The organism is Mucilaginibacter hurinus, from assembly GCF_003324525.1.
In the GTDB taxonomy this organism is placed as follows: domain Bacteria; phylum Bacteroidota; class Bacteroidia; order Sphingobacteriales; family Sphingobacteriaceae; genus Mucilaginibacter; species Mucilaginibacter hurinus.
On sequence record NZ_QGDC01000003.1, the window covers coordinates 173,015 to 230,685 of the forward strand.

Below are 57,671 nucleotides of genomic sequence, written 5' to 3' on the forward strand. Positions count from 1 at the left end.
CGTAACTACTACGAACTTTATGCAGGTATAAAAAGGTTATTCTTAAGAGTTGACTACGGTATATCGTATGCCGGCAATAAAAAATACATTCAGGGATTCAGGATATACTACGGCATAAGGTAGGAAAGAACGGTAAAGGGGAAGCGACAGAAGTTCTTTTATAACTATTCAGTCACACCCTAACACATGTTTAGTTTCAACGCTTTGCCTTTCACCTAAAAATTGTAAATTTGGAGTTCATTTAACACTGTTTGCAGCAGTATCAATGAACGTCTATGATAAAATACAATACACTACTTTACTATTGTTATTCAACAATAGCCAACGGTGAGCAGTTTGCTGCCGATCATCTTAAATTTTGTAAAGAGCTTGGGCTAACAGGCCGCATTATAGTGGCTGATGAAGGGCTTAATGGTACCGTTTCCGGCACCAGCGCTGCTTGCCAGGCTTATATGGATGCCGTGCACGCCGACGAACGTTTTGCACATACTGATTTTAAAATAGATGAAGTGGATAGCCCTTCGTTTGTAAAAATGCACGTGCGTTACAAAACTGAAATTGTACATTCAGGATTACGCGATCCGAATATTATTAACCCTCAAAAGCAAACCGGTAAACACCTGGAGCCGGTTGATTTTATGGCTATGAAGGACCGCGACGACGTAGTGATACTGGATGTACGCTCAAATTACGAGCATAGCCTGGGCAAATTTAAAAATGCCGTAACGCTTGATATAGAAAATTTCAGGGATTTTCCGTCCAAAATAAATGAGCTGGCTAAATACAAAGATAAAAAGATCCTAACGTATTGCACCGGTGGTATCAAATGCGAAAAAGCATCGGCATTGTTGTTACACGAAGGCTTTAAAGATGTTTACCAGCTCCATGGCGGTATTATTAAATACGGAAAAGAAGCCGGAGGAAAGGATTTTGAGGGCAAATGCTATGTGTTCGACAATCGCCTCTCGGTAGACGTAAACAGCGTTAACCCGGTAGTTATATCAACATGTTATAACTGTGGCACCACTACCCACAAGATGATAAATTGTGCAAACCCTGAGTGTAATGAACACTTTACCCAGTGCGATGCCTGCGGCGAAAAAATGGAAGGCTGCTGCAGCGACGCGTGCCAGGCTCATCCACGCAAGCGCGTGTACGACGGTACAGGTTATTATGTAAAAGTGCCGCAGCCGGTAAATAAGAAAGCAAAATCAGAGGTGGTATAAGCCCACCCTGATTCTTCTCCCATAGGGACAGGGTAACACAGCTTAAGATCTTCTGATTGGGATTTAATTTGCGGGGGCTAAAACCGCACTACCATTTGCAGCTCTGTTAAATATTTTCCATCCCATTTACAGGCATTCTCTTCACGACTGTAAATCGTGAAGCCAAATTGCTCGTATAATTTTATAGCATTTGGGTTAGTTGCAATCACGGTAAGGTTTACCTGTTCAATATCACCCAGTGCACGCGCACGGCTCAATACTTCTGTTATTAGTTTTTTGGCTATGCCCTTTCCTCTATGCTCCGGCGATACATACATCCGGAACAATGTTCCTTTATGCCTTAGTTTTTCGCGCGTTGCGCCGTCTCTTTCAAAACTCACTACCCCGGCAAGTTGTTCTTCTGTATACGCGCCAAGGGTAAAACTATCCGGGGTTCCGTTGGTAGGAAAGGGCAGGTCGCGGTCGTCATTTGCTGATATCCTAAAGTTGTCTGCATCATTAATAAGCCCCTCTCTTAAAAAAGCTTTGTAGATGGTTAAGCTTTCGGCATTGAGGTCTTGTATAGTTAAATCCATAGGTTCAAATATATAGTCTGTGTTGATATTGGAGACGATTGACCTCAAAAATGTACAATTTAAAATACAGTGAGTACAGTATTACAGCAGTACCCGACCAAACGTCTCATTTTTTTTAAAATTAAAAAAAACAGGAACGTTTTGACTACTGCACCCGACAGGTGTATTATAAAATAATACAACAGTTGTATGGTATTTATGGCATTTTTCAACTTAAATCGCCCGTTTGCCGCCTGTATCGTTTGTCGTCGCGGCCTTCCCCCGGCCATATTTATAACCCCTGTATGATTTGGCATTGTATTGGAATAACTCCAATCAAACATAGTTGTTATGGTTGTTTTAAAAGATAAGAAAAGACCCGGCGAAGAGAAAGAATGGGAAAACCCGGTTAACCCCGAGAAACCTGCTGACTCAAGGGATGATGAACAACTACTAAGGCAGCTAAAAGAAGCTGAACGCAGGAAAGAGAACCTGACAGACGCTGATAACGAAGAACAGGAACATACAAACTAATTATAAAAAATATTAAATTTTTTCAACTATGAAAACCTACAACAAACCATCAACAAGCAAACTGGTTGCAAAGTTCGACAACGAGTTAATGCAATTATTAATGGAAGACCTGAAGGCCAGAAAGTCTGCTAATAATATTAAAACTAACAGCTTAAATGCTGCGTAAGTAAAAGTCGTCAACCAAATAAATCATCTACCCATGAAAAGCAATAAAAAACCGGCAACCAGCAAATTAGTTGCAAAGTTCGACAACGAGTTAATGCAGATATTAATAGAGGACCTGAGTTCTTTTAAAGCTAACAACCCTTTCTATAGCAACAAACAGAAAGCCGCGCAACGCAACTTGTCGGCCGCCTGACCATCATATACATCTACCTATAAATTTCTTTTACATCACCTATGAAAACGCAAAGCCCCGGATTTTGTCCGGGGCTTTGGTTTTTCATGAGTTTTTGCGCTTCATCATTGCTGGCTACGCCTATCTTTTTATATATGCAAATAGTCCGACTGAAAGGACTAAGTCACCGTTCTGATTGCAATCACATAACCGGATATCATTCTATCCATTCAAACCTAGTATAAGGCACCAAAACTTCAGGAATCTTGATGCCTCTTTCTGTTTGATTATTCTCTAACAAAGTTGCCATGATTCGGGGTAATGCCAACGCGCTGCCGTTCAATGTGTGTGCAAGCTGTGTTTTTCCCTCGGCATTTCTATACCGCAATTTTAAGCGGTTGCTTTGGAAAGTTTCAAAGTTTGAAACCGATGAAACTTCCAGCCAACGTTGCTGTGCCGCGCTCCAGGTTTCCATGTCATACGTTAGCGCCGATGCAAAGCCCATATCACCGCCACACAAACGCAATACGCGGTAAGGCAAGCCAAGCTTTTGAAGCAGGCCCTGCACATGGGCGCTCATTTCTTCCAATACTTTGTATGAATCTTCAGGCCGTACCACCTGTACTATCTCCACCTTATCAAACTGATGCAGGCGGTTTAACCCGCGCACGTGCGCACCATATGAGCCTGCCTCACGGCGGAAACATGGAGTGTAACCACAATTTTTTACAGGCAGTTCATCGGCTTTTAAAATTACATCGCGGTACAGGTTAGTAACAGGCACTTCGGCTGTAGGTATCAGGTACAGGTTATCTTCATTAACAAAATACATCTGGCCTTCCTTATCAGGCAACTGGCCTGTACCAAAACCAGACGCCTCGTTCACCAGTAACGGCACTACCACTTCTTCGTAACCTGCTTTTTCAGCTTCATCTAAAAAATAGGCTATCATGGCGCGTTGCAATTTAGCGCCCTTACCTTTGTATACCGGGAAACCGGCGCCGGTTATTTTAACACCCAGCTCAAAATCTATCAGTTTATATTTAGCGGCGAGTTCCCAATGTGGTAACGCCTCAGCCGGCAGCTGCGGTTTATCCCCTTGCTCTAAAACCACTTCGTTTTCTTCCGGTGTTAAACCTTTGGGTACTGTTGAGTGCGGCAGATTAGGTAACAGCACTAATTTTTGCTGCAATTCTGATTCTACGGCGGCCAGTTCATCACCGTATTGCTTTATCTCTTCCTTCCATTTGCCGGTGTTGGCTTTCAGTATTTCAGCCTCCTCTTTTTTTCCCGCACGCATAAGTTCGCCTATTTGTTTGGCGGCTGCATTGGCCTCGGCCGAAATACTATCCGTACGATTTTGGGTTTGTTTACGTACATCATCAAGCCTGATGACCTCTTCGACAAGTTCGGGCTGTTTAAAATTTTTTACAGCCAAACGTTCCAATACCTGTTCCTTATTCTCGCGGATATAGCTTACTTGCAGCATGTGTGATTTTTTTAGGCAAAGATAAAAACTTGAAGGGGATTTAACTCACAGGCAGTATCTCAAAGGTGTACCCCTCTTTTTGCCAAACCTCCAGAGCGCGGGGCAGTACATACTCCAACCGGTTAAAAGCCTTAAGGCTATCATGAAAAACTATTATGGAACCGGGCTTTGTGTGTTTTAATACCTTCTTTAAACAATCTTCAGGTTTTAACGCCATATCAAAATCACCGCTTAAAACATCCCACATAATAATGTTTATGTCAGGCCGCACCTGTTTTAGCGCTTTTATCTGCGAGCGCTTGATACGGCCATATGGCGGGCGGAACAGCGGTGCATTTAATAATTCATCAGCCTGCAAGTAATTAGCTGTGTAGGTTTCGTCATCCGTTTTCCAACCTTTAAGGTGATTATACGTATGATTACCAATGGCATGGCCCTCGTTTTTAACCTGCGTAAAAATATCCGGATGCTTTTTCGCATTGTCGCCAATGCAAAAAAAAGTAGCTTTGGCCTGGTGCTTCTTTAAAATATTTAGCACAAACGGTGTAACAATAGGTATAGGGCCATCGTCAAAAGTTAAATAAATACACCTGCTGCTAGTTTTTATATCCCATATTAATTGCGGATACAGTAATTTTAGCCATCGGGGTGTTTTAACCAGGTACATGTTACAAAGTAAGGTAAATGTTTCATCTTAAGTAAAACTTAATAGCTTTCATATAAATATCCCGAGCTTATACATCAAATACATCCGGAATGTTAAAAAAAATAATTTGCTTCACCTTACTGTTTTCAACCGGTATAAGCGCTTTTGCCCAACAAAAAATCGGGCTGTTACAGGCTGTTGAAATGGCGCTTGAACGCAACCTCACTATCAAACAGGCTCAGTTCTCGGAGGCACTGTCTGAGGAAACGCTAAAGCAATCGAAAAACAATCGTTTACCCGACCTCAATGCTAACTCGCAGGGATCATTTAACTTTGGCCGAAGCTTAGACCAATCAACTTACTCGTTCACCAACGAGCGGATTTTTACTGCATATGGCTCTATGACCACACAGATTGTACTTTTTCAGGGTGGCCAACTTCGTAATCAAATAATCCAAAATAAAATTTTGCTCGATGCTGATAAAACCAATACAGCCAAAGTAAAAAATGATCTTATCCTGAATGTAATAACCACTTATTTATCCGTATTAAACAATCAGGATTTGGTTGTGGCATCAAAACAGCAGGCCGACATTGCAAAATTAACCCTGCAACGCGCGGACATTAGCTTTAAAGCTGGAAATCAGACACTGGCAGACCTATCACAAGCGAAAGCACAAATGTCAACTGCCGAACTGAACATAACAGACGCGCAGAACGCTTATGACCAATCCCTGTTATCGCTTAAGCAATACCTGGAACTAACGCCGCAAACGGATATAGAAGTGGAAAAGCCCGATATTAGCAAAATAACCGTTAACACACTTTATAATGCCGAAGAGGTTTATAAAACCGCTTTAGCCGTAAACCCCGACGTTAGGCTTGCCGAGCTTCGTCGCGACGCCTTTTTACAGGGAATTAAGATAGCAAAAGGAGCATACTATCCTACGCTAGCCATGTTTGCGTCCCTTGGATCAAATTACTCCAGTATTTACCAGCGCATTGTGGGCTCGTCATCAACCACCCGCCCTATTGGCGTTGTTGATGGTACCGACCAGGTAGTGGTAGCCCCGGTAAATGAGCCACGTTTTGTTAAACCCGGAATATTTGGGCAATTGGGAGACAATTTTTACCAATCCATTGGCATAGGTTTACAAGTGCCTATTTTTACCCGTTTTACAACGCGCACAAACGTACGTAAAGCCAAAATAAATTTTGAAAATGCAGAGGTTACGGCCCAGTTAGCCCGAAATAATTTAAGTAAAATAATATACCAGGCTGTATGGGATGTGCGCGCGGCAGAAAAAAAATATCAATCGGCCATACAGACGTATAATGCAAACAAAGATGCTTACAACACGATAATTGAAAGGTTTAATGTAGGTTTAGTAAATTCGCTTGATTTAAATACTTCGCTAACAAATTTAAACAAAGCGCAGTTTGATATGATACAGGCGCAGTATCAGCTTGTATTTCGGAGTAAAGTAATTGATTATTACCTGGGGCTACCTATTGCACTATAACTTTTTTTAACCATGGGAAAAACTACTAAATATATTTTAATCGGCCTGGGGGTACTTATCCTGCTGCTGGTAATTGGCAAGGTAACCGGCATTATAGGCGGCCCTAAAAAAACACAGGTAGCTGTTGAAAAGGCGGCTATGCGCAACATTGTTGAAACCGTATCTGCCAGCGGCAAAATAAAACCGCATGTTGAAGTGAAAATAAGCGCCGAGGTATCAGGCGAGATAGTTGATTTGCCTATAAAAGAAGGCGATGTGGTAAAAAAAGGCCAGCTACTGTGCCGCATCAGGCCGGACATTTTACAATCAGGCTATGAGCGTGCAGTGGCATCATACAACACCCAAAAAGCCAGCGTTGGTAACTCCGCCCAGATGCTGAAACAGGCCGAAGCGACTTTTAAGAACCAGCAATCTATTTATAAACGCAGTAAAGAACTTTTTGATAAAAAAGTACTAACCGTAGCTGAATTTGAGAAGGCTACAGCTGATTACCAAAGCGCCAAAGCCAGTCTTGAAGCGGCTAAGCAAAATGTAATAGGTTCAAAGTTCGGGTTAGATCAGTCGCAGGCGTCGGTAAAAGAAGCACAGGACAACCTGGCCAAAACCACCATTTTCGCACCCAATGATGGCGTAGTATCAAAGCTTTCTGTTGAAAAAGGCGAACGCGTACTGGGTACCATCCAAATGGCAGGCACCGAACTGATGACCATATCAGACCTGAGCGAAATGGACGTAAATGTAGATGTAAACGAAAATGATATCAACCGGATAACGCTCGGTGATGAATCGGATATAGAAGTTGACGCTTTCCTGGGTAAAAAATTTACCGGTAAGGTGACTGAGATAGGCAGTTCGGCCAATGTTGTTGGTACCAATGCCGACCAGGTTACAAATTTTACCGTCAAAGTGCGCATTAATCCCGAATCATATATGAGCCTGATAAAAAAGGATGCTAAAAACCCTTCTCCCTTCAGGCCGGGCCTTACCGCCACTGTTGAAATAAAAACAAACAGCGTGAGTGCGCTGGCTGTGCCGATACAATCAGTAACTACCCGCGTGGATAAAAAGGCTGACACAGCGCCTGCGCCGGATGAGAATGATGACAAAGACACAGCAAAAAAGCTTACAGAACCTGTTAAAGAATATGTTTTTGTATTATCAGCAGGCAAGGCCAAGCAGGTAGAAGTTACTACCGGGATACAGGATGATACGTATATTCAAATCAAAACCGGCTTAAAAGGCGGTGAAGAGGTTATCTCCGCACCTTACTCGGCCATATCCAAAACGCTAAAGGATAATACGGATGTGGAAAAAGTAGATAAGTCAAAACTGTTTGAAACAGACGATAAGAAAGGCGAATAGCGGTTGGCATACAGCCAGCGAAAAACTTATCCGCAATTCACTATCCACTAATCTTTAAATAAATATAAATTTGTCCTGCCGGAAACATTTTGTCCGGCGGGACATTTACTTGTTAATGCAAAACCACAAAAAGAAAATAGCTGTAATAGGCGGCGGCAGCTGGGCAACTGCCAATATTAAAATGCTGGCCGACAATAGCAACGAAAAAGAAATTTTATGGTGGATGCGCAGTGCCCAAAATGTTGAGCATATCCGGAAGTTTCATCATAACCCAAACTACTTAAGTTCGGTTGAGATAAAGGTACCCGAACAAAACATTTCTGACAACATTACTGATGTTATCGCTAAATCCGACTTCTTACTATTAAATGTTCCTGCGGCTTTTTTAAAAGCCGCACTTAAAGATATTACCCCTGCCGAGCTGGCGGGTAAAAAAATTATCTCGGCTATTAAAGGGATTGTACCTGATGAGAACCAGATTATTGCAGAGTTTATGCACCATCATTACCATGTACCCATGACAGACATTGTAGTGATCAGCGGGCCATGCCATGCCGAAGAAGTAGCGCAGGAAAAGTTATCATACCTTACCATCGCGTCGCTTGATACCGAACTTGCTGCGGTATTTGCCTCGATGGTTAATACCCGGTACATCAAAACCATCGTGTCTGACGATATATACGGCACTGAATACGCCGCAGTGCTAAAAAACATATACGCCATTGCCAGCGGAATTTGCCATGGTGTAGGCTATGGCGACAATTTCCAGTCGGTACTTATTTCAAACGCTATACGCGAACTGGAAAACTTTGTTGATGCCGTACACCCCATTGATCGCGACATTAAAGAATCTGCTTATTTAGGTGATTTACTGGTTACCGCCTACTCGCAGTTTAGCCGGAACCGTACCTTCGGCAATATGATAGGTAAGGGCTACACCGTAACCTCCGCCCAACTGGAGATGAACATGGTTGCAGAAGGTTATTATGCCATAAAATGCCTGCACGAAGTAAACAAGCAATATAAGGTGAACATGCCTATTTGCGATGCAGTGTATGCCATACTTTATGAAAGAAGATCTCCTTATATAGAGATGAAAAATTTGGCAGAGAAGTTGTGTTAGTATTACACTAAAACTCTGTATATGAAAAATATAGTAAAGACCGCCTTAGTGGCAGCAAGCATGTTTGCAGCAGCATCACAAAGCTACGCGCAATCAGTAGGTAAGGACATTGAGAAAACAGCCGACAAAGTAGGCAACAAAACAGCTGAAGTAGCTTCAAAAGGTGCTTCGGCAGTGGTTGATAAAAAGTACGCAGGTAAAGCCGGTCCGCAAGGCCAAACCATTTATATCAATAAAAACTCAAGATATTATTACGTAAATAAAAAGGGTAAGCGGATATATGTAAAAGAGTCGGAACTGGTGGATAAGGTAGAGTAGGTGTGTAAAATAAAGTCACAGTACGCAGGTTATCCAGACCTTATAGTGTAGCGAGTTGGCAACAACGTTGATCAAATAAAAAAGCCCTTCTGAATTAACAGAAGGGCTTAAGCAAACTAATCACTCATCACTCCGATAAGGAGATGTTAGTATCTTCTGCGACGTTCAGGACGATCCTCACGGCGTTTGCCTGAAAAATCACGGAAACCGCCGCCGCTATTGTTGCCTTTGTAGCCACCTTCACGACGCTCACCGCCGCGGAAGCTGCCACCTTCACGCTTTTTATAACCGCCTTCGCGTCTGGCGCCGCCGCGGTTTTCGCTCACACCCTCACCTGCTATCTCTATACGTACAGGGCGACCGTGAAACTCAATGTTTTTAAACCCGTCAACAACTTTGTTTACATCGTCGTTAGCTACTTCAAAAAATGAGTAAACACCTTTAACATCTATTTTACCAACTGTACGGCCACTAATATGTGTATTGTTGCATACGTAACCCAGCAGGTCGCCGCGATTAAAATCGTCTACCGAACCTAAGTTGATAAACAAGCGGGTAAACTCCGAGCGCATACCAGTGCGGTTAAAACGGTCGCCGCTTGCTCCTTCCCTGCCTGCTCTTTCTTCAAAAGTTGCATTAAGATCAGGAGCGTTTTTGTAGTAATCAAGAAAACGGTTAAACTCAAGCGAAGCAAAACGTTTAATCACCTCCTCTTTACTTAAATCAGCAAACTCATCCATTATACGCGGAATGTATTGCTCTATCTGCTGCTCATTAACCTGTACGTTGTGTACTTTGTGCACAAGGGCAAAAAGTTGTTTCTCGCAAACGTCAAAACCCGAAGGTATTTCAGCTTTAACAAACTTTTTACCAATCACGCGCTCTATCTGCCGTATTTTACCCAGCTCCTTGCTGTTGATAATAGCTATAGATACACCTGTTTTACCGGCACGCGCCGTACGGCCGCTGCGGTGGGTGTAGTTTTCAATCTCGTCAGGCAGCGAGTAGTTGATAACGTGTGTTACATCATTAACATCAATACCCCGTGCAGCAACGTCAGTAGCAATTAATAATTGCAGGCTGCGCTCACGGTAACGCTTCATTACCTTGTCGCGCTGCTGTTGCGACAGGTCGCCGTGCAATGAGTCGGCATTGTAGCCGTCTTTAATTAAAGCTTCGGCAATTTCCTGTGTTTCAATTTTGGTACGGCAAAATACAATACCGAAAATTTCAGGGTTAAAGTCAACAATACGTTTAAAGGCCGCGTATTTATCGCGGGCACGCACCACGTAATATTCGTGATCAATATTGGCATTGCCGGTGTTTTTAGTACCCATGGTTAACTCGTAAGGGTCTTCCATGTATTTTTTTGCTATCCTGCGTACTTCAGCAGGCATAGTGGCTGAAAACAGCCAGGTTTTTTTCTCGTCGGGAGTAGTAGATAAAATACTGTCAATATCTTCCTGAAAGCCCATATTGAGCATTTCATCAGCCTCGTCAAGTACGACAAACTTAACCTGCGAAAAATCAATCGCCTTACGGTTAATAATGTCAAGCATACGGCCCGGTGTGGCCACAACAATTTGCACACCGCGTTTTATCTGACGTAATTGGTCAGAGATGCTCGCGCCACCATAAACGGCTACCACATGAACATTATTCATGTTTTTAGCATAATTTTTGATGTCGCTTGTAATTTGTAAACAAAGCTCGCGCGTAGGGCATAGTACCAACGCTTGCGGATAGTTTTCGTCGAAGTCCAGTAGCTCTAATAATGGCAAGCCAAAAGCAGCAGTTTTACCGGTCCCGGTTTGGGCTAATCCGACAAAATCGTTGCTGCCTGTTAACAATACCGGAATTGACTGTTCCTGGATTGGCGTAGGATTTTCAAATCCTAATTCAGAGATGGCATTAACAATATCATGACGGATCCCCAGTTGAATAAATGGGTTCATGAATTTAAATAACGAATTTGACTACATTGTCAAATCGGGCGCAAAGGTACGTATTATATTTTGATTTACAAACGATTGCTTTGCGGCAGAGGGTTCAATCAATATAAAAAACAGTACTTTTATGCGCATACAACCAATAGTTACCAACCTATTGATTAAAAATATTGCATATGAATAATTACTTTCATTGTGCTTTGGCTGTCGTTGTAAGCCTGTGTGCACTTAATTCTGCAGGTGCTCAGCAAACAAAACCCAACGTTATTATCATTAATGTTGATGATTTGGGATATGGAGATGTTGGTTGCTATGGGGCCACCAAAGTTAAAACGCCCAACATCGATCAACTCGCTAAAGAAGGTCGTCGCTTTACAGATTTCCATTCAGCTTCGGCGGTATGTTCCCCATCACGCTATGCACTTATTACCGGCAGATACCCGAGCCGCCGTAACCTGTGGGGGCCAATATTTTTTAATGTGCCGCTGGTGATAGACACCAGCCAAACCACAATTGCCGGCGTGATGAAAAAAAGCGGCTATGCCACAGCCGCCATCGGCAAGTGGCACCTGGGGTTTGGAACACGAACCCCAATTAACTGGAACCGTGACCTTAAGCCCGGACCACTTGAATTAGCCTTTGACCATTACTTTGGCGTACCGATATTGAACAGCCACGCCCCCTTTGTATATGTAGAAGATCACAAAGTGGTGGGACTCACGCCAACCGATACCATACAGTATGGCATTACCGCCGAGACGCGCGAGTTTCCCGAAAAGTTTCAAATAAATGCGCTGGGCGGTGGCAAGGCCGCGCACTTTTTATATGATGACCGTATGGTGGGCACCACTCTAAAAAACAAGGCGATCGACTGGATAAAGACTAATAAAAGGAAGCCATTCTTCCTTTACTATGCTACTACCAATATTCATCATCCGTTTACACCCGCACCACAGTTTATCGGTACAAGCGGCGCCGGACCGTACGGTGATTTTATCCATGAGCTCGACTGGATAGTTGGCGAGATTATGACAACCTTAAAACAGGAGGGCTTAGAAAACAACACACTGCTAATACTTACAAGCGATAACGGCGGGATGCTTAACCAAGGTGGGCAGGCTGCCTGGAATATGGGCCATCGACAAAATGGCGCCTTATTCGGTTTCAAGTTCGACGCCTGGGAAGGCGGCCACCGCGTGCCGTTTATAGCACGCTGGCCAGGTAAGATACCCGCCGGCAGCACTTCTGACGAATTATTATGCAATGTAGATTTAATGGCCACAATGGCTGCTTTAGTAAGCTACTCATTAAAACCCGGCGAAGGCCCCGATAGCTATAACGGCCTGCCGGCGCTCACCGGCAAGCCAAAAAAACCTATTCGCGACTTTTTAGTTATAAGCCCTGCCGAACCGGCAAACATAGCTATACGAAGAGGCAAGTGGATGTATATTTCAGCCCAAAATGGAGGGGGATTTGGCGGCACTAAGGTTGGAGAGCATACACTGGGAAGCGCCGCGGCAACGTTGATTACCAAACGTGTTAACACAGACATTGAGGATGGTAAAGTAAAACCCGGTGCACCGCGTGCACAGCTTTACAACCTGGAAAGCGATCCGGCCCAAGCAGTTAATGTGTACAACAAGTACCCTGTAATAGTAAAAGAGATGCGACAATTGTTAAAGGATGCAATAGAAAACAAGCAAAGCACACGGCCGCTTTAGTTACTTACTGCTTTTTGCTGATTGGAGCTGCGAAAGCTAAAAAGCAGCATGATAATTACCCCAGCGGTAACACACATATCAGCCACATTAAATATACCCGTTCGCAGGCTGCCTATCCCAATGTTCATAAAATCTGTTACGTGCCGGTCGTATAAAATCCTGTCGATAATGTTGCCTATGCCTCCTGCTGTAATAAGCGATAAGGCTAAAACCGACCACTTATCAAGCACCCCTACGTTATAAATGGTGTAAATGACCAGGCCAATCATAAAAATCACTGGTAACAGGGTAAGTAAAATAAAACTCCAGGGTTGAGATAAATTATCCCCCAGGCTGAGCGCAGCTCCAGTATTTTCTACATACTCAAGCCTGAATATATTGTTGAGGTATGACTGGGGCTCTTCATACTTTAGGTGTGTTTTAGCAAGATCCTTTGTTACCCTGTCGCAACCGATTGAGACCAGTGCTGTTACAACAAACACCCACAGTTTGATACTTTTTTTCATTAGCGTAACCTGTCTGCCGAACGTACAAGTTTTTCGTCGCGTTTGATTGCTTTTATAGCCATTATAACCAGTATTATGGCTATCGAGCTCAGGAACATGCCAATACCCATGTTGCTAAATTCAATTTGCAAGCCTTCGCCGGTTGCACCCTTTACCGTTTGTGCAACGGCAAAGCTAAAGCCAATAATAGCCAGTATAATGCCGTAGCATAATGCTATTTGGTACTTGCGCTTTTTGTAAAAGAAAATAGCCAGAGTAGGCAACACCGCTACCGGGGCGGTCAGTATCTTTATGGCAATAAATTCAATAGTATATAACCGGCCTTCAACCAATTGCTGATAAACTCCCTGTACACTGATATTTGATATTGCGCCGTTCACATTAACATTGTTAATCAGCGGAAATAAATAAAGCGCAAATAAAACCAAGGTGGCTAAAAACAGGTAAACCGATTGTATTCTCTGTATCATGGATATCGAACTTATAGGGCAAAGATAGGATTGTTTGCATAAACCAATAGCTTTATTGTATAATACTCCATCCTGCAGGGAGGGTATCTGCAGCAAACAATTATTACCTTTGCGATGTGACGGGCAATCAACGTTTTTTTATTGAACTGGCTTATGACGGTACCGGTTATCACGGCTGGCAAATACAGCCCAATGCGGTAACCGTACAAGAATTGCTGAACAAAGCGCTCGCCACCCTTTTACGCCAGCCTGTAGAAACCACAGGCTGCGGCCGGACAGATACCGGCGTGCATGCGAAGGAGTTTTATGCCCATATTGATACTAAGACCACAGGCAAGCCATGGGCTGTAAATAAAAAAAGCCTTAACGCCCTTTTACCGCCCTCCATTGCTGTAAAAAATATTATACCGGTGCACACGGATGCTCATGCACGTTTTGATGCGACAGTGCGATCATACGAGTACCACATCCATTTTGATAAAAACCCATTTAAGCACGGCCGTTCGTGGCTGCTGCGCGATAAGCCGGATACTGAATTGATGAACCGCGCAGCTTCTATGCTGATGGAACATACTGATTTCAGCTGTTTCAGTAAATCAAACACCCAGGTAAAAACTAACTATTGTAAAGTTAGCCGTGCCCTATGGTTAGAAACGAACGGCGGAATTGTTTTCCATATATCAGCCGATAGGTTTTTGCGTAACATGGTGCGGGCCATTGTGGGTACGCTGCTTGAAGTTGGCCGTAAAGAGATATCCCCCGAAACCATACACGATATCATTAAAAGCAAAAATCGCAGCAACGCCGGAACATCTGTGCCTGCCTGCGGTTTATACTTAACCGAGGTAAAATACCCATATCCTTTAAACCCGTTAAAGGGAACCATAGTTCAAGATGATAAAGAGATTGTTTAAAAAAATATTTCAATCACGAACTTCCCGTTCAGAAGCCGGGGGGGTAACCGGCAAAGCGCTTGACTGGAAATTGCTGGGCCGGGTAATGCAATACGTAAAACCTTACAGGGCCACTTTCATTATTTCGATTTTTTTAACCATTTTTTTAGCGGCTATTGCCCTTGTACAACCTCTACTGATTGAAAAAACACTTGATAATCACATTGTAAATAATGATTATGATGGCCTGGTGTTTATGGTTAGCCTGATGATAGGACAACTGGTAATACAAACTGTAGCCCAATACTATCAAACCTACTTGACCACCGCGCTCGGCCAGTCGGTTATTCGCGATCTGCGGGTAGATGTGTTTAATCACATCACTACCTTGCGGGTAAAATATTTCGATCGCACGCCCATCGGTATGCTGATAACCCGCACAGTTTCAGACCTGGAAACAATCGCGGATATTTTTGCTGAGGGATTAATCTCTATCATGGGAGATATGCTGCTGTTGGTAGCCATTATAGGCTATATGCTGTATTCCGATTGGAAACTTGCCCTTGTTACACTAATACCAATGCCCTTTTTGCTGCTTGCAACGTTTATATTTAAGGAAGCCATAAAAGCGGCGTTCCAGGAAGTGCGCACACAGGTAGCTCATTTAAACACCTTTTTACAGGAGCATATTTCAGGCATTAGCGTTATCCAGTATTTCGCGCGTGAAGAACAGGAGTTTAAAAAATTCAGAGCTGTAAATGAGAAGCATCGCGATGCACACATACGCTCCAACTGGTCATATTCTATATTTTTCCCGGTAGTTGAGATATTATTTGCGGTATGTATGGGCCTGCTGGTGTGGTATGGATGCGAAAGAGTATTAAGCGATCAACAATTAAATTCCATTTCTGCTAACCCGGGTGGAATTACCATTGGCACCATAACGATGTTTATTGTACTTATAAACTTATTGTTTAGGCCCGTAAGGCAGCTCGCAGATAAGTTTAATACCCTGCAAATGGGAATGGTAGGTGCCGACAGGATATTTCGTGTGCTGGATACTGATGAAGCTCCGGAAAACACCGGGAAGCTTACACCAGCTGTATTAAAGGGAGATATTCAATTTGAGCATGTGTGGTTTGCCTACAACGATGAAAACTGGGTACTAAAGGATATCAGTTTCCATGTAAAGCCCGGCAAAACACTGGCCCTTGTAGGTGCCACAGGGGCGGGAAAATCATCCACCATCAATATACTGAACCGTTTTTATGAAATAAACAAAGGCAGTGTAAAGATAGACGGCAACGACATCCGTGATTATGAAGTAGATTACCTGCGATCGCGCATTGCTACTGTAATACAGGATGTGTTTTTATTTAGTGACACCATCGCCAACAACATCAGCCTTAATAACGAAAAAATCACCCGCGAACAAATAGTTGCTGCAGCAAAAGATGTTGGCGCACATGACTTTATTGAGCGCCTGCCCGGCGGCTACGATTATAACGTTATGGAGCGCGGAGCAACACTCTCGGGCGGACAGGCGCAGCTTATATCATTTATACGTGCTTTGGTTTATAATCCTGCTATACTGGTATTGGATGAAGCTACCTCCTCTGTAGATACTGAAACCGAAGAACTTATACAACGGGCAATAACCAAACTGATGCGTGGCCGCACGGCAGTTGTTATTGCGCACCGATTATCCACCATACAAAATGCCGATAACATTATCGTGCTTGACCATGGGGAAATAAAGGAAAGCGGCACTCATCAGGACCTCCTTAAAATTGATAACGGTTATTACCGTAAAATGTATGACCTGCAACTCAACTCCGCAGGAATAGCACGATAAATATCTCCTTTAATACTATACAACCCTTTTAACTGTAGTACAAAATACTACATATGCGTTATTGATACGCCCTGCTTGCGGCCATACTTTTGATTTGTCAAGTCACCATGTTAACGGTCTCGACAAAAACCTTCGGCAACTCTTACAGGCAGGCTTTAGCGCAAATGATCAAGGGTTAATGTGGAAGCAGTAATTGCAAGCATAATTCTAAACAACTAAATAACATTCTAAAACAAGAAGATCATGAAAAATCGTATCACATTTATTTTAGCATTTTTGGTGCTAAGCGTGTCATCAACAATGGCACAAGGCCTTTTAGGCACCCTTACTAAAGCGGCAACCGGAACAAACAACGCCGCCAGCGGAGTTAGCGGTGTAACCGGCAGTGTTGACAACGCGGTAGGCACTGCCAACGCAGCGGTTGAAACTGTAGGTAAATTAAAAGGCCTTTTTGGCAAAAAGAAAGCTAAGGAAGCCGAAGCAGCCGCTGCTGCTGCCGCCGCCGCTGCACAAGCTGCATTAGCGGCTGTACCTGCTGCACCTGCACTTGCACCCGGTCAAAAAATCACGGTAGTTACGGTTGCCGGAGCCGATTTTGCAACCCTTAAAAAATTGAACGAGAACATAAAGGCATGCGGCATTGTTGCCGATACCAAAATGAAATTTAGTTCAGAGGCGTCAACCATTGATGTTACCCATACAGCGTCAACAGACGAACTGCTTAAATTAATGCAAGAGACTTCGAAAGATGTGTTTACCGAGAAAAACCTGGCAGGTTTAGAAGATGGTAAGATCAGTCTGAAATTAAAGTAAACCACAAAATTAACAACATATTAGTTGTTTTAGGCTGGAGCACACCGGGTAACTGGGTGCTCCTTTTTTTGTGCTTAAACACTAGCTTGTATATACAACTCAATGCCATATATTTGAATTATCCAATTTCAACTGTATGGTTAAGCATGTCACCTTCTTTTTTGTTGCAGTAACATTTACCATTTTTAAACTGTCGGCACAAAACAATTCTAATCTTAAATACGTCGATCCAACTATAGGCGGAGTAGGCCTGATACTGGAACCAACCCGGCCTACAGTGCACCTGCCTAATAGCCTGGTACGGGTGTATCCGCATCGTAAAGACCAACTGGATGATCAGATAGCATATTACCCGCTTACTGTTGCTTCACACAGGGTTATGTCGGTTTTTGCCTTTATGGCATTTAGCGGTAAACCGCAAGATACTGCTGCCACACGTTTTACTTACAGACGCGAAACATTAACACCTTACTATTTTAATACAACGTTTGAAAACCCGGGCGACTTTATTGAGTTTACACCGAAGGAACGCAGCGGGATATTCAGGGTAACCTATGGTAACGGGCAAAACCGTTACCTGCGATTAGGGCTGCTTCACACAAACGGAAACCTGAACCTCGAAGGGAAAAGGGTACTCTCGGGCACTGAAAATTTCGCCGGAATGAAAGCATATTTCTACGCTGAAACAGATGCGGATTTAACAGCGGCGCCATCAAGTTCAGGTGCTAAGTTGCTGCTGCAAACCAACGCGCGGGTGGTAACTTTTAAATATGGCGTATCCTATATAAGTATCGCCCAGGCCAAACAAAACTTACAAAAAGAGATACCCGGATTTGATTTAGAAGCCGTAAAGCAAAATGCCCGTTCAGTATGGCATAAAACGTTATCGCAAATAAGTGTTGAGGGCGGTACCGAAGCGCAAAAACGTGTTTTTTATTCTGCCCTTTACCGCTGCTATGAGCGCATGGTAGATATTAACGAATACGGACGGTACTACAGCGGATTTGACCACAAGATACACATTACAAATGAACCCTTTTATGTTGATAACTGGATATGGGATACCTACATAGCCCTTGAACCGTTGCACATGATACTTGATCCCAAAAAAGAAGCTAATAAAATACGGTCATATGTGAGCATGTATGAGCAGGGTGGCTGGATGCCGTCATTCGCTGTGGTTTTCGGGGACTGGCCCGCAATGGTAGGCAATCATGCCGCCGCATGGATGGCTGACGCATGGTTTAAAGGCATACGTGACTTTGATGTAAATAAGGCCTATACCGGGCTAAAAAAAAACTCGCTGCAAGGCACCAGTATCCCTTGGCGAAATGGCCCCGCAACCTCGTTAGATACTTTTTACAATAATAAAGGTTACATACCGGGTTTGCCGCCGGGCGTAAAAGAAACTGTTAAACTGGTTGACACCGTATGGGAAAAGCGGCAGTCTGTTTCGGTAACACTTGAAAACAGCTATGCCGACTGGTGCCTGGCGCAATTAAGCGCCGAAACAGGGAATATCGCAGACAGAGACTTGTTTTTAAACCGCGCAGCCAACTACAAAAATGTATACCGCACCGACAAAGGCTTTATGTGGCCAAAAGACGATAAGGGTGAATGGATCGAACCCTTTGATCCGCGATTTGCCGGCCGCGATTATTTTACAGAAAATAATGCTTATACATACAACTGGTGTGTTAAACACGACCTAAAAGGACTAATGAACTTAATGGGTGGCAGGAACGCTGCAGAAAGTAAACTTGATCAGCTTTTTCGCGAAGAGTTAGGTATGCCCAAGTTCAGATTTTGGACCACACAGCCCGATGCTTCAGGTTTAGTAGGCCAGTTTGTAATGGGTAATGAGCCCAGTTTGCATATACCCTATTTATACAACTATATGGGTGCGCCGTGGAAATCACAAAAACGCATACGCATGTTGCTTGACGCCTGGTTTCCGGATGATTATTCAGGCTTTCCCGGCGATGAGGACGGCGGCGGCATGAGCGGCTTTGTTGTTTTCAGCATGATGGGTTTTATGCCCGTTACTCCCGGCATACCCGTTTATAACACCGGCAGTCCGGTATTTAATAAAGTTATCATAAATCTCCCCAACAGCAAAACGTTTACTGTTAATGCCCAAAATAACTCGAGAACACACGTATACGTGAGGCAGGCAACACTTAATGGCAAGCCATTGAACAAGCCATGGTTTACACATAGTGATATTGTGAACGGAGGCTCGCTTAACTTAATAATGAGTGATATACCCAACATGGATTGGGGCGCAGGGGTAAACGATGCCCCACCCTCGGCTATGGAGTATCGGCCTACGGTAAAATAAGTATTCACTAATGCCCTGCAGTGTGAGCATACATGTGCTATTGTTGTTTGGCAAATTGTTAAAATTGTTGTAATTATATAGCCTGATTTGCACTGCATAAACTGTGCTACCATAAAATTATTGCATGAATAAACTTTTACTAATAATCCTTATATTTTTTATTTACACACCTATTTATGCGCAACAGGGTAAAGGCACTGTAACGGGCAAGATAACTGACGCACACGGCTTACCTATACCGTACATTACAATAATGGCCCACGGTACAACCACCGGAACCGTTACCGATGAAAAAGGCAACTTCCTGTTAAAGCTTCCGGAGGGAGGCTATACGTTGGTGGCAAAATCAATGGGTTACCAACCGGTACAGAAGTCAGTGTCCATTACCGCTGATCTTACAATCGAGATTGATTTTGAGATTACAGAAGACAATCACTTATTACAGGAAGTAGCAGTATCTGGCGTAAAGGTAAAAAGTGCCGCAGCCACCCGTACGCTGCTGCAACTGGTTGATATACCGCAGTCCATAGTAGTTATCGGTCAGAAAAGCATCAAACAGCAGGCTGCGTTTGATTTAACAACCATCACCCGTAATATCAGCGGTTTAAATTTTTCGGGCAGCTATGCCGGTGCCGGCTCGTCACAAATGTTTAATGCCCGTGGTTTTGACCTTAATGATGCACAAAATTATCGCCTAAACGGAGTGATGATATGGAACCTGGGCAATAATTACTCAGATAATATTGAGCAGGTTGAATTTTTAAAAGGTCCGGCATCTATACTTTTTGGTGATGTGGCGCCCGGCGGTGTAATGAATTTTAATACTAAAAAACCACAGGCTGCGTTTATGGCTGATATTAATTTAAAAACCGGCTCATGGGGACTGGTACGTCCGGCAGTTGATATCACAGGCTCTCTCACCGACGATCATACATTGCGGTTTAGGTTGAACACTTCTTTTGAAAGAAGCGATAGCTTCCGCGACCATGTATCGTCGCAGCGGGAACTTTTTGCACCTACTATTGCCTGGGATATTACACCCAAACTATCGCTAACAGCCGAAGCGGTTTTTAAACACTCCCGCGCTACCGACGATGCCGGCCTTGTTTCGCCGGACGGAACGGTTGAGGGATTAAAAAAACTTCGTCCTTCACTTTATCTGGGTGAGCCGTCGCGCAATTATACTTTTAAAGACCAAAGCTATTTTACAACTATTACTTACGAACTCAGTAATACCTGGCGTATAAAAGCTACCGGTTTTTACGGCGTTACCACTAACCGCCCGTTCGGTGTGTGGTTTGGCGAACCTGACGCTAACGGAGACTATGAGCGTACCCAATATGGGTACTACAGCAAAACAAAAAACAGCTCGGCCTCGGCGGATGCTTATGGCAGTTTTTATACCGGTTCTGTAAAACACAACGTATTACTGGGCGTTGAGTATCAGTTTGCCAGTGCACGTTTTACCAATACCGATACCCTGGCGTTTTTTGATTACAATAACATCAACAATCCCGTGTACGGGCAAACACCAAGTCCGGAACCACCTACCAGCCCGTATCTGCCGTATGTTACACGTTTATCACGTATAGGTTTTTATCTGCAGGACCAGGTAATGTTTTTTAATGAGCGCCTGCACTTATTATTGGGTGCGCGTATGGGCCGTACCCTGCAGGGGAACCATTATTATAAAGACAAACTTGCAGGTACTTATCTCGAAAACTATCAGGATGACATTATTTCTAAATGGGTGTTTACCCCGCGCCTGGGCCTGGTGTACAAACCTCAAACATGGGCATCAGTATATTTTTCGTATTCAAAGGGTTATGAAGTTAATTCTGCGCCGGTTCTGGCCCGTAACTACAATGAGTACAAAAGCCCCCCGCCAACTCATAGCACGCAAGTGGAATTTGGCTCAAAAGTTAACTTATTTGGAGACAGGCTGGGCCTTAGCTTAACTTTTTTTGAGATCAATAAGCATGATCCTTATGGCTATGTGTACCTGGATCCCGAAAACCCGGTATATGACGACTATAATGTGTATTACCAGGGCCACCACCGTAGTCGGGGCATCGAGCTGGATGTAAATGGTAAAATTTCAAAAACCATATGGCTTACTGCCGGGGTCGCTTATACCCGTACCCGGGTAATGGATGACCCCGGATATCCCACAGGGAATGTACTGCCCGGCGCACCAAAGTTTACCGGCAATTTTTGGCTTAATTATGAGCCTGAAAAACTCCTTAAAGGTTTTACCTTTGGCACAGGCCTGTTCTATAAGGGCAAATTCTTTTCGAGCATAGCTAACGACCCCCACCTTGAAATACCTGCCGGCTACACGTTAGACGTAGCGGCCGGTTACAAATATAAACAAATGGGCATCCAGCTAAACGTAATGAACATTACCAACCGGGTAAATTACCTCAACCCATGGCAGTTTAACCTGTTTGATGTGCGACCCTTGCGGCAATTTGTGGTAACGCTTAGCTACAGGATAGGAAAGGCGAAATAATATTCGCCACGTTGACTCAATTACAGGTATTTAGCCGGTAAAAAAAAGACAAATTTTAGTCAAAGCTATTTTGTGTGGCACCTAAACGCCTTCCAAAAATTCTATTAATCTATCCATAGCTTTCGCACGGTGGCTGATTCTGTTTTTTTCTTCCAGGCTCATTTCTGCAAAAGTAATTTCATAACCGTCCGGCTGAAATATCGGGTCATAACCAAAGCCCTTCTCGCCGCTTTTCTCAGTGCGTATAGTGCCTTCAACCGCCCCTTCAAAAAAATGCTCCTCGCCGTTCCACAGCAATGATATTACTGTACGAAAACGCGCCTTACGGTTGCTATTATCGCCCAGATTGGCTAATACCTTTTTAATATTGGCATCATGGTCGCCGTGTGTGCCGGCATAGCGCGCAGAGTAAACTCCGGGTTCTCCATTCAAAGCGTCTATTTCCAGGCCGCTGTCGTCACCAAAACAATTGAATTGATAGTGCTCAAAAACATACCTGCTTTTTATCGATGCGTTTTGATGAAACGTAGTGCCTGTTTCCGCAATATCTTCGGTACAGCCGATATCTTCAAGAGTAACTATTTGCAGGTGCCCTCTTATTTTATCAGCCACTTCTTCCAGTTTATGGCGGTTATTGGTGGCAAAAACTAACTTTTGCATAGCATTAAAAATTCTTTACTTGTTCCCAAAAAGCCTTTTTCTTGTCGTTGCTGTCCATCATTTCACCAAAACCGAATGTCTTCAGCATCAAAATAGCGCCAACCAACTCCGGCTTATTCAGCGTTAATGCAGGCAAGTCTGCGGGTAAAATGTCGTTACCCAATATAAGTACCTTTTTGGGTGATAACTGCTCAACTATTTCTGCAAACGCGGCTTCGGCACAGTTTGACAGGTTCAGAATAGCAACATCCGCTATATCCAAACCCTTCCTGCTTAATGTGTTGGTTAAAGCTGTTAAGTGCGCGTCATGCATAAACTCGTGCGCCGGGTAAAATACCAGCACCAAAAAATGCTGCCGATTATTCCCCATGTAATTAAATGCCGGTTTTTGCGTTTCTATAACCGGTGGCGAGATGGGGGCAGGTACATTTTCGGTATCGCTCGCACCGCTAACGGTTAGCATATCTCCGGGTAGCAGGTACAAATCATCCTGCATAATAAAACGAAACGCGGCCGGATTTTCAACTTTCACTTTAACAAATTTTAACAAAAGTAACTAAACGGTTTAACGCTTTATAAGCATATTAGCATAATAATAACAGGCGAACATATTTTACCACCATAATTGATAATTTTTACCGAAATTCGTAGGTTTTACAGACCGGTTGCCCGTAGCAGTTAGCAGATTGAGATACATGAGAAAAATAGGAATAACATTTTTTAGTTTAATATTATTTACCGTTGCGGCAATTGCGCAGCCCCGTACGCTTGATAAAATTGCGGGTGTTGTAGGTAACAGCCCGATACTACAATCAGACGTTGAGTTGAAATATGCCGGGTACCTGGCGCAAGGCAACCCGCCCAGCAATGAAATAAAATGCCAGATATTACAAAATTTACTGAGCCAAAAATTATTGGGCCAGCAGGCTATAATTGACAGTATTGTGGTGAAAGAAGAAGAGGTGGATAACGAGGTTGACCGCCGTATGCGCCAATCAATACAACGTGCCGGCGGCCAGGAAAGGCTTGAAGGTTTCCTGGGCAGATCTATATTACAGTATAAAGACGAAGTGCGGCCTGACATACGTGAAGAGATGGTTGCATCGCGTATGCGTGAAAAAATTATTGAAAAGCTTAACGTTACACCGCAGGACGTCAAGAAATTTTACGACGCTATTCCGAAAGATAGTTTACCAACATTTAACAAGGAAGTTGAAGTAGGTGAAATAGTGTTTCAACCGAAGTTGACCAAAGAAGAAAAAGCGTTTTACAAGCAAAAGGCCGAAGATCTGCGCTCAAGAATAAAAAAAGGCGAAGATTTTGCATCATTGGCCCGGCTATATTCGCAAGACCCCGGCTCAGCCCCCGAAGGTGGTGATTTAGGCTTTGCAGACCGCAATACCTTTGTGAAGGAATTTTCGGCATACGCATTCCGGTTGAAAGCAGGTGAAATATCGCCGGTGTTTGAAAGCGACTTCGGGTTTCATTTTTTACAGGTTATTGAGCGCCGCGGCGAGCAGGTGCATACACGGCACATCCTTATTGTTCCGGCAACTACCGACGCTAGTTTGACAAGGGCAAAAAACCTGGCAGACAGTATTTACAATTTAATGCAAACCAATAAAAAAATCGATTTTTCTAGCGCAGCGTCATATTATTCGGATAATAAGGATACTAAATTTAACGGTGGTATGATGCTGAATATGGAAGATGTGCAAAACCGTACCACATTTATCCCTACGGATAAGCTTGATCCGCAGATAGCCCTTGTTGTTGATACGATGAAGGTGGGCAGTATATCTAAACCCCAGCTTTTTACCGAAAAAGATAAAAAGAGCTATAAAATATTGTACCTGAAGTCAGTGACCGACGCACATAAGGCCAGTTTGGAAAAAGATTTCCCGAAGCTTAAAGAATATGCATATCAGTCAAAAATGAATCGCGCGGTAAGCGAGTGGTTTGAAAGGAAAAGAAAAGAAACCTTTATAAGAATAGATGAAGGTTACACCAGCTGTCCGCAATTAAAAGGCTGGTCAACCGGTGCGGCGACACAAGCGCAAACTAATTAAAATTATGCAATACGGGTCAGACGTTGAAGCTGCCGACGCCTTATGCCAGGCATATAAAAAACTGCGTGCCGAAATCGGTAAGGTAATTATCGGGCAGGATGAGGTAATAAAATACGTATTGATATCAATATTCAGTAACGGACATTGCCTGTTGGTTGGTGTACCGGGCCTGGCAAAAACACTTTTGGTACAAACCGTAGCGCAGTCGTTACATCTTGATTTTAAACGTATACAATTCACGCCTGACCTGATGCCTTCAGATATAATAGGTTCGGAGATATTAGGAGAAGACAGAAATTTTAAATTTATACACGGACCTGTATTTGCCAATATTATATTGGCGGATGAGATAAACCGAACACCACCTAAAACCCAGGCTGCCCTGCTTGAGGCTATGCAGGAAAAAGCGGTAACAGCCGCGGGTATAACGCACAAGCTTACACAGCCTTTTTTTGTGTTGGCAACGCAAAACCCTATTGAACAGGAAGGGACATACCCCCTGCCCGAAGCCCAGTTGGATCGCTTTATGTTTAACGTAAAGTTGGACTACCCTACATTTGCCGAGGAATTGCAGGTGGTTAAAAATACTACCGGCACTACAAATGGTGAAGTAACCCCGGTATTAAATGCAGCTCAAATTATTGCATTTCAGCAATTGGTACGCAATATACCCGTAGCTGATAATGTGCTTGAATACGCTGTTAAACTGGTAGCAAAAACCCGTCCTGCTGGCGAGTTCGCTCCACCGCAGGTAAAGCGATTACTAAACTGGGGTGCCGGTCCGCGGGCCTCACAATTTTTAGTTTTGGGAGCTAAGTGCCATGCAGTTATTAATGGTAAATATTCGCCGGATATTGAAGATGTACAAGCTATAGCCAGGCCGATATTAAGCCATCGCATTGTACGCAGCTACCATGCCGAAGCCGAGGGCCTAACTGCGGGTGACATCATCGGGCAACTATTTTAGTCACAGGTAATTATTATCTAAAGTATAATACTAAAACAAAAAGAGCGCCTGATAACAAGCGCTCTTTTTCTGTCAGTGTTTGATCGGCATGTCGCACATGATCAACAACAAACTATTCATTCTCAACTGCTGAAAATATTTCCAGCAGCATATTCCATTTCAGGTTTTTGTCTATCTCCCAAATACGTACGTAGTTAAAATTACTTACAATGTCACCTTTTTTAATGCGTGCTGTACCGTAACTATAAGCAAGATCATTGCTGGCAGCGCGGCCGGCGTTAACTGTTACAGCTGTAATATCCAACGCCTGGTTTTCAACAAAACGCATTACCTGGTCCTGCCCGGTCATTGGTTCAAAGCCCGGGAAATAATAGCGTCCCTCGGGATCTAAAAATTCTTTATAGCTACCTATAGTTGATTTTGTGAGTGACAGGTTGAATGCCTTATCAGTCATTAATATAACATTTTTGCCGCTGAACGGATCCTTGCTCGGCAATGAAATCTTAGCCGAATCGGGCTCCTTAAAATCAGGGATGATTTCGCGTTCAGGCTCCGGATGCTGTATACCTAAATCAATTAGTAATTTTAAATTATTTTGGGCATCTGTACGCCAAACAGAAACGTATTCGCCATGTACTTTATCATCATCACTTTTTCCGGTGTGATAAATGTAGGGGCCGGCGGTAAAAGCAAGGTCGCCGTTGGCAGATATACGGGCTACCTTAGGCTCCCAGGTTAAAGTGCCGGGCTGTTTGGCAATGCTGCCATAAAATTCAGTTATTTTAACTGCATTAGGTTTAAACACTATCCCTTCCGGATCGGTAACCGCTAAAAATGCATCTTTAATACCTTTTCGCGCTACCAGTTTTTTAAAATTCTCTTCGGCATTTATTACCGTTTTTACCTCGGCAAGTGATGGTTTTTGGGCAAATACAGCTGTGCTGAGCGTGGTTAGTAAAACAGCAGCTAATAATGGTTTTTTCATATTTATGGGTTGGCAGCTAAAGTACTGTTTTTTGGCAGTATCCTTTAATCTGCATTAAAACGTAAAACGTATAATATTAATTATATGGTGCTGCATTTATAAATTAAATTTTGCTCCATGTAGTACCTTCCTTACTATCCTTTAATTGGAAACCGACTTTTTGCAGCCCATCCCGTATTTTATCTGAAGTTGCATAATCTCGGTCGGTTTTTGCCTGGTTGCGCAAATTCACAATAAAATCAAGTACTTTAGGCAGCGCTTCATTTTCAGTGTGCTCATTTTTTAATCCCAATACGTCAAGTACAAACGTATTCATCAAATTTTTTAGCATTTCCAGGTTAGTTGCATCTATCTTAAGCTTGCCATCATGCACCGAATTAATGATGCGCGATGCTTCAAACAGCTCGGCTATCAACACCGGACTGTTAAAGTCGTCATTCATGGCCGCGTAGCACTTGTCTGTTAAAATTTGTATATTAACATCAGTGGTGTTACTATGTTTTAGGCCGCCAAGTAAATCAAAGGCGTTCATCAGTCGTTTAAACCCTTTTTCGGATGCATCCATGGCCTCGTTACCAAAATCAAGCGTGCTGCGGTAATGTGCCTGCAGCATAAAAAAACGCGCCATCATGGGGCTATACCCTTTGTTAAGTATAGCATTATCGCCCGAAAAAAGTTCGCCGGGTAAAAAACTGTTCCCTAACGACTTTGACATTTTTTGCCCGTTTACGGTAAGCATATTGGTGTGTATCCAGTAGCGTGCCGGGGTTTTGCCGCAACAGGCTACGTTTTGCGCTATCTCGTTAGTATGGTGCGTAGGTACGAGGTCAAGTCCGCCGCCATGTATATCAAACTGCTCACCCAGGTATTTATGGCTCATGGCAGAGCATTCCAGGTGCCAGCCCGGGAAGCCCAATCCCCATGGAGATGGCCACTTCATTAAGTGCTCGGGTTTAGCTTTTATCCAGAGGGCAAAATCCAGCCTGCCGTGTTTTTCCTGCTGGCCGCCAAGTGCGCGCGTATTGGTGAGCAGGTCATCAAGGTTTCGGCCGCTAAGCACGCCATAATCCTGGCTGCTATTGTATTTTTCTACATCAAAATAAACTGATCCATCAACCTCATACGCGTAACCTTTTTCTAAAATAACTTTTACCATCTCAATCTGCTCAATGATATGGCCTGTAGCCGTTGGCTCAATACTGGGCGGTAAAGTATTAAAAGTGCTCATTACCTCTCTGAAACCAACGGTATATTTTTGCACTATCTCCATAGGCTCAAGGCGGGCAAGCTTAGCTTTTTTGCTGATTTTGTCTTCTCCCTCATCGGTATCCCCTTCAAGGTGGCCTGCATCGGTAACATTACGTACATACCGCACCTGGTAACCTATATGCTGCAAGTAACGGAATATAAGATCGAAAGAAATATAAGTACGGCAATTTCCCATGTGCACATCACTGTAAACTGTGGGTCCGCAAACATACATGCCAACATGGGGTGGTGCAAGCGGCTTAAATTCTTCTTTTTTGTGTGTTAATGTATTATAAACAAATAAATTTTGTTTCATGTGCGCAAACTTACAAAACCCCATCAACATCTGCCGGCGGGGCTGATACTTTTTACATGCTGCAAACAGCTATTTTAGCACCACTTCGGTGTATAACGGGTAGTGATCTGATAATTTTTTCTCGATAATTTTATAAGCAGTTACGTCAAAGTCACGGCTGGTCAAAATATAGTCTATCTGGTAGTTGGGGAAGTTACCGTTATAGGTACGCCCCAATCCCGACCCTTGCTCACGAAAAGCGTTTTTTAATCCCTTAGCCATAGTATTTACCGCGAATGATGATGGGGTATCATTAAAATCGCCGGATATGATATACGGGTGGGGGCAAAGTGCGGCGTGAGCCTTTACTTTAAACACTTGTTCGCTGCGTTTTATAAACGCGTTTTTTAGCTTTCCGGCAAGTCTCCGGCTCGAAGTAAGGTCGGTTTTACCCCTTTTTGATACCGTATCAAGATATTGATAATCTTCGGGACCGAAACGGATAGATTGCAAGTGTACATTATAAACCCGAAGCGTACGGCCGTTTTTCTTTACATCCGCAAAAATGCACTGATTATCACTCACCTCAGCCGAAAGCTTTATTAAACCCTTATTTACGATAGGATATTTTGAAAAAATAGCCATGCCTATCGCTTCGGCACTGCTTACATGAAAGGGCTCAAAATAATAATGCCTGCTCTTCATAATCCTCTGCATTGAATCGAGCAGGTTGTATTCGCCCCTCTTGCGGGTAAAAAATTCCTGGAAGCAGATAATATCCGGCTGTTGCCCTTCTACCAGTGTAAGCATCTGGTGTTTGGTAGCAATATCATTTTGATAACCATAGGGCTTAAAGCTATGCGCATTATAAGTCATCAATTTAATAGCGGCTGAATTTGAGGTGCTGTACCGGGAAGACCTGAACCCAATGTTGTTTAAAAGTACATTATAACCTATAAGAATTATAACCAGCGAAAGGGCAAACCAAGCCCGTTTCCGCAGTACCCAATACAGAATTATCACTATATTTAAAACAAGTAGCGGCGGGTAAGCAAGACCAAAAAAAGCTACCGGCCAAAACTTGGCCGGATTAATTATTGGCGCAAGGTAACTGATAAGCAGGGCGGCGCACAGCAGATAGTTTATCCATAAAAAAAAGCGATCGATAAAACTAAATTTCCTTTTTTTTGCCTTCATTCTTTGCTGGCGCGAAATAATATCTCTTTTTCCTGCCGGGTAAGGTTATCATAGCCCGACTGCGATATTTTATCTAATATACGGTCAATTTCGTCCTGCCGTGGTTTTACGTAAACATTTTTTTCAGGATGAGTGGAAACTACTTTAAGTTTGGTACGGCGCCTGAAAATTTTGGTTAACGCGCCCACCCAGTCGCTGCCGCTTTGCAGCCGTTTAATATAAATAAAGCCCATAAGCGCGCCGCCCAGGTGAGCTATGCTGCCACCTGCGTTACTGCCCGCGGTGCTTAAAAAATCAATAACAATATAAAATATAGCCAGCCATTTCAGCTTCACCGGGCCAAATAAAAACAGGTTAATGGTATAATTGGGCTGTAATGTTGCGGTAGCGATAATAATGGCCATAACGCCGGCTGAAGCACCTACTACCGGGCGTACCTGTGCAGGCGATAGACTGGTGAATGCGGGTATAGTATTGTAGCACAAAACGTATAGAAAGCCGCCCGCCAATCCGCCCAATATATATAGGCCAAGGGTGCGTTTATGTCCCAGGTATTCTTCAAAAATCTTCCCAAGCCAGTATAACCATAGCATATTAAACAAGATGTGAAATACATCCGCATGCATAAACATATAGGTAAAGGGTGTCCAGAAACGTGCTGCCAGAGTGGGCAGGTTTGCCGAAAGCGAAAGATATTTAACAGTAAAAACGTAAACATAGTTATGCAGAAAAAACAACTGCTCAATAACCGAAGGGATATTAATGGCCAGAAAAACAATAACATTGATTCCTATAAGCAAGCCTAATTTACTGCGCGTGCGCAGCATTTGATGTGTAATGTTTTGCCAGAGTGTCATGGTAAATGTCCCTTATAGTTCAATAACGGACTTAACTTAAAAAAAGTTCTTTGAATTTCGATATCCCCATATTTTTAACAGGATAAAACCAAATAAAGCGCCGCCCAAGTGGGCAAAGTGCGCCACTGAGTCGCCTGCTGACTGGCGGACGCCCAAAAATAATTCAATAAGCATATACACCGGCACAACGTATTTTGCCTTTACCGGCACCGGTATAAACATAATCATAAGCTCGACATTTGGATATAAAAAAGCAAACGCAAGCAAAATGCCGAATATAGCGCCGGATGCGCCAAGGATAGGTGTGCCGTAGATACTGCCCAGGCTTTGCACCTCGGCCGCACTGATGCCTTTATCTGTTAAAGATTGGATGAGTTCAGTTGAAAAATTTCGGGGTATGGTAAACTGGCCTAATACTGAGTATATCTCATAAGCCTGCACGGCCATGTGCAACGCCAGTGCACCCAAACCGGTAATGAAATAAAACTCTACAAAACGTTTGAAGCCCAGGGTTTGCTCTATTATAGTACCAAACATCACCAAAGCAAACATATTAAAGAATATGTGCATGAAAGTATCCGGACTGTGCATAAACATATAAGTTATGGGCTGCCACGGACGGAAAAAAGGTGAGTCGAAATAAAATGCAGAAAGCCACCTAACCATTTCAAGCCCCGGCAGGGTAAGCATGGCTATGTAAAAGATTATATTTATAATAAGCAGGTTTTTTACGACCGGTGAAATATTAGCTAAAGGTGATTGCATATTAACTGTGTTGTAGCCCTAAGGTCTATTTTTCAAATCGTTCAAGTAGTTCATTCATAGTAAATGTACTGATAACCGGCTTGCCGTTCAACGCCAGATTAGGCATCTGACAGGCAAAAAGCTGGTCTATAAGCAAGTTCATTTCGTCCAGCGATAGTTTTGCGCCGGTTTTTGTGGCCGCGTTGCGGGCCAGCGACCGTGCAAGGTTATCGCGTTTGTTTAACTTTAAAATAGCCTGGTTGTTTTTAAAACCTTCAAGCAAATGCTCCAGCAGTTCGTGTTCGCCCACGTTGTTCAGGTCGGCAGGGATGCCTTCAACTACTACAGTGTTTTTGCCGAACTCTCTTATATCAAAGCCCAATGCCCTAATATCGGGCAACAGTTCTTTTAATAACTCAAAATCGGCCGTATTTAGTGTAACCGACTGCGGGAACAGGCTTTGCTGGGTCAGGCCAGAATGATTTTCAAGCTGCAGCAGGAAACGCTCATATAAAACACGCTCATGCGCCCATTGCTGATGGATAAGCATAAAGCCAGACTTGATCTGTGATAAAATAAACCGGTTATGTATCTGAAACAACTGCCTTTCGCTGGATTTATTGATATCTTGTTCGTCAACTGATATGCTTTTTTCTTCATGCATTTCATGCTGTACTACGGTCTCGCGCTTACTTATCTGATATAGTGTATCCCAGTTCTGGGGTATCGGGTTTGAGCGGTGCTCGCCTGTGCTGCGTAAAAATGGTATTTCTCTATCTGCCCTTTTTTCGCTCGCAAATGGGTTAAAGTCAGGGTTAAATGCTATTGTTGGCGGTGTTATTTCGTTTAACGGTTTCTCGGTAATCAAATGCCCGATGCTATTCTCCTGGTCAAAATCAAGCGTAGGGGTTATATTGTATTTGCCTAAAGAGCGTTTTACCGCCGAGCGGATAATCGCATAAATCGCTTTTTCGTCCTGGTATTTAATTTCTGTTTTGGTAGGATGCACGTTAATGTCAATCTTCGCCGGGTCTATATCAATAAACAGCACATATAACGGAAAGCTTTCATCAGGAAGCAGTTCTTCAAACGCGGTGAGTACTGCATGGTTCAGGTAGGCATCGCGAATAAAGCGGTTATTTACAAAAAAAAATTGCTCACCGCGGGTTTTGCGCGCAAACTCGGGCTTGCCTACAAACCCATGCAGCTTAATAATGGTTGTGTCTTCTTCAACCGGTACCAGCCGCTGGTTATAGTTATTCCCAAGCAAATGCACCACCCGTTGTTTTAAACCCGACGCCGGCAGGTGATATACTTCCTGCCCGTCGTGATGCAAGGTAAGAAACACCTGCGGATTAGCTAATGCCACCCGCTGAAATTCATCAATAATATGACGCATCTCTACCGGGTTGCTTTTTAAAAAGTTACGCCTGGCAGGAACATTATAAAATAAATTTTTAACTGCTATAGAGGTTCCCGTATTGGTTGAGCAAGGCTCCTGTTTCAATACCTCTGAACCTTCAATAAATAAACAAGTCCCCAGTTCATCTTCATGCCTGCGGGTTTTAAGTTCCACCTGCGCTATGGCCGCTATTGAAGCCAGCGCTTCGCCCCTGAAGCCCATAGTGCGTATGGCGAAAAGATCATCAGCCTTGCGGATTTTGGAGGTGGCGTGGCGCTCAAAGCTCATGCGCGCATCCGTAAGGCTCATACCACATCCATTGTCAATAACCTGTATCAGCGACTTACCGGCATCTTTAAGTATCAACTGTATTTTATCGGCCCCGGCATCTATCGCGTTCTCAATTAATTCCTTCACCGCCGAAGCCGGCCGCTGCACCACTTCTCCGGCTGCTATCTGGTTTGCAACGGCATCCGGCAGAAGTTGTATAATATCTGGCATGTAATAATAATCCCTATTTTCGTTAACGATGCTAAATTAAATATTTGACGGCATAACTTTACGGTTTGTTTTATTCACGCCGTGCAGAATTGATCAGTACTGTAAAATGAAATCGCTTTTTATATGATAATGAGTCGGGTGAATAGTCAGAACGATAAATAATTTTAGAAAATATCCGTTGTTATATATATGAGAAAAAGCCACCGTGACATCTTGTCGATTGTTTTCCTGCTAATAGCTTCATTCAACTCTGCCTGCGGACAACAAATGCCGGCTAATGCTGTGAGTTACATTAACGAAGAAAAACAGGCAGAGAACTCTACCGTTCTGCTAAACAATGAGGCATATCTTATCCCCCTTCAAAAGCTCGACTCGCTCAAAATAGCCAGTGTTAATTTTAGTCATGCCTACAGCACAGTATTTGATAGCCTTCTTAATAAGTATACAAATGTGCGGGCCTTTGAGGGACAGAAGTATTTAGGCCGTAATAGCCTTAGCGAACTTACGCAAGACCTTAAATTTTACAACACCCTTATCATCCAGGTTACCGATGCAGATATCAGAAACCCGGCTTTACTTAATTTTATCAGGTCTAACCAAAAATTAAAAAAAGTGGTTATAGCTTTATTTGGCAATGGCAACTCGCTGGGTATAATGGATGACATAACCGCCCCGGTTATATGGTCAGAAAAAGTAACGCCTGTTTCTGCTTGTTTTACTGCCCAGGCCATATTTGGCGGCGTGGCACTTGAACATAAATTAGCACGTAACTTCTCGGTAAAATATGCGGCTAACACCGGCTTTGCTACCCGTAAAATACGGTTGCAGTATACCATACCCGAAGCTGCTGGAATAAACTCAGTAAATTTAAAAGAGATTGATGCTATAGCGGCCGAAGCGATTCGTGAGCGAGCTACCCCCGGATGCGTAGTTTTGGTAGCCAAAGATGGAAAGGTAATATTTAACAAAGCTTACGGATACCATACCTATGAGGCTGAGCAGCCGACCAAACCTACTGATATTTTTGACGTAGCATCTGTAACCAAAATAAATGCTACCACCATTGAGGTGATGAAATTGGTTGAAGAGGGCAAACTCAACCTTGATTCCACCTTTGGAAGTTATGTGTCCGTTGCACGGGGCACTAATAAAGCCAACCTCACCTTGCGGGATCTAATGACACACCAGGCCGGTTTGGTTCCTTACATTCCTTTCCATGACAGGATACGACCGTCCGACTATAGCAGTGATTCATCGGCGGCTTTCCCTACCAAAGTAGCCGACGGTTATTTTGCACGTAAAGATTATTATAAAGACGTAATGCTCACTACGATGCTGAATACCGGATTGCGTGCCCGTTTCCAGTACGTATACAGCGACCTGAGCATGTATTTTATGAAGGAGATTGTTGAAACCGTTACAGCGCAGCCGTTGAACAGCTATGTAAAAAAGGAGTTTTACGATAAATTAGGTATGCAAACCGCCGGCTTTTTGCCGCGCAATTACTTCGCGGCAGATAAAATAGTCCCTACGGAAGATGACGGTTATTTCAGGCACACGCTGGTTGACGGATATGTACATGACCAGGGTGCAGCGCTTGCGGGTGGGGTATCCGGCCATGCCGGCTTATTTGCCAGCGCTAACGACCTGGCCATTCTTAATCAAATGTTACTGAATCGCGGTACGTACGGTGGTGTGCAATATTTTCAGCCTGCAACCGTAGAGCAATTTACTGCAAAACAATCGGCCGTTAGCCGCAGAGGGCTTGGATTTGATCGTTGGGATCCTATAGAAACGCGTAATTATCCATCTTCCATGGCCTCCGAACTAACATACGGCCATACAGGCTACACCGGCACCTGCGTTTGGGTTGATCCGAAATACAACCTCGTTTATGTATTCCTTTCAAATAGGGTTTACCCTAAAGTAAGCAATCGCCTGTCAAGTTTACAGATAAGGCCGCGTATACAGGATGTGGTGTACAAAGCGATTGAAAAAGGGTTGTAAGGAGGGCATGACAGGCTTAGTTATTGCAACTTATGCACGGTGTCTCAAACAGGAAATTTATTGTAAATCCTTTTATTTGCCCAGTTTTAGCAAATAAATGGGTTACAATTCGCTAAACGTATCTCCTTGCCGCAAATCTCCAGTTTCATAACCCCTTTTAAACCAATACTGGCGCTGTGCGCTTGTGCCATGGGTAAAGCTGTCGGGTTCTACATGTCCCTGGCCTTGCTGCTGCAGACGGTCGTCGCCTATCTGGTTGGCAGCATTAAGCGCTTCTTCTATATCGCCCGGCTCTAATACTCCCTTGGTATTCTGTTCGTAGTGTGCAAACACGCCTGCGTAAAAGTCGGCCTGCAGTTCAAGTTTAACAGATAATTTATTGTATTCGGTCTCGCTCATATTGCCACGGGCCCGCTGGAGCTTATCCATCGTACCCATCAACTGCTGCACGTGATGGCCAACCTCGTGCGCAATTACATATGCCCGCGCAAAATCGCCTGCAGCACCAAAGCGGTTTTCTAATTCCTCAAAAAAAGTAAGATCGAGATATAATTTGCGGTCCCCGGGGCAATAAAACGGACCGGTTGCCGACTGTGCAAAGCCGCAGCCCTGGGTATTAACACTGCCTTCAAAAAAATGCAGCGTAGGTTCTTCATAAGTACTACCCATTTCACTGAATATTTTGTTCCATATATCTTCAGTGTCAGCCAGCACTACACGGGCAAATTTCTTCTGCGGATCATTTGGATCGCTTCCGGGCTGAGTATTTGTCTGCTCTTGCGGCTGCTGTACCTGGTTAAGTAATTGGGAGGGGTCTATCCCTGTAAAAAAATAAATAGCGGCTGCAATAATGCCGACAAGCCCGCCTCCCATTGCGATACCACGTCCGCCGCTGCTTTGTTCTGTATTACTGCTTTCGCGTCTGCCAAGCCATTTCATAGTTATTTCCTAATCTCTTAAAGAGGGTGTTTTTTTGTGTAACATTAAAAACGTGAAAAGGTTGTATATCAAGATAACTATAAAAAAGGCGGGTAACCGTGACTGCCGTTTTTTGCCTGTCGTTTGATTTGTTTTTGAGCATGCTGGAGCAGGTGTACGCGAACATGAGGTATAGATATTACGGTCTAAGTTTACAATCAGCGACGTGATAAGTACCGTACCGCTGCAACATAACTTGAGGTAATTACTTACATCTTATCCCTTTTACGTTCAACTGGATATTTCTTTTTTCCCGCCACACATTCTCCTCAATGCTGTAGCAGATATCAAAAGGAACGCCTCGTTTAAGTTGATGCAAACATTCGCCGTGATTAAAGGCGATGCATTCGAAGGATGGTGAGCCGGGCTGTACAACACTCATTTTGATATGGTTGCTGCCCACTAACAACGGGGTACCCGCTATCTGTACATTTTTTGACAAGAATACCGGAGCCATGTTGCCGGGGCCAAATGGAGCAAATTGACTTAATATCCTGAAAAAACGCGCATCTATCTCATTAAGTTCAAGTTCCGCGTCTATCTCAATTTGCTGGATAAGCTGCTCGGAGGTAATTGTAGCCGTTACTACTTCCTCAAAGCGCGCCATAAAAGATTCTACATTTTCCGGCTTCATGGTAAGCCCGGCAGCATACTTATGCCCCCCAAATTGTATAAGCAGGTCGCTGCAACCACACAGAGCTTCGTAAAGATCGTAGCCTAATACTGAGCGTGCTGAACCCGCTACGTGGCCGTTGCTGCGGGTTAATACAACGGTTGGCCGGTAATATTTTTCGGTAAGGCGCGAGGCTACAATACCAATTACACCCTTATGCCAGTTCTCGTTAAAAACTACAGTGGATTTACGGTTAATAAGTTCATCACTGCTGCTTATAATGCTAAGGGCTTCGTCTGTAATAGAAAGGTCGTGTCCTTTGCGCTCGGCATTTTTTACGTTGATAAGTAATCCTTTTTCCAAAGCCACGTTTTCGTCACAAGCAATCAGCAGTTGCACTGCGTGCTTTGCATCATCTATACGGCCGGCAGCATTTATGCGCGGACCAAGGCTAAAAACTATATCAGAAATGGTATAGCCGGTTGTTTTGCCCGCTACCTCCATAAGGGTTTTAACACCTATGCAAGGTTTAGTATTAATTTTTTGCAGACCGAAGTATGCCAGCACCCTGTTTTCCCCGGTAATCTGTACAATATCGCAGGCAATGCTTATAGCTACCAGGTCTACATAACCAAATACTTCCTCGAATGGAATATCATTTTTTTGGGCGTACGCCTGTATCAGCTTAAAGCCCACACCGCAGCCTGATAGCTCTTTGTAGGGATAGTTACAATCCGGTCGTTTAGGGTCAAGTACAGCTACCGCTGCTGGCAGGGTTTCGCCGCAGGTGTGATGATCGCAGATAATAAAATCAATGTCCAATGTGTTGGCGTATTCAACTTTGTCGGTTGATTTTATGCCACAGTCTAAAGCGATGATCAGGCTAAAGCCATTGGCCTTTGCAAAATCGATACCCTGTGTAGATATGCCGTAGCCCTCGTTATAACGGTCGGGAATGTAATAATCTATGTTCGCGTAGCGTTTTTCAAAAAACCCGTACACAGTTGCCACAGCTGTGGTACCGTCAACATCATAGTCGCCATATATTAATATCTTCTCATTATTTTCAACGGCTGTTTCAATCCGCTCGACAGCCGGCTCCATATCAGCCATTAAAAATGGATCATGCAGGTGCCGCTCGTCAGGCCTGAAAAAGTGACGGGCATCCTCGAAGCCCTGAACGCCCCGGCTAAGGAGCAGATTACTCAATGATAATGGGATGTTTAATTCGGCAGCTAACCGTAGTATATCCTGATCATTTGCCTTCAGCCTTACATGCCACCTTTTATTCATTATCTTTACCGCGTAAAACAGTAAATATAGCAGTTTTTTTGCATGGCGCACGGCGTATGGCGTTTTCTCATTGTATTTGATCCCCTACGGCGCTAACCAGTATAAAATATGGAAATACACACACTTGGCGAGGGCTCTTATTCAGTCGATGCTACCAAAAAATTCATACCATTTGACCCGCAAACGGATGACAGGAAAAGCCGGCCCGGTTCACTTTTTATACACGTGAACCCGTTTTTAGTAAAAACCGCAGAAGACCTGATCCTCATTGACGCAGGTTTGGGCTTTAAAGACACCCGTGATGAGCTACACCTGCACCAAAACATCCGCAATGCTGGTTTTGAGCCTGATGACGTTACACTGGTGCTGATGTCGCATTTACATTACGATCATTCGGGTGGACTGGTTGTAGAGCGCAGTGGGCAACTGAAGCCAAGCTTTGCAAAAGCTTTGCACGTTGTGCAGCAAGCTGAATGGGATGTAGCCTTGGCAGGTAAAGGGTCGTCGTACCACAAAGAAATATTTGAAGCTTTAAACAACAACGCAAAGTTTAGTTTTACTAACGGCAGCGGCGAGTTAAAAGCAGGAATAAGTTACGAAGCTTCAGGGGGGCATTGCCCTTACCACCAGGTATTTTTAATTGAAGATGCCGGACAAAAGGTATTTTTTGGTGGAGATGAGCTCCCCGAGCCAGAGCAGCTGTTGCGCCGCTTTGTGGCTAAATATGACTACGACGGGCAAAAAGCTGCGGAGCTACGCGAAGAATATGGTAAAAGGGCCGCTGCCGAAAATTGGCAATGCCTGTTTTATCATGCTAAAAAAATAACCGCAGGCACTGTTAATTTGGTGGATGATCACTTTGAGGTGAACCCGGTTTAGCGATTTGCTTCTTCTAACCCAAATATTTCTTTTATACGTTCAACGTTAAGCGGCTTCGATATGAAATCCTGCACAAGCGGGTATGATTTCGCTTTGGCTATGTCGTTGCTGAAAACCGACGATGAAATAATATAAATCTTGGTCTTTTTTAATGGATCAATATTTAAACGGTTATATTCATCCAAAAACTCCCATCCGTTCATAATAGGCATGTTAATGTCCAGCAGGATGTAATCAGGTAGGTCGTTAGGGTCTTTGGCTAAAAGCTGGTCAATAGCAAATCTTCCGTTCAGGCAAGCGGATATATCTGTATTTAATATGGCTTTCTTTATTAGTTTTATTGAAATGAAGTTGTTAATTTCATCATCGTCAACTAATAGAACGCTTATAGTTTTGCTAGTTATATTCATACTGATGTTTTATACGGCGGCTATAAAAAAAAGGTTATATTCTTAAAAGTTGTAAAGGGTCTGTCAGTTAACACTTGTCTATACGTGCAAAAATCTAAAATGTTTCTGCCCAAACAAGATTTTTATGAGTAACAGCCTGCATCGCATTACATGAATGTGCACTAAGCAAATTTACAAATGCGGTTTTTTCACGGCATATAACATACAATCTCAAATCATACCTATTCAATCACACTTTCTTCAAAAGCATAATCTTCAACAGGCGGACATGAGCATATAAGCGTACGGTCGCCATAAGTGTCATTAACACGGCCAACTGATGGCCAAAACTTATAAGCTGCCACGTAAGGCAATGGGAATGCTGCTTGCTGACGGGTATATGAATGCTCCCAGCTGTTGGCTGTTACAACCGCTACCGTGTGTGGCGCATTTTTTAGCGGGTTATTGGTTTTATCCAATACGCCGCTTTCAACGTCTTTAATTTCATGACGGATGGCTATCATCGCATCACAAAAACGGTCCAGTTCGTGCTTTGGCTCAGATTCGGTTGGTTCTATCATCACAGTGCCCGCAACCGGAAACGATACTGTTGGCGCGTGGAAGCCGTAGTCCATTAGTCGTTTGGCAATGTCGGTAACTTCAATGCCGTAAGATTTGAAGGAGCGGCAGTCCAGTATCATCTCATGAGCACAACGGCCTTGCTTACCGGTATATAAAACCGGGTAATGCGCTTTTAAGCGGCTTTTTATATAATTAGCATTTAGTATGGCGTATTTGGTAGCACTGGTAAGCCCTTCACTACCCATCATGGCTATATAAGCGTGTGATATGATAAGTATGGAAGCTGAACCCCAGGGCGCTGCGGATACAGCGGGAATGGATTTGCCTTTATCAATATCCACCACAGCATGGCCTGGTAAATAGGGGACGAGATGTTTAGCTACCCCGATAGGCCCCATCCCGGGGCCGCCACCGCCATGCGGTATACAAAAGGTCTTGTGCAAATTCAAGTGGCAAACATCAGCACCGATATTGGCCGGGCTGGTTAATCCCACCTGCGCATTCATGTTGGCGCCGTCCATATAAACCTGGCCGCCATTCTGATGAATAATATCGCACACCTCGATGATGCTTTCTTCGAACACGCCATGGGTAGACGGGTAGGTTACCATCAGGCATGAAAGCTCGCTTTTGTATTGCTCTGCTTTGGCTTTCAGATCGGCAACGTCTATATTACCGTTGTCATCGCATTTTACTACGATTATCTTCATACCGGCCATAGCCGCCGATGCGGGGTTAGTGCCATGTGCAGATGACGGTATCAGCGCAATATTACGGTGTGCATCCCCACGGTCAAGGTGGTAAGCGCGTATTACCATTAAACCCGCATACTCACCCTGCGCGCCTGCATTGGGTTGCAGGCTCATAGCCGCAAAACCGGTTATCTCGCTCAGCCACTTATCTAACTCATCAAACACCTGCATATAACCGCCAACCTGGTCGGCAGGGGCAAAAGGGTGCATCCTGCTAAACTCGGGCCAGGTAACAGGCACCATCTCGGTAGTAGCATTTAGCTTCATCGTACATGATCCGAGCGCTATCATGCTGTGGCAAAGGGAAAGATCTTTCGCTTCCAGCGATTTAATGTAGCGCAGCATCTCGTGTTCTGAATGATGCGAATTAAATACCGGGTGTGTTAAGTAAGCTGATGTGCGTTGTAAATCATTAGGTACAGGGGTTTGCAATTGTGCTTTAAGCCCGTCAATATCCACATCATTCAGGGTTTTACCTTTTACTTTGGCAAAGAAGCGTACGATGGTCTTTATATCTTCAGGCAGGGTGGTCTCATCTATTGAGATAGTAACTACCGAACCATTATAGTTTAAATTGCATTCATTATTTATTGCTTCACCATGCAGCGGACCAACTAAATCACCCAAGTCAAATTGAACGGTATCAAAGTATGCCTGGTTTAGCTGCCTATAACCAAGCTCTTCCAGTGAATTGGCTAATAAAACAGTAAGACTATGTATACGCTCGGCTATAAGCTTTAAGCCTTTAGGGCCATGATAAGCCGCATACATACCAGCCATAATAGCCAATAGCGCCTGAGCGGTACAGATATTTGAAGTTGCTTTATCCCTGCGTATATGTTGCTCGCGCGTTTGCAAAGCCATACGTAGCGCATAATTATTAGCGCTATCAATGGTAACGCCAATTATACGGCCCGGCATTGAGCGTTTGTACTCCTCCTTAGTGGCAAAAAAAGCAGCGTGGGGTCCGCCAAAACCCATTGGTATCCCAAAACGCTGGCTCGTGCCTACAACAATATCGGCACCCCATTCACCAGGAGGCGTCAACAGTACCAGGCTCATTAAATCAGCCACAACGGTTAATTTGATGCCTTTTTCGTGCGCTTTGGCGGCAAAGTCTTTGTAATTATATACCTCGCCATTTTTGGCGGGATATTGTACTATTGCGCCAAACATATCATCGGTTAGTTCAACCGTATCATGATTACCGGTAACCAGTTCGATACCATAGGGCTGAGCCCGGGTTTTTAAAACATCAATGGTTTGTGCAAACAATTCGTCAGAAACAAAAAATTTATTGGCGTTCTGATTTTTACGTAAGCTATACTGCATAAACATGGCCTCACCCGCAGCAGTGCCTTCGTCAAGCAAACTGGCATTGGCTATTTCCATCCCTGTAAGGTCAATCACCATGGTTTGGAAATTAAGTAATGCCTGCAACCGTCCCTGCGCAATTTCAGCCTGGTATGGTGTATATTGGGTATACCATCCCGGGTTTTCCAAAATATTACGCTGAATTACTCCGGGAACAATAACATCATAATAACCCTGCCCGATGTAGGATTTAAAAACCTTGTTTTTTGAAGCCGTTTGCTTTAAAGAATTCAGGTAATCATATTCGCTTTTTGCCGGGGGTAGGCTAAGGGCCTTTTTAAGCCTAATTTGCTCGGGTATGGTTTGCTCTATAAGTTCATCAAGAGACGACGCGCCTATAGTTTTTAACATTTCGGCAGTCTCGGCTTGGTTGGGAGCGATGTGGCGGAATTGGAATTTTTCCTGGTAATCTGTGTTCAGTTGCATGAATAGCTGGCCTGTTAATATTTAGCGGCAAAGGTACACTTTTAGCTATTCACTATCAATTTTACAGACTGTTATTACATTAGCTTTACACGCATATATAAGGGATGCTCACTGAGTTTTGATCCATTAAAAATATTGTTACGCCAACCTGCCGGAAAAGCTATTTTTGCATTTCAATTTTTTTTAAGTGGGTAAAGATAAATTAAGGCGGTTTGCCGAAGTGGCAACCTTTAGCAATGTAATTCAACTTGATGCCGGCAAGATTTTAAAAGGCAAATGGACTAAGGATTTTTTTAAAAACGGTAATCCTTTGGTGCTTGAACTGGCCTGCGGAAAAGGTGAGTATTCTGTTAACCTGGCACGGATGTTTCCGGATAAAAATTTCATCGGTATAGATTATAAGGGCAACCGCATTTGGCGAGGAGCAAAAACCGCGTTGGAAGATGGGGTAAGTAATGTAGGTTTTTTGCGCATACAAATTGAGACAATACTTGACTATTTTGCACCCGGCGAAATTGACGAAATATGGATAACTTTTCCTGATCCGCAACCGCAGTTAAGCCGCGAAAAGAAACGATTAACATCGCCACGCTTTTTAGAAAAATATAAAATTATTTTAAAGCCCGGAGGCTATGTCAACTTAAAAACGGACAATGACGGTTTGCATGCTTACACTGCTGAAAAAATTGAAGAGCAGGATTTGACCCTGCACGTCCGTACCGAGGATCTGTATCACTCTGAGTACGCCGATGAAGTACTATCCATTAAAACTTACTACGAAAAGAAATATCTGCAGGAAAACAAGAATATCAATTACCTCAAGTTTTCATTTTAATAGGATGACCGGCGATAACTTTTTTGATAAGGTATACCAGGTGGTACGGCAGGTACCTGCAGGCAGGGTGACATCGTACGGTGCTATTGCACACTACCTGGGCACAAAACGCTCAGCCAGGGTGGTGGGCTACGCTATGGGTGCTGCAGGCTCGGCGCAGCCGCCGGTGCCGGCGCACAGGGTGGTAAACAGCCAGGGATTACTTACCGGCAAGTTTCATTTCCCAACGTTTAATTTAATGGAGCAGATGCTGGCGAGCGAAGGGGTGATAGTAAGGGATAACCAGGTTCAGAATTTTAAAGCAGTGTTCTGGGACCCGGCGGTTGAATTGTCGCTCGACTAAAACGGCTTAACATCCTGCCCGCGTTGGATCTTTATTAACCGCACGATGCCTCACAATCTCAAGATGCGCCCGGATAAAACCATTTTCACGGCATAGCGTTATTGTTTAAAACCACAACGATGAAAAAGTTACTTATAATAGCAGGTATATGCACAAGTGTTGCTTTGGCTTCATGCAGTGGCACAAATCAGCATGGCGAAGGTACCGACAGTGCTGACAACGCTAATGACACCACGTATAACACAGATACAGTAATACGATCAACCGATACAACCAGTACAGGCGTTGACAATTCAGGCAACGGCGGTACCGATGTAACGGATACAGCAAATACCCAACAATAATCAAAGATAAATCTTATGAAAAAAAGTTTTTTTATAGCAATGGCACTTATAGCCATGATTTACACGGCCTGTTCAGGCGGAGCCGGTAATCAGCAAAATCAAACAGGCAGTCCGACAGGTGAGAGTGCCTATGATACCGCCGACTCAACCCACATGGATACTACGGTAATAACAGACACCAGCGGGCATGTAGGACAACCTTAAGCATTATAGTAAGAGCTAAAATCGTTTAAGGTAATTTTTATCAATTAGTTGGCCATACGGAATACCTGATGGTTCCAGACTAAACCATGGATTGCCCCACATTTGGAGTATTTGAATACTTTGCGCGGGCATAAAGCTTTGCGCCAGCAGGAATTTCTTATCACCCCTGCTGTTTACAGCTACATTCATCACAATAAAGCAGTGCCCCGGCGAGCCACCTTTTATAAAAACATCTCCGGGTTGCAAGTCAGCAGATTGTGCAGCTTGCAATTCCTTTTGCAGTGATAATGTACCGGCGTAGGTGAATACGAGATTCATGTAATTCAAAAAATTTTCGTAGCTGTAATCTTCTCCTGCCTTTAATACCCACCTATCATTAATAAATCGGTAACCATTAGCATAGTGTAAAAAATCGCACTTAAACCCGCTTGTAAAGTTGAAGCTAATTGCGTCATATTTTTTCCGGCTGTACAAGTATTCGGCACGCAGGCGGATAACGGCATCGGCACATTGCTGCAAGTTTTGGGAGCCAATACTCATGTCTATAATAGCGGCGGTATAACCTTCAGTACTTGCAACGTCGCCTTTGTAAGTTACCGCTTGAGTACCGGCAGGCTTTAACGGCATTTGCTGTAAATATGCTGCAAATGACCCTGGAGTAGTTTTAACAATAGCATATCCGGTGGGAGGGTTAAAGCGGCTCGCGACAGTTGTTCCTTTTACATTAACAACCGGGATTTTGGCCGGTTTGGCAGCAAGGGGCGCTGGTTTTTTGTAAACCTGCGCCAAAACAGCAACAATCAGCAATAAAAAAACAACCGGGATAAGGACTATACGCATGGCTTACAGGTTATAGGATTTATCCTTTAACGTTATTGCCTGTTAAATAATATCCGCTGGCATTAAAATTTGTTACACGCAATCATTATTCACTCAGCGCCGTGGCAAATGTTTCAATGCGCCCACGTTAACCACGCTATTACTACATGTTTCGCCTGTATTGGCCGCCTACTTCGTACAGGGCATGTGATATTTGACCAAGTGAACAATACTTGCATACTTCCATCAGGCTTTCAAAAATGTTATCACCACTTATAGCAGCCTGTTGCAGGTTTTTAAGCAACTCATCAGCGTGCATTTGGTTACGTAACTGAAAGGCGTGCAGCGCGGCTATTTGGTATTGCTTTTCCTGCTCGGTAGCGCGTATTACTTCGCCCGGCGTAATAGTGGGCGACCCTTTTTTATTTAAAAAAGTATTTACCCCGACTATCGGGTACTCGCCGGTATGCTTCATTGTTTCATAGTATAACGATTCTTCCTGGATCTTGCTGCGCTGGTACATGGTCTCCATTGCTCCCAGTACCCCTCCGCGCTCATTGATGTTTTTAAACTCGGCCAAAACAGCTTCTTCAACCAAATCAGTAAGTTCTTCAATAATAAAGCTGCCTTGTAATGTGTTTTCATTTTTGGCTAAACCTAATTCGCGGTTAATTATAAGCTGTATGGCCATCGCCCTGCGAACTGATTCCTCTGTCGGCGTGGTGATGGCCTCATCATACGCATTGGTATGCAGCGAGTTACAGTTATCATAAATAGCGTATAAAGCCTGCAGGGTAGTGCGAATATCATTAAAATCTATCTCCTGCGCATGTAACGAGCGTCCGCTGGTTTGTATATGGTACTTGAGCTTTTGCGAGCGGTCGTTCCCTTTGTATTTATTTTTAATGGCCTTAGCCCAGATGCGCCGGGCGACACGGCCTATTACGGAATACTCCGGATCGATGCCATTAGAAAAAAAGAACGACAAGTTAGGTGCAAAATCATCAATATGCATTCCGCGGCTCAGGTAATATTCTACATAGGTAAAGCCGTTTGACAAGGTAAAAGCTAACTGCGAAATAGGATTGGCCCCGGCTTCGGCAATGTGGTAGCCGGATATAGACACAGAGTAAAAATTGCGGACTTTATTGTCAATAAAATACTGTTGCATATCACCCATCATCCGCAGGGCAAATTCGGTAGAAAAAATGCAGGTGTTCTGCGCCTGGTCCTCCTTTAAAATATCAGCCTGCACAGTCCCCCTTACGGTGGTCATGGCATAGGCTTTTATTTGTTGGTAAATGTCTGCTGGCAATACCTGGTCGCCGGTAAGGCCCAGGAGCATAAGCCCAAGGCCATTGTTGCCCTGTGGGAGCGCCTCACCCCCTGCCCTCTCCAAGGGAGAGGGAGCTTTGTCTTTCTCATTCTTTAAGTCCCTCTCCTTTGGAGAGGGATTTAGGGTGAGGCGTCTGTCTGGCTGAGCGTCCAACCTTCCCTTAATCCGCTTAACCACACCCATCGCATTGGCAAGCACCTCTGCATTGGTAAAACGTATAACCTCAAATCCTTCACCATTTAAAACCCGTGTACGTATCTCATCATATTCGGCTATTTCGTTATGGTGAGCACCGTCAATTTCAATGACTAACCCTTTGCCCAGGCATACAAAATCAGCAATATAGCCATCTATTGCATGTTGTCGCCTAACTTTATAGCCTGTTTGATTATTTCTTAATAACTGCCACAGTACGTTTTCAGCTTCGGTGGGATGCTGCCTGTTCAGATGGGAGTTCGCTTTTAAAATATCCCAGAAACGCAGATCAGAAGTTTCATAACCAAATTGCGCCTCACCCCCCGCCCTCTCCAAAGGAGAGTGCGCTTTTTCCAGGTCGCTTCCCGGTTCTGCTCCTTCTACTTTAGAGAGGGCCGGGGCAAGGCCATACCCCGGTCTGTCCAGCCCCTTATCATCATACAACTCTTTGAATTTATCCTCTACCAAATGCTGCAAATTATGCTCGATAATATATTTTTCGCATTGCTGGTCGATAGCGGCATTCATAAAAAAGCCGAGCAGCATTGGCGCCGGTCCGTTTATTGTCATAGAGACTGACGTGCTGGGGTGGCATAGGTCGAACCCTGAATACAGCTTTTTGGCATCGTCAAGGGTGGCTATGCTTACACCGGCGTTACCTATCTTTCCGTAAATATCAGGGCGTGTGTTCGGGTCTTCACCATACAGGGTAACTGAATCAAATGCTGTTGAAAGGCGGTGCGCGGGCTGCCCCAGCGACACATAATGAAACCGCTTATTGGTGCGCTCCGGACTACCCTCACCGGCAAACATCCGGGTGGGGTCTTCGCCCTCACGTTTCAGGGGAAACACACCGGCAGCGTATGGGAATTCCCCCGGCACATTCTCGGTAAGCAGCCAGCGTAATATGTCTCCCCAGGCTTCATAACGCGGCAATGCAATTTTAGGCACCTGCAATTGCGACAAGCTGGTGTAATACAGCGGTTGTTTAATTTCCTTGTCGCGTACCTTATAAATAAAATTTTCTGCCTTATACTTCTTAAGGGTATCCGGCCAGGCATCCAACAAACGCTTACACTCCGGGTGTAGTTGAGTTTCCAGGTGGGATTTCAGATGCTGTAAGGCCTCACCTCCCATCCTCTCCAAAAGAGAGGACTCTTTTTTTCCCTCGCCCTTCTTAAGGCCCCTCTCCTTTGCAGAGGGATTTAGGGTGAGACTCTTATCGTTCCCCTCCCCCCTGGAGAGGGCCGGGCTGAGGCACCAAATGCTATATAACTGCTGCGCCACCATACACTGCTCATCCACCCACTGTTTATATGTATCACTTGCCTCGGCAATTTCGGCCAGGTAACGCGTTCGCTCCGGCGGGATGATGTAAGTTTTCTCACTATTATCACCCAAACTAAGCGCATCGTTCTGCTTATTGCCAATCAAATCCTTTCCGGTTTTAGCCTTAATGGTCTGCATCAGCGCGCCGAACAACTGGTTCATACCCGGGTCATTAAATTGCGAGGCCATGGTACCAAATACCGGCAGGTCTTCGTCCTTGGTAGTAAATAGCTGGTGGTTACGCTTATATTGCTTGCGCACGTCGCGCAGTGCATCGGGAGCGCCTCTTTTATCAAACTTATTTATAGCCACCACGTCGGCAAAGTCCAGCATGTCAATCTTTTCGAGCTGGGTAGCCGCGCCAAACTCTGGCGTCATTACGTACAGCGACAGGTCGCAATAGTCGGTGATCATGGTGTCGCTCTGGCCTATTCCGGATGTTTCGACAATAACCAGGTCAAATCCGGCAGCCTTGCATATATCCACGCCCTGCTGCACATGTTTGCTCAATGCAAGGTTGGCCTGACGTGTAGCCAGCGACCGCATGTACACACGCGGATTGTTTATCGCGTTCATCCGTATACGGTCGCCGAGTAACGCACCCCCAGTTTTCCGTTTACTTGGGTCTACAGAAATAATGGCCAGCGTTTTGTCTGTTTGCAGCAGGAACCGCCGTACCAGCTCATCAATCAGCGATGATTTACCCGCGCCGCCTGTGCCGGTGATGCCGAGGACGACAGCCTCACCTCCCGTCCTCTCCAAAGGAGAGGAAACTTTTTTACCCTCATTTTTGAAGTCCCTCTCCATTGGTGGGGGATTTAGGGTGAGGCCGCTATCGTTCCCCTTTTCTTTGGAGAGGGTCGGGGTGAGTTGTTCCTGCTCCGCCAATGTAATTAACCCGGCAATAGCCTGCGGATCCCTGTCTTCCAGATGGCCTAACTCACCGTTCAGGCCGGTGCGGGTAGCAAAGTCGGCCTGTTGCAGCATGTCGTTTATCATGCCCTGTAAGCCCATGTGGCGGCCATCGTCGGGTGAGTAAATGCGCGTGATGCCGTAGGCGTGGAGTTCCTCAATTTCGTGCGGGAGGATAACGCCCCCGCCCCCGCCAAATATTTTAATGTGGCCCGCTCCGCGCCCGGCGAGCAAATCATGCATGTATTTAAAGTACTCGGTATGGCCGCCCTGGTAGCTGGTGAGGGCAATGGCATGCACATCCTCCTGTATAGCGCAATCCACCACCTCGGCAACGCTGCGGTTGTGGCCCAGGTGTATCACCTCTGCACCGCTTGCCTGTAATATGCGCCGCATAATGTTTATGGTGGCATCATGCCCGTCAAACAATGAAGCAGCGGTAACAAAGCGTATTTTATGTTGCGTGCGATATGGCGCGGTGGTTTCCATGCGGTGTAATTGGATGAGATAAAGATAGGAATTTTTGGGATGGGTGGAGGGTGCGGGGCGGGTGTGGTTTAAAGGCAGTGGTGGTTGTAAAGGCAGCTTTTCCCGTATGGCACGCTGTTTTAGACCCAGTGGTTAATGTGATGCGGTATAGTTTGTATATGGGCTCGTAGGACAGGCTTGGGTAGCCGAACCGTGCGGAACAAAGGCAAATTTTACAACATTTTTTATTTCAAAGACCGAAACGAGTGTTAAGGTGGGGTTAAGTTGTTGCGGGCCTTGTAGATGATCGTCTGTAGGGCATTTTGAGTTTCAGACTATCAGATTTTTAAGAAAAGCAGAGTTTGTGGCGCTATGGTTTGGATAGACCTGCTTATACGCCTGCGGCATGATGATACCACCGATTTTCTGATAGGCAAATGGCCATACTATCGCCTTCTATGACAATCGAGAAAAACGAAATAACCGATAGCAGCGAATACCAGCCCTCGCACCTCATGCCTGAACAGTGTGAGCGTGTAGCAGGGCTACCCGAACCAAAATACCCACAAAATCCCCCTAAAACAAAAAACCCATACAATCCGCATTAACGGACTATATGGGGGGATGGTTTAAGTATAAAATATAAATTTTTTCGTTACACCTAAAGAGAGGCCGGAAAGTTTATTACACAATTCGCTCAGGCCAACAAAGCCATGGCCATTCAAAGGGGTTTATTGGGCGGCAGTAAGCAGCGTATATAACTTAAAGCGGTATTTTCCGGTAATAGTGGTGGTTTGCTCGTCGGCATTTTTGGCTGGTAGCTTGTATTCGCCTTCTACCCAATACACTTGTTTGCCCGATTCTACAGATCCTTTTTCTATCTTCTTAACGGTATTCTTATGGTCGGCCGCTGTTGGCTCAGTGGCCATATAATAATCAGTACCGCCGGCGGTTTTTGGCGCCCTCAGGCTGAACTCAAAAGGCTCAGATCCGTCGAGGTAACCTTTGAACGGCAGAACCGGGTAATCGCCCGTGCCCGCGGCCTCAATTGCCGCCGACGTTGCCGGGAACGTGAAACTGAATGTAGATTTGTTAGATGCAGAAGTAGCGAATACCCCGCTTATCGTTTCGCCATCGCGTGCCGAAAAGTTAATCTCGGCACAGTTAACGCGTATGGCTTTGTCGCCGCCAATGGAGTATTCAAAGTACGGTGTGCTGCCACCGTTGTTGGAGCCATCAGGACCGTTTCCGCTTTTACTGCACGAAACAACAGCAGTGAGCATAATACAAAGGATAACCAGGATGTAAAAGTTTCTTTTCATACAGTTCGTATATATCAGGGATCAGTAAAAGTATTTATAATATAACTTACTATTTAAAGGTTAGATAAAATTACCCGGAAGTGGGTAGGCGTAAGTTGGTAGTTGCATCGACAATTTTTATCTACAGCGCACAGGGGAGGGCGCTATTGCTGTATTTGGGATCAGATGCACCCACTTGCAGTAGGCTTTACCCGTAGTCCGGATCTTCTAACTGGTAACCAAAAACGCCTCCCGCCCTGCGCCACCCAAAAATTCTTTATCTTTGTACCCAAATGCAGGTAACAGCAACAACATTACAGGAAGGCTTTAAAGGCTACAATAACTATGGCCCCTGGCTGCGTGAGAAATATAACGGGCAGCGGGTGTTTAAAGTGATTGTTGACGGTGGCTTTACCTGCCCTAACCGCGACGGCAGCAAGGGCTATGGCGGTTGTACCTATTGTAATGTTGATTCATTTACACCATCAGTTAGCCGGAGCACACCTAATTTACGTGAGCAGGTGGAGCAAGGCATGGAGCGTGCCATTAAAGGCAACAAGGCTGATAAATTTATTATTTACTTTCAGCCTAATACCAACACCTACGCCCCTGCACACTATTTAAAAATGCTATACGACGAGGCGCTGAGCATTAATACCGAAAACATCGTTGGCCTGAGCGTGGGTACCCGGCCCGACTGTATAGATGCCGAAAAGATAGCCCTGCTTGAAAGTTATACCGACCGCTTTGACGTTGACCTGGAAATGGGTATGGAAAGCATTTATAACGATACGCTGAACCAGATAAACCGCGGCTGCTTGCATGACGATTTGCTGACTGCACTTAAACTGGTGGAAAATAGCAAGCTTGATATCTGCGTGCACACCATCTTCGGCTTTCCGTGGGAAACTAGAGACATGATGCTGGCCTACGCCGATGAGATAAATCGTCACCGGCAGATAAAGTTTGTAAAATTTCATCACCTGCATATTGTGGAAGGCTCGGTTATGGGCGTGAAATACAAGCGTGATCCTTTTAAATTGTTTAGCCTGCATGAATATGCCGAATTTTTATGCGACCTGCTTCCCCTGGTACGGCCTGACGTGGTGATACAAAGGCTGTTCGGCCTCAGCGACCGCGAACTCCTGATTGCCCCTAACTGGCAGCTAAAGAAGTCAGAAATACAATATTATATTGATAAAATGATTTCGGACAGGGGAATCATACAAGGCTCAAAGTACCTGGCTTTTTAACGGCCTCCCAAAAAAAGTATAAACAAATTCCGTCTGGCTTACCTGAGCTGTAACATCACGCAGTTATATGCCGTATGTATTATTAAAAATAAATAAATTTCATAACTAAACGAATATTCATTTATTTTTGCGGCATGAAAATTATTTTTTAATGCGCACACGCAGTGCAGATAAGCAGCAGCTGGTAAAACGAAAGGCGATTGATTTGCTGGTAAGCGACGGCTTCGAAGGCTTTAGTATGAACAAGCTTGCTAAAGCCTGCAATGTATCGGTTGCTACACTGTACATTTATTACAAGGATAAGGATGACCTCATTATACAGGTAGCAATTGAAGAAGCCCAACGCTTTACTGATGAAGTACTGAGCGGGTTTGACCAAACCCTGAACTTTGCAGATGGCATACGCCAGCAATGGAAGAGGCGAGCGCAGCAGCTTACAAAAAATCCGAAAAGCGCCCGGTTTTTTGACCAGTTGCGGACCTCCACTTATAACGACAGGATACATCCGTTTATAGTAGGACAGTTTAAAGAGGCAATGGGTGATTTTATGCTGAGGGCCGTGGCAAATGATGAAATAGACCTGCTGCCCATGAACGTTTTTTGGAGTGTGGCTTATGGCCCGCTATACAACCTGATACGCTTTCATAACGAAGGTAAAGGCTTAACCGGCCAGCCCTTTGTGCTTACAGATGAGATATTAGAGCAAACGTGCGAACTGGTAATTAAAGCGCTTAAAAAATAATTTGTTAACTGACCCGACCCATGACTGTGCAAACATTAAATCCTGACCATATACTGGTTTTTAAAACCAGTATTAAAACGCGGGACGATCTTTATAACCTGCAGGAAGCATTAACCGGCAACCCGGACATTACCGAGTGGAGTATTGACCTTGAAGATTGCGATAAGGTGCTGCGGGTAGTCTCTGAAAAGTTAAGCCCCGTACAAATTATTGATATAGTTAACCAGCATGGTTACCTGTGCATAGAACTTATTTAAACGTTTTTAACTAAAATGAAACCTGACAGTAACAAGGCCGCGCCGTTTACACGCTACCAAATATTATTGATAACCTTGCTGGCACTGCTGCAATTTACTGTGATACTTGACTTTATGGTACTCTCGCCATTGGGCGACATACTGATGAAATCACTGAATATAAAGCCGGCGGGTTTTGGTTGGGTGGTTTCGTCATACGCCTTTAGTGCAGGTGCCTCGGGCCTGCTGGCCGCCGGGTTTGCTGACAAGTTCGACCGGAAAAAAATGCTGCTTTTCTTTTACACAGGATTTATAATAGGTACGCTGGCTTGCGCTTTGGCAAACAGCTTTGTTGCATTAATGGCCGCGCGCATTTTTACCGGCTTGTTTGGCGGAGTAATTGGCGCTATATCCCTGGCGGTAGTTACCGATGTGTTTGAAATAAACCAGCGCGGCCGGGTAATGGGAATTGTACAAATGGGCTTTGCCGCCAGCCAGGTACTGGGTATACCCATAGGCTTGTACTTTGCAAACTTATGGGGCTGGCACGCCCCTTTCCTGATGATTGTTGGCCTGGCTGTACTGATAGGCATAGTCATCATAGTAAAAATGAAACCTGTAAACAAACATCTTGTCCTGCAGGAAGATAAAAACGCCTTTTTACACCTGTGGCACACTATCGAAAATAAAGATTATCGCATAGGCTTTACCGCGACAGCTTTTTTATCAATAGGCGGCTTTATGCTTATGCCTTTTGGCAGCGCGTACCTTATTAACAATATCCATATTACCCAGCAGCAGTTGCCAACCATATTTTTGATTACCGGTTTATCCTCAATTGTGGTTATGCCATATCTGGGCAAACTAAGTGACAAGTATGATAAATTTTACCTGTTTACGGCCGGCTCGCTACTGGCAATTGCCATGATACTTGTGTACTGCAATATGCCGCCGGTACCGTTGTGGCAGGTAATTGTTATCAATGTAATTATGTTTATGGGTATAATGGGGCGTATGATACCTTCAACCGCGCTGGCCACTGCGGTGCCCGAAATGCGCGATCGCGGCGCATTCATGAGTATTAATTCATCATTACAGCAAATGGCCGGCGGCATTGCAGCAGTGTGCGCCGGACTTATAGTCAGTCAGCCGCATAAATCCGCACCGCTTAAAAATTACGATATATTGGGCTGGGTGGTAACCGCAGCCATATTGCTATGCCTGTATTTTGTTTACAGGGTTAGCCAAATGGTAAAAAATAAAGCCAGTTACCCCATCAACCTATCAATGAATGAGAATTATGATAACCTGGATGATGTGGTGCGGTAATTGGTACCACCAGAGTTGTTATCTGCTTATCTTTTTATATTCTGTGCGCTTGTTTTGCGATACAATGAAAAACTCATCTTTGCCACGTTTTACAAACTCGATATCTACCGGCTCGCCGGGCTCAATAAAAAATAATTTGTCTGATGCAGGCTTCAGTTCTACCGAGTATGTTGGCGTAACCCGTAGTATAATACAGCCTTTGTCGCTTATCACCTTCAATGTATCGCTGTTGCTCACATAGGTTCCTGCATAGCTGTTTAAAACGCTTTGTTTTACCTTAACCTGTTTGTAGGTAAACCTGGTATGCTGTAACATCCAGGTATATAATGAATCGTTGTTGTAAGTTACATCCCAACTGTTGTGGTTAGCATCGGGATACAGGGTTAGTTTAACAGATGGATTGTATTTTTTTAGCGCATTAACAACCCGTATACTTTGTTCGGGCGGCACAACATCATCCTTCATGCCATGAAACGCCCAAACAGGCATATTACGCAGGGTATGAATATCAGTGGTATCAGCTCCCCCGCAAATAGGTGCTATAGCTGCAAATAGCTCCGGGTGCTTCATGGCAAATTCCCAGGTTCCGTATCCACCCATACTTAACCCTGTCAGATATATCCGTTGACCATCAACCCGGTACTTTTGTTGAATACCCAGCAACATATTATATAGTTCGCTCTCTTCCCAACCGCGCTCGCCTGCCTGTGGCGAAACGACGATGAACGGATATTTTTTACCCTTTTCAATCATCATAGGCGGGCCGTTAACCTTTACTTTATTCAAGTCTGTGCCTCGCTCGCCTGATCCATGCAGAAATATCATCATCGGGAAGCGCCTGGCAGTATCCTGCATATAATCGTCGGGCAAATACAAAAGATAGCGTGTTTCCCTGATTATTTTTTCGTGGGTTTGCTGCGCCATGGCTGATAACGCAAGTATGCAAAAAGATACAAGGCAGGCAAGTTTACGGATCATGAGTACGGGTTTATCTAATAGACGCCTAGTGCAAGCAATAGTTACACTGAACCTAATATAAGGAAATTAGTTGACAGCCGTATCTGCTATTACAAGGCTTTCAGCCGGTTTTGTCTCCTTCTCTTTATCCACGGCTTCTCCAAACCGCTTTTCCTGTATGCGGTCATACATGGCAACATATTCCGGATGCTCGGTTTTCATTAATCGATCCCAAACCCGGTAATATAAGCCATAATTACCCCTGAATTTGCTGTGATGAAGGTTGTGATAAACAGAGGAACTAAAAACCTCAAAAAATATAGAATTACGAAAGCGGCGTGGCGCTATTTCATAACCAAGGTGGCCGTACACGTTAATTATAAATCCGACTATGATAAACAGTAAGATGGTGATTTTGTGCATGGGTAGTACAAATACCAGCAAAACCAAAATCAAGCCTTCAGCTACGGCCTCAAGAAAGTGAAAAGAATATGATGCGAACGGCGACGGCGTTATGGATTTGTGATGAAGGAGATGCGTGTATTTAAACAGGTTAGGATGATGCAACGTACGGTGCATCCAGTAAAAATACGTATCGTGAATAGTAAGGCTTAAAAACAAACTTACAGGTATATACCACCAATCGGCAGCTGTAAGTTCCGTATAGATAAGCGTGTAGCCATTTAATGACAATACGATAACACCCACACCAATACCGGCTAATACCAGGCTTGTTTGTACGGAATGCATAATCTCCCTGATAAAGTCCTTATTTTTTGCATACCGCGCCTGTATTTTGGATTTGATGAAACGTTGCGGCATCAGCCAATAGAATAAAACAAAAGGTATACCGGCAATAACAAAGTACCTGGCCAGGGTTACCGTAAATATTTTACCTAACGATTCAAACAAAACCTCCATAACAAGTTACTTTTAACTTATTCTTCAAAGTTAGATATCCGCCTTTAGCGGGGTGATTAACAAAAGTTAATTAATGCTTTTTGCCCTTTACAATCCGTTTTCTTATACGGCTTAATGATACCGGCGTTATACCCAGCATGGTGGCTATGTATTTATCAGGTATACGTTCTACAACCGCTGGTTTATCCTTTAGCAGGCGCTTGTAGCGTTCTTCGGGGGTCAATAATATAAACGCTTCTACCCGGGCCAGTGAATCAGCCAGCATATTCAGGATAAAAAAGTTGCGTGCTTCTGCAAACCTGGGGTTCTTGTCGAATATCTTTTGTGCAGCGTCATAATCAAGTTCAAGCAGCGTTGTATCTTCAACTGCCTGGTATGTGAGCCGCGACGGGCGTCGTAAAATTATGTTGTCATGCGAGGCAGCGAACTGGTCCTCCCAGCGTATAAGTATAGTAGCCTCTTCACCGTTCTCTTTAACAGTATAGCCGCGTATAAGTCCCTTCTTTATGTAAGCCAGCTTACTTGTTAAAGTTCCCTCCTTTATATATGTTTCGCCCGCGGCAAGATGCAGCGTTTTGGCCATACTAATCAACTGCATCAGGTCACTTAACTTAAGGTCTTTAAATAAGCTTAAGTAAAGCCTTATCTTCTCCGGATCAATCATATTAGCTAAACTAGTTATTTCCAACACGTTTTCAATAAACATTTAAAATTAGCAGGTTTCCTTTATTCGCTTGGCTAATCATACTGAGTCAGGCTTCTAACGCTAAAAAAACTCAATAACAAGGGTTTCTTAACAAAGAAAGTGGCAGGATTTGGACCGATATTAAAAGTCAGTCGCCATTATTTCTAATATCTTTTTAATAAGTCCTGCTAGTCTCGCGCGGTGGGGTTGATGTTTTAGCTTCAATCGGCCATCCAGGCGCATGTTGCCCTCTTTTGTATTCTAATCATATTCTAATGACCATCTTATTTCATTTTAATAGGCGCGGGGTAAAATTGTATTGTAAATAATTAAAGTTAAACCATGTAATCTACTGTGAAATGCAAACAATATTAATTCCCACAAACTTCAGTTTATTAAGCTTTGACTGTGTGCCGGCATTGTGCAACCAGTTTAAAGGGCAGGATTTCAAACTGATATTCATGCACATGTTTAAGCTATCAGATTCCATCACTGAACTACTGATGTTATCTAAACGCAGCCGTGACCATGAATATATTAGCGACGATTTTTATCAACGTTGCCGTGATATGCAGGCCAGGCACTCGCAAATAAAAAAGATACAAATAGAATTTGTTTACGGCAGTACACTTAGCCTCTTTAAAAATTTCATAGAGGCAAATGAAGTTACCCATGTACTTGACCAGGCCAATTGCGTTGCCGGAAAGATCAACAAATTGAGCATGGATACTGAGGTGCTGATAAAAAGGTCAGGCCTACCGGTGCTAAGCGTAGGTATACCATACGCTACACAAACCAAAACAGCTTACGTTGAAGCAGATCAAGAAGAGTTGCTAACAGAAATTTCTGTATAAACACTAAAACTTAAAAACATGCTACTTAAAGAAAACATCCCGGTAAAATATACCTTCGGGAAGATAAAGACAGAGATAATACTGGTAACGGCTTATGCCGTGCTTATTGCCATATTGTATAATAATTTCCACTTTACGCGTATATCCATTCCGATAGCCGTACCCGCCATTTTAGGTACAGTGATATCATTGCTGCTGGCTTTTAAATCAAACCAGGC

General features: G+C 44.0%; 54 protein-coding genes (2 of these 54 running past the window's edge). 30 read left to right on the forward strand and 24 right to left on the reverse strand.

What is annotated here, in order from left to right:
* Positions 1-123 carry the final stretch of a DUF5686 and carboxypeptidase regulatory-like domain-containing protein gene (locus DJ568_RS06570; RefSeq protein WP_114004465.1) on the forward strand. The gene continues 2,358 nt to the left of window position 1, outside the view, so only the last 123 of its 2,481 coding nucleotides appear in the window; its start codon lies off the left edge, out of view; it ends in the stop codon at positions 121-123.
* 152 nt (positions 124-275) lie between these two features.
* Positions 276-1,226: an oxygen-dependent tRNA uridine(34) hydroxylase TrhO gene (trhO, locus tag DJ568_RS06575; RefSeq protein WP_114004466.1), complete on the forward strand. Its 951-nt coding sequence runs from the start codon at positions 276-278 to the stop codon at positions 1,224-1,226.
* Between the two features lie 77 nt (positions 1,227-1,303).
* On the opposite strand, the gene DJ568_RS06580 is transcribed toward trhO, so the two are convergent.
* Complete coding sequence (locus DJ568_RS06580; protein ID WP_114004467.1) at positions 1,304-1,801, reverse strand: GNAT family N-acetyltransferase; 498 nt, start codon at positions 1,799-1,801, stop codon at positions 1,304-1,306.
* Positions 1,802-2,131: 330 nt separating this feature from the next.
* Here DJ568_RS06580 and DJ568_RS06590 point away from each other — a divergent pair, with 330 nt between their 5' ends.
* Genes DJ568_RS06590 through DJ568_RS17180 form a run of 3 tightly spaced genes read left to right on the forward strand, consistent with a single transcriptional unit; the run spans position 2,132 to position 2,672 of the window.
* The gene (locus DJ568_RS06590; RefSeq protein ID WP_114004469.1) at positions 2,132-2,314 is read left to right on the forward strand and encodes a hypothetical protein; all 183 of its coding nucleotides are present in this window, start codon (positions 2,132-2,134) and stop codon (positions 2,312-2,314) included.
* Positions 2,315-2,342: 28 nt separating this feature from the next.
* Positions 2,343-2,480 carry a hypothetical protein gene (locus DJ568_RS17175; RefSeq protein WP_158534887.1) on the forward strand — a complete coding sequence of 46 codons (138 nt, stop codon included), beginning with the start codon at positions 2,343-2,345 and terminating at the stop codon, positions 2,478-2,480.
* A 33-nt stretch (positions 2,481-2,513) separates the two neighbouring features.
* Entirely contained in the window at positions 2,514-2,672 is a 159-nt protein-coding gene (locus DJ568_RS17180; RefSeq protein WP_158534888.1) for a hypothetical protein, read from the forward strand.
* Positions 2,673-2,868: 196 nt separating this feature from the next.
* Here the strand turns inward: DJ568_RS17180 and serS are convergent, their stop codons facing one another.
* Entirely contained in the window at positions 2,869-4,140 is a 1,272-nt protein-coding gene (gene serS, locus DJ568_RS06595; protein ID WP_114004470.1) for a serine--tRNA ligase, read from the reverse strand.
* A 40-nt stretch (positions 4,141-4,180) separates the two neighbouring features.
* Positions 4,181-4,807 (reverse strand): polysaccharide deacetylase family protein, encoded by a 627-nt coding sequence (locus DJ568_RS06600; RefSeq protein WP_114004471.1) that lies wholly within the window; start codon positions 4,805-4,807, stop codon positions 4,181-4,183.
* 89 nt (positions 4,808-4,896) lie between these two features.
* On the opposite strand from DJ568_RS06600, the gene DJ568_RS06605 reads away from it, so the two are divergent.
* The 4 genes from DJ568_RS06605 to DJ568_RS06620 all read left to right on the forward strand — a co-directional run bounded on the left by DJ568_RS06605 (position 4,897) and on the right by DJ568_RS06620 (position 9,112).
* Positions 4,897-6,309 carry a TolC family protein gene (locus tag DJ568_RS06605; protein WP_114004472.1) on the forward strand — a complete coding sequence of 471 codons (1,413 nt, stop codon included), beginning with the start codon at positions 4,897-4,899 and terminating at the stop codon, positions 6,307-6,309.
* Positions 6,310-6,321: 12 nt separating this feature from the next.
* Positions 6,322-7,671 carry an efflux RND transporter periplasmic adaptor subunit gene (locus tag DJ568_RS06610; RefSeq protein ID WP_114004473.1) on the forward strand — a complete coding sequence of 450 codons (1,350 nt, stop codon included), beginning with the start codon at positions 6,322-6,324 and terminating at the stop codon, positions 7,669-7,671.
* Between the two features lie 115 nt (positions 7,672-7,786).
* Entirely contained in the window at positions 7,787-8,794 is a 1,008-nt protein-coding gene (locus DJ568_RS06615; protein ID WP_114004474.1) for an NAD(P)H-dependent glycerol-3-phosphate dehydrogenase, read from the forward strand.
* Between the two features lie 21 nt (positions 8,795-8,815).
* Positions 8,816-9,112 (forward strand): hypothetical protein, encoded by a 297-nt coding sequence (locus tag DJ568_RS06620; RefSeq protein ID WP_114004475.1) that lies wholly within the window; start codon positions 8,816-8,818, stop codon positions 9,110-9,112.
* 146 nt (positions 9,113-9,258) lie between these two features.
* Here the strand turns inward: DJ568_RS06620 and DJ568_RS06625 are convergent, their stop codons facing one another.
* Complete coding sequence (locus DJ568_RS06625) at positions 9,259-11,067, reverse strand: DEAD/DEAH box helicase (protein ID WP_114004476.1); 1,809 nt, start codon at positions 11,065-11,067, stop codon at positions 9,259-9,261.
* Between the two features lie 170 nt (positions 11,068-11,237).
* Here DJ568_RS06625 and DJ568_RS06630 point away from each other — a divergent pair, with 170 nt between their 5' ends.
* Positions 11,238-12,782 (forward strand): sulfatase family protein, encoded by a 1,545-nt coding sequence (locus DJ568_RS06630; RefSeq protein WP_114004477.1) that lies wholly within the window; start codon positions 11,238-11,240, stop codon positions 12,780-12,782.
* On the opposite strand, the gene lspA is transcribed toward DJ568_RS06630, so the two are convergent.
* Together lspA and DJ568_RS06640 are read right to left on the reverse strand one after the other, a co-directional pair.
* On the reverse strand, positions 12,779-13,288 hold the full coding sequence (gene lspA / locus DJ568_RS06635) for a signal peptidase II (protein ID WP_114004478.1): 510 nt from the start codon (positions 13,286-13,288) through the stop codon (positions 12,779-12,781). The two genes, DJ568_RS06630 and lspA, sit on opposite strands and share 4 nt — an antisense overlap.
* The gene (locus tag DJ568_RS06640; RefSeq protein ID WP_114004479.1) at positions 13,288-13,758 is read right to left on the reverse strand and encodes a DUF4293 domain-containing protein; all 471 of its coding nucleotides are present in this window, start codon (positions 13,756-13,758) and stop codon (positions 13,288-13,290) included. Before DJ568_RS06640 ends, lspA begins: the two co-directional genes overlap by 1 nt.
* A 116-nt stretch (positions 13,759-13,874) precedes the next feature.
* On the opposite strand from DJ568_RS06640, the gene truA reads away from it, so the two are divergent.
* From truA to DJ568_RS06665, 5 genes are all read left to right on the forward strand, one after another.
* A complete protein-coding gene (truA, locus tag DJ568_RS06645; RefSeq protein ID WP_114004480.1) occupies positions 13,875-14,672 on the forward strand; it encodes a tRNA pseudouridine(38-40) synthase TruA in 798 nt (265 codons plus the stop codon).
* Between the two features lie 85 nt (positions 14,673-14,757).
* Positions 14,758-16,506: an ABC transporter ATP-binding protein gene (locus tag DJ568_RS06650; protein WP_233496647.1), complete on the forward strand. Its 1,749-nt coding sequence runs from the start codon at positions 14,758-14,760 to the stop codon at positions 16,504-16,506.
* Between the two features lie 243 nt (positions 16,507-16,749).
* The gene (locus DJ568_RS06655) at positions 16,750-17,319 is read left to right on the forward strand and encodes a hypothetical protein (protein ID WP_147238718.1); all 570 of its coding nucleotides are present in this window, start codon (positions 16,750-16,752) and stop codon (positions 17,317-17,319) included.
* Positions 17,320-17,455: 136 nt separating this feature from the next.
* The gene (locus DJ568_RS06660; protein WP_114004483.1) at positions 17,456-19,660 is read left to right on the forward strand and encodes a GH92 family glycosyl hydrolase; all 2,205 of its coding nucleotides are present in this window, start codon (positions 17,456-17,458) and stop codon (positions 19,658-19,660) included.
* A 124-nt stretch (positions 19,661-19,784) separates the two neighbouring features.
* Positions 19,785-22,172 (forward strand): TonB-dependent receptor, encoded by a 2,388-nt coding sequence (locus DJ568_RS06665; protein WP_114004484.1) that lies wholly within the window; start codon positions 19,785-19,787, stop codon positions 22,170-22,172.
* Between the two features lie 81 nt (positions 22,173-22,253).
* Here the strand turns inward: DJ568_RS06665 and DJ568_RS06670 are convergent, their stop codons facing one another.
* The gene (locus DJ568_RS06670; protein WP_114004485.1) at positions 22,254-22,832 is read right to left on the reverse strand and encodes a non-canonical purine NTP diphosphatase; all 579 of its coding nucleotides are present in this window, start codon (positions 22,830-22,832) and stop codon (positions 22,254-22,256) included.
* 4 nt (positions 22,833-22,836) lie between these two features.
* Positions 22,837-23,364 carry a hypothetical protein gene (locus DJ568_RS06675; RefSeq protein WP_114004486.1) on the reverse strand — a complete coding sequence of 176 codons (528 nt, stop codon included), beginning with the start codon at positions 23,362-23,364 and terminating at the stop codon, positions 22,837-22,839.
* A 163-nt stretch (positions 23,365-23,527) separates the two neighbouring features.
* Here DJ568_RS06675 and DJ568_RS06680 point away from each other — a divergent pair, with 163 nt between their 5' ends.
* Positions 23,528-24,901, forward strand: a complete 1,374-nt coding sequence (locus DJ568_RS06680; RefSeq protein WP_114004487.1) for a peptidylprolyl isomerase — start codon at positions 23,528-23,530, stop codon at positions 24,899-24,901.
* A gap of 4 nt (positions 24,902-24,905) precedes the next feature.
* Positions 24,906-25,868, forward strand: a complete 963-nt coding sequence (locus DJ568_RS06685) for an AAA family ATPase (protein WP_114004488.1) — start codon at positions 24,906-24,908, stop codon at positions 25,866-25,868.
* A 112-nt stretch (positions 25,869-25,980) separates the two neighbouring features.
* Here DJ568_RS06685 and DJ568_RS06690 read toward each other — a convergent pair whose 3' ends face one another.
* From DJ568_RS06690 to mutL, 6 genes are all read right to left on the reverse strand, one after another.
* Positions 25,981-26,853 carry a Cif family virulence factor gene (locus DJ568_RS06690; RefSeq protein WP_114004489.1) on the reverse strand — a complete coding sequence of 291 codons (873 nt, stop codon included), beginning with the start codon at positions 26,851-26,853 and terminating at the stop codon, positions 25,981-25,983.
* 103 nt (positions 26,854-26,956) lie between these two features.
* Positions 26,957-28,417 (reverse strand): cysteine--tRNA ligase, encoded by a 1,461-nt coding sequence (cysS, locus tag DJ568_RS06695; protein ID WP_114004681.1) that lies wholly within the window; start codon positions 28,415-28,417, stop codon positions 26,957-26,959.
* 69 nt (positions 28,418-28,486) lie between these two features.
* Entirely contained in the window at positions 28,487-29,593 is a 1,107-nt protein-coding gene (locus DJ568_RS06700) for an endonuclease/exonuclease/phosphatase family protein (RefSeq protein ID WP_114004490.1), read from the reverse strand.
* Positions 29,590-30,450: a rhomboid family protein gene (locus tag DJ568_RS06705; RefSeq protein ID WP_114004491.1), complete on the reverse strand. Its 861-nt coding sequence runs from the start codon at positions 30,448-30,450 to the stop codon at positions 29,590-29,592. Before DJ568_RS06705 ends, DJ568_RS06700 begins: the two co-directional genes overlap by 4 nt.
* Positions 30,451-30,486: 36 nt before the next feature.
* Positions 30,487-31,215: a rhomboid family intramembrane serine protease gene (locus DJ568_RS06710; RefSeq protein ID WP_114004492.1), complete on the reverse strand. Its 729-nt coding sequence runs from the start codon at positions 31,213-31,215 to the stop codon at positions 30,487-30,489.
* A 25-nt stretch (positions 31,216-31,240) separates the two neighbouring features.
* Positions 31,241-33,097, reverse strand: a complete 1,857-nt coding sequence (gene mutL / locus DJ568_RS06715; RefSeq protein WP_114004493.1) for a DNA mismatch repair endonuclease MutL — start codon at positions 33,095-33,097, stop codon at positions 31,241-31,243.
* A 189-nt stretch (positions 33,098-33,286) separates the two neighbouring features.
* Between mutL and DJ568_RS06720 the strand changes: the two genes are divergently transcribed.
* Positions 33,287-35,104: a serine hydrolase domain-containing protein gene (locus DJ568_RS06720; protein ID WP_114004494.1), complete on the forward strand. Its 1,818-nt coding sequence runs from the start codon at positions 33,287-33,289 to the stop codon at positions 35,102-35,104.
* Between the two features lie 102 nt (positions 35,105-35,206).
* On the opposite strand, the gene ypfJ is transcribed toward DJ568_RS06720, so the two are convergent.
* Positions 35,207-36,043, reverse strand: a complete 837-nt coding sequence (ypfJ, locus tag DJ568_RS06725) for a KPN_02809 family neutral zinc metallopeptidase (RefSeq protein ID WP_114004495.1) — start codon at positions 36,041-36,043, stop codon at positions 35,207-35,209.
* 244 nt (positions 36,044-36,287) lie between these two features.
* Positions 36,288-37,988: a single-stranded-DNA-specific exonuclease RecJ gene (recJ, locus tag DJ568_RS06730; protein WP_114004496.1), complete on the reverse strand. Its 1,701-nt coding sequence runs from the start codon at positions 37,986-37,988 to the stop codon at positions 36,288-36,290.
* 108 nt (positions 37,989-38,096) lie between these two features.
* On the opposite strand from recJ, the gene DJ568_RS06735 reads away from it, so the two are divergent.
* The gene (locus DJ568_RS06735) at positions 38,097-38,867 is read left to right on the forward strand and encodes an MBL fold metallo-hydrolase (protein WP_114004497.1); all 771 of its coding nucleotides are present in this window, start codon (positions 38,097-38,099) and stop codon (positions 38,865-38,867) included.
* On the opposite strand, the gene DJ568_RS06740 is transcribed toward DJ568_RS06735, so the two are convergent.
* Positions 38,864-39,277 carry a response regulator gene (locus DJ568_RS06740; protein WP_114004498.1) on the reverse strand — a complete coding sequence of 138 codons (414 nt, stop codon included), beginning with the start codon at positions 39,275-39,277 and terminating at the stop codon, positions 38,864-38,866. The two genes, DJ568_RS06735 and DJ568_RS06740, sit on opposite strands and share 4 nt — an antisense overlap.
* A gap of 221 nt (positions 39,278-39,498) precedes the next feature.
* The gene (gcvP, locus tag DJ568_RS06745; RefSeq protein ID WP_114004499.1) at positions 39,499-42,390 is read right to left on the reverse strand and encodes an aminomethyl-transferring glycine dehydrogenase; all 2,892 of its coding nucleotides are present in this window, start codon (positions 42,388-42,390) and stop codon (positions 39,499-39,501) included.
* A gap of 187 nt (positions 42,391-42,577) precedes the next feature.
* Between gcvP and trmB the strand changes: the two genes are divergently transcribed.
* The 4 genes from trmB to DJ568_RS17100 all read left to right on the forward strand — a co-directional run bounded on the left by trmB (position 42,578) and on the right by DJ568_RS17100 (position 44,116).
* Positions 42,578-43,225, forward strand: a complete 648-nt coding sequence (gene trmB, locus DJ568_RS06750; RefSeq protein ID WP_114004500.1) for a tRNA (guanosine(46)-N7)-methyltransferase TrmB — start codon at positions 42,578-42,580, stop codon at positions 43,223-43,225.
* A 4-nt stretch (positions 43,226-43,229) separates the two neighbouring features.
* Complete coding sequence (locus DJ568_RS06755; protein WP_114004501.1) at positions 43,230-43,568, forward strand: MGMT family protein; 339 nt, start codon at positions 43,230-43,232, stop codon at positions 43,566-43,568.
* Between the two features lie 119 nt (positions 43,569-43,687).
* Positions 43,688-43,912: a hypothetical protein gene (locus DJ568_RS06760; RefSeq protein WP_114004502.1), complete on the forward strand. Its 225-nt coding sequence runs from the start codon at positions 43,688-43,690 to the stop codon at positions 43,910-43,912.
* 15 nt (positions 43,913-43,927) lie between these two features.
* On the forward strand, positions 43,928-44,116 hold the full coding sequence (locus DJ568_RS17100; RefSeq protein ID WP_147238719.1) for a hypothetical protein: 189 nt from the start codon (positions 43,928-43,930) through the stop codon (positions 44,114-44,116).
* 15 nt (positions 44,117-44,131) lie between these two features.
* Here the strand turns inward: DJ568_RS17100 and DJ568_RS06765 are convergent, their stop codons facing one another.
* A complete protein-coding gene (locus DJ568_RS06765) occupies positions 44,132-44,956 on the reverse strand; it encodes a DUF4846 domain-containing protein (protein WP_114004503.1) in 825 nt (274 codons plus the stop codon).
* Between the two features lie 142 nt (positions 44,957-45,098).
* A complete protein-coding gene (locus DJ568_RS17450; protein ID WP_114004504.1) occupies positions 45,099-49,196 on the reverse strand; it encodes a methylmalonyl-CoA mutase family protein in 4,098 nt (1,365 codons plus the stop codon).
* Between the two features lie 437 nt (positions 49,197-49,633).
* On the opposite strand from DJ568_RS17450, the gene DJ568_RS17185 reads away from it, so the two are divergent.
* Positions 49,634-49,783, forward strand: a complete 150-nt coding sequence (locus tag DJ568_RS17185) for a hypothetical protein (protein WP_158534889.1) — start codon at positions 49,634-49,636, stop codon at positions 49,781-49,783.
* 123 nt (positions 49,784-49,906) lie between these two features.
* On the opposite strand, the gene DJ568_RS06775 is transcribed toward DJ568_RS17185, so the two are convergent.
* Positions 49,907-50,497, reverse strand: a complete 591-nt coding sequence (locus DJ568_RS06775) for a hypothetical protein (protein WP_114004505.1) — start codon at positions 50,495-50,497, stop codon at positions 49,907-49,909.
* Positions 50,498-50,769: 272 nt separating this feature from the next.
* Between DJ568_RS06775 and DJ568_RS06780 the strand changes: the two genes are divergently transcribed.
* The 4 genes from DJ568_RS06780 to DJ568_RS06795 all read left to right on the forward strand — a co-directional run bounded on the left by DJ568_RS06780 (position 50,770) and on the right by DJ568_RS06795 (position 54,036).
* On the forward strand, positions 50,770-51,729 hold the full coding sequence (locus DJ568_RS06780) for a TIGR01212 family radical SAM protein (RefSeq protein ID WP_114004506.1): 960 nt from the start codon (positions 50,770-50,772) through the stop codon (positions 51,727-51,729).
* A 151-nt stretch (positions 51,730-51,880) separates the two neighbouring features.
* On the forward strand, positions 51,881-52,471 hold the full coding sequence (locus DJ568_RS06785) for a TetR/AcrR family transcriptional regulator (protein WP_114004507.1): 591 nt from the start codon (positions 51,881-51,883) through the stop codon (positions 52,469-52,471).
* A gap of 20 nt (positions 52,472-52,491) precedes the next feature.
* The gene (locus DJ568_RS06790) at positions 52,492-52,728 is read left to right on the forward strand and encodes a hypothetical protein (RefSeq protein ID WP_114004508.1); all 237 of its coding nucleotides are present in this window, start codon (positions 52,492-52,494) and stop codon (positions 52,726-52,728) included.
* A gap of 15 nt (positions 52,729-52,743) precedes the next feature.
* Positions 52,744-54,036 (forward strand): MFS transporter, encoded by a 1,293-nt coding sequence (locus DJ568_RS06795; protein WP_114004509.1) that lies wholly within the window; start codon positions 52,744-52,746, stop codon positions 54,034-54,036.
* 18 nt (positions 54,037-54,054) lie between these two features.
* Here the strand turns inward: DJ568_RS06795 and DJ568_RS06800 are convergent, their stop codons facing one another.
* From DJ568_RS06800 to DJ568_RS06810, 3 genes are all read right to left on the reverse strand, one after another.
* Positions 54,055-55,014, reverse strand: coding sequence for a carboxylesterase family protein (locus DJ568_RS06800; protein ID WP_114004510.1), 960 nt, complete (start codon positions 55,012-55,014; stop codon positions 54,055-54,057).
* A 66-nt stretch (positions 55,015-55,080) separates the two neighbouring features.
* A complete protein-coding gene (locus tag DJ568_RS06805; protein ID WP_114004511.1) occupies positions 55,081-55,914 on the reverse strand; it encodes a sterol desaturase family protein in 834 nt (277 codons plus the stop codon).
* Between the two features lie 70 nt (positions 55,915-55,984).
* Positions 55,985-56,620, reverse strand: coding sequence for a Crp/Fnr family transcriptional regulator (locus DJ568_RS06810; RefSeq protein WP_114004512.1), 636 nt, complete (start codon positions 56,618-56,620; stop codon positions 55,985-55,987).
* Positions 56,621-56,958: 338 nt separating this feature from the next.
* Between DJ568_RS06810 and DJ568_RS06815 the strand changes: the two genes are divergently transcribed.
* Entirely contained in the window at positions 56,959-57,453 is a 495-nt protein-coding gene (locus tag DJ568_RS06815; RefSeq protein ID WP_114004513.1) for a hypothetical protein, read from the forward strand.
* Positions 57,454-57,471: 18 nt separating this feature from the next.
* Positions 57,472-57,671, forward strand: partial view of a bestrophin family protein gene (locus tag DJ568_RS06820; RefSeq protein ID WP_114004514.1) — the 5' portion only. Its footprint extends 730 nt past the window's final position; only the first 200 of its 930 coding nucleotides appear in the window; it begins with the start codon at positions 57,472-57,474; its stop codon lies off the right edge, out of view.

Coding starts and splice junctions, on each gene's coding strand:
- trhO (WP_114004466.1), top strand. CDS start 276: ATGATAAAATACAATACACTACTTTACTATTGTTATTCAACAATAGCC.
- DJ568_RS06580 (WP_114004467.1), bottom strand. CDS start 1,801: ATGGATTTAACTATACAAGACCTCAATGCCGAAAGCTTAACCATCTAC.
- DJ568_RS06590 (WP_114004469.1), top strand. CDS start 2,132: ATGGTTGTTTTAAAAGATAAGAAAAGACCCGGCGAAGAGAAAGAATGG.
- DJ568_RS17175 (WP_158534887.1), top strand. CDS start 2,343: ATGAAAACCTACAACAAACCATCAACAAGCAAACTGGTTGCAAAGTTC.
- DJ568_RS17180 (WP_158534888.1), top strand. CDS start 2,514: ATGAAAAGCAATAAAAAACCGGCAACCAGCAAATTAGTTGCAAAGTTC.
- serS (WP_114004470.1), bottom strand. CDS start 4,140: ATGCTGCAAGTAAGCTATATCCGCGAGAATAAGGAACAGGTATTGGAA.
- DJ568_RS06600 (WP_114004471.1), bottom strand. CDS start 4,807: ATGTACCTGGTTAAAACACCCCGATGGCTAAAATTACTGTATCCGCAA.
- DJ568_RS06605 (WP_114004472.1), top strand. CDS start 4,897: ATGTTAAAAAAAATAATTTGCTTCACCTTACTGTTTTCAACCGGTATA.
- DJ568_RS06610 (WP_114004473.1), top strand. CDS start 6,322: ATGGGAAAAACTACTAAATATATTTTAATCGGCCTGGGGGTACTTATC.
- DJ568_RS06615 (WP_114004474.1), top strand. CDS start 7,787: ATGCAAAACCACAAAAAGAAAATAGCTGTAATAGGCGGCGGCAGCTGG.
- DJ568_RS06620 (WP_114004475.1), top strand. CDS start 8,816: ATGAAAAATATAGTAAAGACCGCCTTAGTGGCAGCAAGCATGTTTGCA.
- DJ568_RS06625 (WP_114004476.1), bottom strand. CDS start 11,067: ATGAACCCATTTATTCAACTGGGGATCCGTCATGATATTGTTAATGCC.
- DJ568_RS06630 (WP_114004477.1), top strand. CDS start 11,238: ATGAATAATTACTTTCATTGTGCTTTGGCTGTCGTTGTAAGCCTGTGT.
- lspA (WP_114004478.1), bottom strand. CDS start 13,288: ATGAAAAAAAGTATCAAACTGTGGGTGTTTGTTGTAACAGCACTGGTC.
- DJ568_RS06640 (WP_114004479.1), bottom strand. CDS start 13,758: ATGATACAGAGAATACAATCGGTTTACCTGTTTTTAGCCACCTTGGTT.
- DJ568_RS06650 (WP_233496647.1), top strand. CDS start 14,758: ATGCAATACGTAAAACCTTACAGGGCCACTTTCATTATTTCGATTTTT.
- DJ568_RS06655 (WP_147238718.1), top strand. CDS start 16,750: ATGAAAAATCGTATCACATTTATTTTAGCATTTTTGGTGCTAAGCGTG.
- DJ568_RS06660 (WP_114004483.1), top strand. CDS start 17,456: ATGGTTAAGCATGTCACCTTCTTTTTTGTTGCAGTAACATTTACCATT.
- DJ568_RS06665 (WP_114004484.1), top strand. CDS start 19,785: ATGAATAAACTTTTACTAATAATCCTTATATTTTTTATTTACACACCT.
- DJ568_RS06670 (WP_114004485.1), bottom strand. CDS start 22,832: ATGCAAAAGTTAGTTTTTGCCACCAATAACCGCCATAAACTGGAAGAA.
- DJ568_RS06680 (WP_114004487.1), top strand. CDS start 23,528: ATGAGAAAAATAGGAATAACATTTTTTAGTTTAATATTATTTACCGTT.
- DJ568_RS06685 (WP_114004488.1), top strand. CDS start 24,906: ATGCAATACGGGTCAGACGTTGAAGCTGCCGACGCCTTATGCCAGGCA.
- DJ568_RS06690 (WP_114004489.1), bottom strand. CDS start 26,853: ATGAAAAAACCATTATTAGCTGCTGTTTTACTAACCACGCTCAGCACA.
- cysS (WP_114004681.1), bottom strand. CDS start 28,417: ATGAAACAAAATTTATTTGTTTATAATACATTAACACACAAAAAAGAA.
- DJ568_RS06700 (WP_114004490.1), bottom strand. CDS start 29,593: ATGAAGGCAAAAAAAAGGAAATTTAGTTTTATCGATCGCTTTTTTTTA.
- DJ568_RS06705 (WP_114004491.1), bottom strand. CDS start 30,450: ATGACACTCTGGCAAAACATTACACATCAAATGCTGCGCACGCGCAGT.
- DJ568_RS06710 (WP_114004492.1), bottom strand. CDS start 31,215: ATGCAATCACCTTTAGCTAATATTTCACCGGTCGTAAAAAACCTGCTT.
- mutL (WP_114004493.1), bottom strand. CDS start 33,097: ATGCCAGATATTATACAACTTCTGCCGGATGCCGTTGCAAACCAGATA.
- DJ568_RS06720 (WP_114004494.1), top strand. CDS start 33,287: ATGAGAAAAAGCCACCGTGACATCTTGTCGATTGTTTTCCTGCTAATA.
- ypfJ (WP_114004495.1), bottom strand. CDS start 36,043: ATGAAATGGCTTGGCAGACGCGAAAGCAGTAATACAGAACAAAGCAGC.
- recJ (WP_114004496.1), bottom strand. CDS start 37,988: ATGAATAAAAGGTGGCATGTAAGGCTGAAGGCAAATGATCAGGATATA.
- DJ568_RS06735 (WP_114004497.1), top strand. CDS start 38,097: ATGGAAATACACACACTTGGCGAGGGCTCTTATTCAGTCGATGCTACC.
- DJ568_RS06740 (WP_114004498.1), bottom strand. CDS start 39,277: ATGAATATAACTAGCAAAACTATAAGCGTTCTATTAGTTGACGATGAT.
- gcvP (WP_114004499.1), bottom strand. CDS start 42,390: ATGCAACTGAACACAGATTACCAGGAAAAATTCCAATTCCGCCACATC.
- DJ568_RS06755 (WP_114004501.1), top strand. CDS start 43,230: ATGACCGGCGATAACTTTTTTGATAAGGTATACCAGGTGGTACGGCAG.
- DJ568_RS06760 (WP_114004502.1), top strand. CDS start 43,688: ATGAAAAAGTTACTTATAATAGCAGGTATATGCACAAGTGTTGCTTTG.
- DJ568_RS17100 (WP_147238719.1), top strand. CDS start 43,928: ATGAAAAAAAGTTTTTTTATAGCAATGGCACTTATAGCCATGATTTAC.
- DJ568_RS06765 (WP_114004503.1), bottom strand. CDS start 44,956: ATGCGTATAGTCCTTATCCCGGTTGTTTTTTTATTGCTGATTGTTGCT.
- DJ568_RS17450 (WP_114004504.1), bottom strand. CDS start 49,196: ATGGAAACCACCGCGCCATATCGCACGCAACATAAAATACGCTTTGTT.
- DJ568_RS17185 (WP_158534889.1), top strand. CDS start 49,634: ATGACAATCGAGAAAAACGAAATAACCGATAGCAGCGAATACCAGCCC.
- DJ568_RS06775 (WP_114004505.1), bottom strand. CDS start 50,497: ATGAAAAGAAACTTTTACATCCTGGTTATCCTTTGTATTATGCTCACT.
- DJ568_RS06780 (WP_114004506.1), top strand. CDS start 50,770: ATGCAGGTAACAGCAACAACATTACAGGAAGGCTTTAAAGGCTACAAT.
- DJ568_RS06785 (WP_114004507.1), top strand. CDS start 51,881: ATGCGCACACGCAGTGCAGATAAGCAGCAGCTGGTAAAACGAAAGGCG.
- DJ568_RS06790 (WP_114004508.1), top strand. CDS start 52,492: ATGACTGTGCAAACATTAAATCCTGACCATATACTGGTTTTTAAAACC.
- DJ568_RS06795 (WP_114004509.1), top strand. CDS start 52,744: ATGAAACCTGACAGTAACAAGGCCGCGCCGTTTACACGCTACCAAATA.
- DJ568_RS06800 (WP_114004510.1), bottom strand. CDS start 55,014: ATGATCCGTAAACTTGCCTGCCTTGTATCTTTTTGCATACTTGCGTTA.
- DJ568_RS06805 (WP_114004511.1), bottom strand. CDS start 55,914: ATGGAGGTTTTGTTTGAATCGTTAGGTAAAATATTTACGGTAACCCTG.
- DJ568_RS06810 (WP_114004512.1), bottom strand. CDS start 56,620: ATGTTTATTGAAAACGTGTTGGAAATAACTAGTTTAGCTAATATGATT.
- DJ568_RS06815 (WP_114004513.1), top strand. CDS start 56,959: ATGCAAACAATATTAATTCCCACAAACTTCAGTTTATTAAGCTTTGAC.